Raw genomic sequence first — 45,934 nt, 5'->3', positions numbered from 1 at the left:
CGAGTCAGCGTGGAATCCGCAGAGAACAGCAGGGCCGCGAAAATACGCGGTATTTGCCCCGCGACCTCGCGATAGTCGCCAATCTGCCAGCCGAGCGTGAGCATCAACCAGTGCGACCTGGCATGCAGCAAGGGTTGGCGCTGGGTCAGGATGTGCGTGCGCTCCAGCCATTGAAAGGCCTCTGCAGTGCGCTTTTCCTGCATGGCGTGCTCGGCCTGTTGAAAGGCTTGTTCAATTGCGAGTTGCAATGCTGCTTTCATCTCCAATCCTCCGGTCCTACTTTTTAAGCAGGCGCAGGCCGTTGAACACCACCAGCAGGCTGACGCCCATGTCGGCAAAGACGGCCATCCACATGGTGGCTTGCCCCGTGAGCGTAATGACGAGAAACAAGGCCTTGATCCCCAACGCTAGCACGATGTTCTGTTTGAGAATGGCAGCGGTTTGCTGGGACAGGCGAATGAAGGCCGGGATTTTGCGCAGATCGTCATCCATCAACGCTACATCTGCGGTCTCAATGGCGGTGTCCGTGCCAGCGGCGGCCATGGCAAAACCGATTTCAGATTTCGCCAGCGCCGGTGCATCGTTGATCCCATCACCGACCATCCCGACGACATAGCCGCGGGCTTGTAGTGCTTCAATGGCTTGCAATTTGTCGACCGGGAGGAGATTTCCACGTGCCTCATCGATACCGACCTGCTTTGCGATAGCTTCTGCGGTGTGCGGGTTATCACCGGTCAACATCGTGGTTTTCACCCCGAGTGCGTGTAGCTCCTCGATTGCCATGCGGCTGGAGTCTTTGACGGTGTCGGCAACGGCGAACATGGCAATGGCACGCTGCGGATTGCACAGTACCACCACGGTTTTGCCTTGGCGTTCGAGGCGCTCCAGCGTCGCTTCAAGCTCTGGTGAACAGAGGCCAAGCTCTTCCACCAAGCGGTGGTTGCCCAGATGAAAATCCGTGCCGTCGATGGTGCCTCGTACACCTCGGCCCGGCAGGGCCTCTAACCCTTCAACGACGGCAAATGTCAGCCCATTCTCAATGGCATGCTTGGCTATCGCTTGCGAAACCGGGTGGTCGGATCGGCTAGCGAGGCTGACGGCATGTGTGCGGTAGAGTTCTGAGTCCTGCTCAACCAACGGCATGTAATCAGTCTGCACCGGCTTGCCGTGAGTAATGGTCCCGGTCTTGTCGAGTGCCAAGAAGCCAAGCTTGCCGCCGGTTTCCAGGTAGACGCCGCCTTTGATCAGGATGCCTTTACGCGCTGCCGCAGCCAGGCCACTGACAATGGTGACAGGCGTTGAGATGACCAAGGCGCAAGGGCAGGCAACCACCAGCAGTACCAGAGCACGATAGATCCAGTCGTACCAGGGCTCGGCCATAAACAGTGGCGGCACAATGGCGATAGCCATGGCGAAGAGGAATACGACAGGGGTGTATACCTTGGCGAATTGATCGACAAAGCGTTGGGTCGGCGCACGTGAGCCCTGCGCCTCTTCGACGGCGTGAATGATGCGGGCCAGCGTGGTGTTGGCTGCGGCGGCCACAACGCGGTATTCCAGTGAGCCGGCTTCGTTGATGGTGCCAGCAAAAACCGGATCGCCTATGGTTTTCTCTACGGGCAGGCTTTCCCCGGTGATGGGCGCTTGGTTGAGGGTGGAGTTGCCGGACGTTACCTCGCCATCGAGGCCGATTCGTTCGCCAGGTCGAACCCGAACCAGCGCGCCTACAGCGATGGTTTTAACCTCGACTTCAAGCCATGTGCCGTCTGTTTGCTGCACCGTGGCGCGCTCTGGGGTCAGATCCATCAAGCCGCGGATGGCATCACGAGCCCGGTCCAGCGACTTGGCTTCGATCAACTCGGCGACAGCAAAGAGGAACATGACCATGGCCGCTTCTGGCCATTGCCCAATCAGTACCGCGCCGGTAACCGCGATGCTCATCAGCGCATTGATGTTTAGGTTACGGTTCTTCAGGGCGATCCAGCCCTTCTTATAGGTCGTCAGGCCGCACAGCAGAATGGCGAGCAGTGCTACTCCAGCCACACCCCACTCTGGGGCAAGCTCGGCGAAGTGCAGCACCTCTGCCGATATGGCGGCCACGCCCGATAGTGCCAAGGGCCACCAGGCCTTTTTGAGCGGGGCTCCTTGCGCTTCATCGTTGGCTGTTGCGGATCCCTCGACCACTGGCGTGAAACCAAGCTCGCGAATACCTGCCAGTGCTGCTGGCAATGCTTCTGCTGTGTGGCTAAGTGTCAGTACGCGCTGAAGCAGGTTGAACTCCAGCGCGCTGATGCCAGGTAGGGAGGACAGCTTGTCGCGGATTAGTTTTTCTTCCGTTGGACAGTCCATCTGTTCGATTCTGATACGGGCTTGCCCTTCAGCAGATAGCGGTTCTGCTTGCATACCCAGGGACGAGATCGCTGCTTCGATAGGCGCGGTCGACGGCAAGTTGTGCCATACCCCAAGAATGCGATTGATCAGGTTGAAATCGAGTTTATCTACGCCTGCGAGCTTGCTCAGTTTGTCCTGAATCAGCGTCTGTTCGGTAGGGCATTCCATTTGTTCAATGCGAAAGCTGCTGAGCCTGGAGCCAACCATGGCATTTGCCGTTGTAGTTGCCGTGGCGGAGCACTTAATCGCGTCGCAGGGGTCACAGCAGACATCCGTTGAAACCGCTTCAGGTTTTTGTTCATCACTGCAGCAACCAGCCATGGGGGTATCCTTATTGGTCAGTGCTGTAGAGTGAACACCCTGAAGCCACTACAGGGTCAAGGGTTTGTCGAAGGGATATTTCATGAAAATTGGAGAGCTGGCCAAGTTTGCCGATTGCCAGGTTGAAACGGTTCGCTATTACGAACGTGAGGGATTGTTACCGGCTCCGGCCCGTAGCGAGGGCAATTACCGCCTTTACAGCAGTGAGCACCTTGAGCGGCTTACGTTTATTCGTAACTGCCGAACACTGGACATGACCCTGGACGAGATCAGAAGCTTGTTGGCGCTGATGGATCGGCCAGAGGGGAACTGTGAGGGTGTGAATAGCTTAGTGGATGAGCACATCGAGCATGTGCAAACGCGCGTGACCAGCCTGCTGGCGCTGCAACAACAGTTGGTTGAGTTGCGTCACCGTTGCGCCTTTGAGCGGGGCGTAGACGAGTGTGGAATCCTCCAGCGCCTGAATACCACTGGCGGGGTCATTGCACTTCCAGATGATGGCCATACCCACGTTGGGAAAAGCCACCGCCACTAAACAATGCGCCACCGCCTGCAATACTCAGCACGAGGCATTACAGGTGGTGCGGGTTCGTCTTTTTACAGACCGTTAGCGCTATTTACTTTGTTCTATTTCAGCTTTAACCAGATCAATCAGTGGCTGTGCACCGAAGCTCAGGAGCGGTTTGCCATTCACAAAGAACGTGGGGGTCTGGCGCACGGCAGCCGCTTGGGCATCCTGGGCGTCTGTTTTAAGTGTTTCGGTGATATCGGTAGCCATCATTTCTGCGCGGGCCTTTTCCACATCTAAGCCTGCCGCTTCAGCAGCTTCCCAGGCTTTGAGCACTTGGGGGTCGCTGTGCCACTGCGGTTGGGCCGCCATGATCGCCTCCAGAACCGGCTCATAGACCCCCTGCTTACGCGCGGTTTCAAGGATTCTTGCCGCTGTTTCAGAGCCTTCATGAAAGAGGACGTAACGCAGAACCAGGCGCACATCTTTCGGGTTCTCAGCCAGGATCTGCTTAACCAGTGGAAAGAAGGCACGGCAGGCTTCGCAAGACGGATCGAAGAACTCAACGATGGTTACTGGCGCATGTGCGGCACCGATAACTGGCGAATGGAAGCGCACTAAGGAGCTGGTTGCCGGGGCCGCTGGCGGGGCTTCTTCGCTTTCCGAATATCGATCATAAACGAATGCCGCAGCAGCGAAGCCGAGCGCAGTAAGAATGCTGATGACGAGGACGATTGCACGTCTGCTCATAGGGAAGACCTCCGGCGGATGAGAACAAGAAGAACAGCGATAAGGGTGAATGCACCCAGCGAAAGCAGTGGCAGCGGGATGCTGCCGAAAATCATCATGTCAGCGCTGGAGCATGATGGGCCTGCACCACAGGGCTTAATGCTCTCCGGGATGACCCCGAAGTAGAGCAGGCTGTGGTAAAGCGCGATGAGCCAGCCCACGACGGTAACTGGCAACGCATAGCGCCAGACGCCGAAATCTGAGATGTAGCAACCAACGGCCAGAATCACGACCAGTGGGAACATGAATGCGCGCTGGAACCAGCAGAGAACGCAGGGTGTTTTCCCCATGACCTCGCCGATGAACAATGCGGCTAAGGTTGAAACCAGCGCAATACCCCAGGCCATAAGCAACAGGCTCCAGAGGCTGGGAAAGCGAGTGTTTGTCTTTGCTTCCATCATGGTTGATATCTGCCCGGTACTGAGGTGGATGACGCGGTAGTTTCCGCCAGCTTGCCGATGGTTAGGTTTGCTGCCATCACTTCCCCTCGACTCCTTGCTCAGGCACGGAGTTCACAGTAGAGATGTGAGGACGAGATGAGCGAGATTGTGCTTGGGGCGGTGCTGAAAGGCGGGAAACAATGCCCGTCGATGCTTGCCAGTTCTACTATGCGTGTGGCAACTGCAAAACGCTGCTGCGGCCCAACCCCCGGCGATCTGCTAGTTCGGGCTCAGTCAAGTGTCTGCCAATTCAGCCGCAAGGGTTATGTGGAGCAGCAGGTATGCACAACTATTCATCAAGTGACGCCTTGTGTGTCGCGAATGGTGTGCATGCGTTAAGCAGTGACTATAGTGGTAAGCCCATTTCCAGGGTGAGTTGACCACTACAGATTTAGTGTCCGATTTAAAAGATAGGTCGAGGGCTTGATTCTAGCGGAAGTGTCACTTCGCGGGGTAGTCGGCAATAATTTGGTCAGTACCAGCCTTGGTCAAACCGATAACCTGATAGGCATGCTGGGTACCACCAACTTCCATACCAGGTGAGCCTGCCGGCATGCCGGGAACGGCGATACCAGTCAGATCATCGCGTTTGGAGAGTTCGATGATTTGCGCTGCTGGTACGTGACCTTCGACGAATTTGCCGTCGATCACGGCGGTGTGGCAGGACGCCAGTCGTGGTGCCACTCCGAGTCGTTGCTTCACCGAAGTCATGTCGTGCTCCACATGGTCGATGACTTTGAAGCCGTTCGCTTCCAGGTGCGAGATCCACTTCTTGCAGCATCCGCAATTTGCATCACGGTGCACGTCGATTGTCAGAGCATCAGCTGATTGAACCGCCGAGGTCATAAACAAGGCGGCCAGCATTGCCACTCGTGCTCCTTTACATTTAGCTGTCATGAAGGTGCTCTTTGCCATTGGCATGGGTGTGAGTGTTGGGAGCGGCGGCTGGTGTCTGCTCCTGTTGAGCTTGCTCTGGGTCGTGATGACCAGCGCCACCTTCCGCCGTCGGGCCATCTGTCGCATGGTGGTCTGCACCGCTGCCTGATGGCGTCATACCTGATGCGTGATGATCCGCACCGCTCGCCGAATCGCCGTGATGATCGGCTCCTTCGTTCGCCATTGAACTATCCGAGGCATGATGATCTGCAACTGCTCCAGGCTCGGCATGATGATCGGCCTTGGCGCTTCCATGTTGACCTTCGTGGTTATGCATCTGGGTCTCACCACCGCCATGATCGTGGCCGCCGCTCGATGCAACTAGCGTTTGATACTGCCCGGCATCCATTTTCGGCAGTTGATCGAGGAACGCGACCATGCCCCAGATGTACTGATCGCCCATGCTCTTGCCCCAGGCCGGCATGCCAGTGGCTTTAATACCGTGCTTGATCACCCAGAATGCAGCGGCTGGATTGCCATCGATACCAACCTTGGTCAGGTTCGGCGGAGCGGGATACAAAGATTGGCTAAGCTCTGTTTCAGCAACACCCGGAGCCAAATGGCAGCCGATGCACATAGAGTTGTAGTTGCCGGCGCCAGCTTTAATGAGCGCCTCATCATTGAGGTTAGGAACCTCAATGTCCTTGGAGCGCACCTCGATAGAGCGGTCACGGGCCATCGCAAGGAATGCATGCACAGCTGGGAAGTGAGGATCATCGGCACCCACGTTGACCAAGCCAAAATAGGCCCCGGCACCTATCGCGATACTTCCGACTACGCTCGCCGCTACTAAGGTTTTAATTGTTCTTTTCATGTCAGGCTCTCAAAACCACATCCGAATACCGGCAACTAAGCGTGCCTCTTCAATATCCCCGCCCTCATCGCGCACTAAGTCGGCGGTATTACCATAGGAGCGACTCCAGGAAACGCCGATGTAGGGTGCGAACTGGCGAATGATCTCGTAACGCAGTCGCAGACCGACCTCGGCATTGGCCAGGCCGGAGCCGATGCCTCGCTCGGGATCGTTCTTGCCGTAGAAATTCACTTCAGCGGTCGGTTGGAGAATTAGGCGATTGGTCAGCAGGATGTCGTACTCGCCCTCTAAGCGCGCAGCCGTCTGGCCGTTCTCGCCGACAAAGGCAGTGGCCTCCGCCTCAAAGGCATACAGCGCCATGCCCTGGATGCCGAATGCGGCCCAAGTCTGTGGCGACTCTGGCTTGAAGTCTTGGCGAACTCCCGCGACTACATCCCACCAAGGACCAATCGAGCGGCCGTACAAGGCTTGTAATTCAGCATCCTCAGTGACGCCATTGGTGCGCTCACCTTCGGAGCGAAGCCATAGACGATTGATGTCTCCGCCAATCCAACCGGACGCATCCCAAGCCAAGGTGCTGCCTTCATCGGCATCCTGGTATTCGAACTGGTCGAGCAGGAAAAAACTGTTGATGGCGCTGTCGTGAACCTTGTGGCCTGGTAAAGGCGGAAACGCTGCTTCACGATCCGCATCTGTCAGCACCGGGATAGGCGTGCGACTGGTAGTTCTCGGGGTTTCAGCGGAACCATGGTTCATCTTTGAATGATCCATACCCTCCATCTGCCCTTGCATGGCGCCGTGACCCATCTTGCTGTGGTCCATAGCCGGAGCCTTTTCTTGGCTCTGGCTGTGGCCCATCTGGCTATGATCCATGCCCTCCATCGGCTCTTTGGCAGAACCGTGGTTCATCTTGCTATGGTCCATCGGCATGGAACCGTGGCCCATTGCCGAATGATCCATTTCTTCCGCAGCGAGGGTAAACCCGCTGCTAAGCATACTCAGCGACACTGCCAGTGCTATCAGGGACGGACGTAAAAGCCTAGTGGTCATGGTTCGAACCTGCTTCGGCTTTGGTGCCGCCATGCTTATCCATCATGCTCTCGTGATCCATGCCGTTATGGTTCATGTCCCCGTGCCCCATCTGCTGACTAGCAGCCTTTTCCTTCGCTTGTGCGGCATTCTTGTCAGGTGCGGATTTGGGAGCCTGTGTCTCAGCAGCATGTTGTTCGTGCTCACTGTGACCTTCACCGGCCAACGACACCGGAGCATGCAGGGCAGCCAAAAGGCTCAACATAGCAGCGCTGCCAACCAGGGCTTTTCGCTTCATAAAAGTGCTCATCAGATATCTCCTTTACTCATCCACACGAACTTCACGGAACATGCCCATTTCCATGTGGAGTAGTAGGTGGCAGTGGTAGGCCCAGCGACCCAATGCATCGGCAGTCACTCGATAGCTGCGTTTGGAGCCTGGCGGCATGTCAATGGTGTGTTTGCGAACCATGAAGTTGCCGTTCGCATCCTCCAGATCACTCCACATGCCGTGAAGGTGGATGGGGTGAGTCATCATGGTGTCGTTGACTAGCGTGATGCGGACACGCTCCCCGTACTTGAGGAGCAGAGGCTCTGCATCAGAGAACTTGATGCCGTCGAATGACCAGGAGAATTTCTCCATGTGCCCGGTGAGGTGCAGCTCGATGGTTCGGCTGGGTTCGCGGCCATCCGGGTCGGGGAAAGTGCTTTTCAAGTCGGAATAGGTCAGTACACGACGACCATTAGCGCGTAGGCCGATACCTGGATCGTCCAGTTTGTGGGTCGGGGTCATGGTTTGCATGTCGACCAGCGGGTTATTGGTTTCAGAGGCTGGGTGCGATTGCATTGCTGCACCCATTCCAGCCATACCTGAATGGTCCATGCCTGCCATCTTGCTATGGTCCATTCCGGCCATATCACCTTGCATCCCGCCCATCTTGCTGTGATCCATGCCGTTCATGCCGCCTTGCATGCTGCCGTGGTCCATGCCGGCCATGCTTCCGTGATCCATACCCATGTCGCCCATGGCGATCAGGGGACGCGGATCAGTTTCTGGTACTGGAGCGCTCAAACCTTCACGTGTAGCCAGAGTGCCGCGCGCATAGCCGGTGCGATCCATGGACTGGGCGAAAATCGTGTAAGCCTCTTGGTCCGCGAGCTCGACAATCACGTCGTAGGTCTCTGCCACGGCGATGCGCAGCTCATCGACGCTGACTGGCTTGACGTGCAGCCCATCAGCCGCAACCACCGTCATCTTCAGGCCCGGAATACGCACATCGAAGTAGGTCATGGCCGAGCCGTTGATGAACCGCAAACGGAGTTTTTCGCCCGGTTTGAAGATACCTGTCCAGTTGCCATTGGGTGCCTGGCCATTCATCAGGTAGGTGTAGGTATAGGCGCTGACGTCGGCAAGATCGGTGGGGCTCATCTTCATCTCAGCCCACATCTTGCGGTCGGCAACCGCTGCCGCCCAACCTTGTTCGCTTACGTCATTGATAAAGTCGCCAACGGTGCGCTTGTGCTGGTTGTAGTAGTCCGACTGCTTCTTGAGCTTGGCCAATAACCGAGTTGGGTCTTCATCAGTCCAGTCAGTCAGCATCACCACGTAGTCACGGTCATAGCTGAACGGCTCAGGCTCCTTGGCATCGATGACCAGGGCACCGTAAACGCCGATCTGTTCCTGCAATCCAGAGTGGCTGTGGTACCAGTAGGTACCATTTTGATTGACCTTGAACTTGTACTCGTACATGCCATCGGGCGCGATGCCGTGGAAGCTCAAGCCAGGCACACCATCCATGTTCGCGGGCAAAATGATGCCGTGCCAGTGAATCGAGGTGTCTTCGGCTAAGCGGTTTTTCACGCGCAGCGTGACGGTATCGCCCTCTCGCCAGCGCAAAATTGGTCCTGGAATGGACCCGTTAATCGCCATCGCGGTCCGGGCTGCACCGGTTATATTCACGGGTGTTTCGCCAATGAATAAGTCGAAATCAGTACCCGTCAATACGTTGGGCTGTCCGGGGCTGGTCACTGCCCAAACAGGTGTGCGCCACAAGCCAAGGCCTCCGAGAATGCCGGTGGCGGCCAGGCCTTTAACGAAGGTTCGTCTTGAGGTTTTGCAGTGCATGCCGTTATGTCCAATCAGTCAGAGGAGCCAGGGCGGAACAACCATGACATTGGGTTATTTCCAGCTTCATCCTGGGAGGGTTTCCCTATCAGCCTTGCCCACTGTCGTGATTTTTCAAATCGTTCCGACAGCGAGCTTGAGAAATTGCCATATCTCAACCGGCTAAGTGATTACATTTCTGTCAGGTTGACCGCGAACTAGCAGTTGGCGTGATTGGCTGTTTTGCTTTTATTGCCTGCAACCGGCGACTCTTTTGTCTGTTGCTGGGCCAGTTGATAGGCTTCCATCGAGACCTTGCTAGCCTGTTCCATGCGCGCAAAAGTACGGTCACCACCGCCTTCCGCCATTGCCAAAGAAGAAGCGGTAAGAGCGATAACCACGAACAGGGTTTTGATTGATTTCATCTGGAAAGTCCTCGATTCAGTTCAGTTAGCCTGATGACCCTGAGTGGGCCGCTATCAGGAGTTAAGCTTTAGGCTCGAAGTAACCTTAACCAGAGCGCCCTGTCGTAAACCTGAGCTGAACATTACAGTTCTGTCAGGTTCCTATTTCTCTCTTGTCGATTCTCCACAGGGCTCTGTAGTGTCTGTTCATGCCCGCTAATGAAGCCTGTGCGGATTCGTTTTATGGCATGCCCGGCAGCGATGCCTAAGCTTCTTCGGGTCAGTGGCACTAAATAGTCCTGACCTCCACGTAACGCTCAAGAGAGATTGCCACTATGTCGACTAAAAATACCGTGGTTACCGGTGCTGCATTGGCACTCGTTGCTGCCAGCCTATTTGCCACCCTGCCTGTTCAAGCGGCTCAGGATGCGAAAACTGCTGAAGTAAAATGCTTTGGTGTGAATGGCTGCAAAGGCCAAAACGATTGCATGACTGCAAAGAACGCCTGTAAGGGGCAGGGGGAATGTAAAGGTCAGGGTTTCAACTTGATGACTCAAGAAAAGTGCGATGAGGCCGGCGGTAAAACCAGCGAGTAAGCCCATCCAAGGGAGTGCAAGTCACTCCCTTGACTCGGAGTTCTAATGAGTAAAAGCGATTCACTGGGCTTTGGCCTGGGCTTGCGTAGCGAGTACTACCAGCAGATTCTGGAGCAACGCCCCGCAGTCGACTGGTTCGAGATCATCTCCGAGAACTACATGGTCGGAGGGGGGAAAGCACTCTATTTTCTCGATGCGATCAAAGAGCAATATCCGCTGGTCATGCACGGGGTTTCCCTGTCGATTGGCGGTCCTCATGAGATCGACGCTGGCTACTTGCGGCAATTGAAAAATCTGGCCGACCGAGTTCAGCCCCGCTGGGTCGCTGACCATCTGTGTTGGAGCAGGGGCAGTGCTCACCACCTGCATGATCTGCTTCCGCTGCCATTCACCCAGGAGAGCTTGCTGCATGTCGCATCAAGGGTTCGACTGGTTCAGGATGTATTGCAACGCCCCCTGGTGCTTGAGAACGTGTCGGCCTATGTGCAGTGGAAAACGTCCTGCATGAGCGAGTCTCAGTTTCTGGCCGAACTGAGCAGCCTGACCGGCTGCGAGCTACTGCTCGATGTAAACAATGTCTACGTCAGTTCGAAAAACCAAGGATTCGACCCTTGGCAATTCATCATGGAGTTGCCCCATGAGCGGATTTGCCAGATCCATCTGGCAGGCCATAGTGACTACGGCCATTACCTTATTGATACCCATGATCAGCCGATTTCTGATCCGGTCTGGGCCTTGTATGGCAAAGCACTGAGCTACCTGGGCGCTACTGCAACCCTTATTGAACGGGATGATCATTTCCCGCCTTTCGACGAGCTATTGGCAGAACTGTCCAGGGCTCGTTCTATTTCCGCCAATGTTCTAAGGACTGCCGCACCATGCGCCTGAGTGCTCAGCAGGAAGCGCTGGAGCGTTACCTGGCCTCAGGCGATAGCGTGAGCCCTCCCGAGCTGTTAAAACAGATCCAAGGTAGCAGCGTGCTGCCCGCTTCAGATGGCCTGATGATTTACCACAACGCCTATCGCACCAGGCTTCTTTCAGTCATGAGGGAAGACTTTCCAGCGTTGCACCGTTGGCTAGGTGACGAGTCATTTGCACAGCTGACCTTGGCTTATATCAGCGCGTGGCCATCGAGACATTTCAGTTTACGCTGGTTGGGGGAGAAGTTTACGGAGTTCATTCGCGACTATATTGCCGAGCCGCAACGTTCCCCGATGATGGAACTCGCCACACTTGAATGGGCCTTCACCCTGGCCTTTGACGCACCCGATGCAGTGCCGTTGTCGCTGGATGTGATGAGCAGTTTTTCAGCCGATGACTGGATCAATCTGCGGGTATGCCTCACTCCCTCCGCTCGTTGGTTGCAGCTACAGCACAACACCGTGGACATATGGGTGGCTGCCAAGGCAGGGGCCGATATTCCTGATGCCGTTGCGCTATCCGCTCCACTGGATTGCTTGGTTTGGCGGCATGAACTGGTATGCCAGTACCGTACTCTGGAGTCGGGTGAAGCCTCGGCTCTGCGGTTGCTTACTGATGGAGGCTCATTCGCTTCGTTGTGCGAGGACTTATTAGGTACTCATGGCGAACAGGCTGCCTTGCAAGCGGCCACCTGGCTGAAGCAATGGGTTGTTGAAGGGGGGCTGATACGCACAGGAAAATGCAGTGCCGGAAATATCAGAAACTGTGAGCCGAGATTTTAATCACGATAAGACTGAGTCTCGACTATTCGGAATTTCTCAATCACGATGACGGTGGGTAGTCCCCAAGCCACTACTCAGTGGCTACCCCTAATAGCCTATCTGATTCAGGCTACCTTGCGGCAGAAGCAGTAAACGAACTTCTGTGCACTTCCGCCAGGCGTATGGTGAGACTCTTTTGCATGACCAAGCAGGGCAAACGGCTTACCAAACTCTGCGTGAAGCTCCGTTGCGTCGTAACGCATTACAGGTAGGCCGCTGCATTTGCTAGGCCCATCCTCGGCGAAGGTCGCCACGATAACCAGCCCGCCAGGCTTGACAGCCCGCAGCACGGCCTGGACATAGGTATGACGTTCTTCTGCGCTGGTTAGAAAGTGAAAGACTGCTCTGTCATGCCATACGTCGTAGACATTCGAGCCAAGACCGGCTTCGATGATATTGGCTTCCAGCCATTGCACAGTTGCCGCCCGAGTGCCGAGCCTGGCTTTTGCCTTAGCCAGCGCTGCGCCGGAAAGGTCGAGTACCGTGACGTTGCTATATCCAATGGCCAAGAGATCATCAACCAGTGTCGATGCTCCTCCACCCACATCAATGATCGAAGCCGTTGGTGGCATTAGCGCATCTCGAATTAGTTTGAGGGACAGAACGGCGTGCTCCTGAAACCAACTAACTTCGTCTGCCGCTTTGCTGGAGTAAACCTGCTCCCAATGGTCTTTAGGCTGCATATGCATTTCTCTTAATGGGCCTCTGGTGGCTGAGGGACTCATAAGTGCAAGCGTCTCATCTACGCATGCTCAGCGTAACGCTCTATCGTCTGCTGTGGTCGAAACACCCTCTCCGACAAGCAGGAGCTACCCTTCCGCCAATCGGCGGAAGGGGCTATCTGTCCTAAATCACTCGCTTGACACTCAGGTACTCGCCCTTGGTCTTGAGTGTGATGGTCACGTCGCTGTTGCTGCGGTTGCGCCAGAACCAGCCGTGGGTGCCGTCGAAAATGGCGGTGAACTCGCCTTTGTCCCCCGTGACCTGCTTGGCCTTGCTATAGCTGTGGTAGTAGCCATTCGGGCCGTTGTAGGGCTCGCCGTGGGTGTCGTGGTTGACCGGAACGTCGTTGGTGGTCCACTCGTAGCTGACCGTGGCCTTGTCCAGCATTTCCAGCTTGATTTCACTGGCCTCGCCCGGCTTCAGTGTGACGGTCACCTCATCGGACTTCAGGGCTGGCTGCGGCGCTGCTGCCGGTTCAGCCACAGGCACTGCAGCAACGGGTTTTTGGACTACAGGCTGAACAGGCACGGGGGCTTGAACGACTGGAGCTGCAGCTGGTTGAACCGCTGCATCCGCTGCCGCTTCTTCGGCCAGGGTTTTCTTCATTTCGCCCATCTGGGTCAGGCCGAGTACGCGGCCAACACCCGTTGGGTCGATGGCGTATTCAGAGGGCATCACCACGGTGACCAGCAAGGCCGCGGCAACGCCCACGGCGATCACGGTGGAGCGCAGCAGTTGGCGGCTGGTGGGCAATTCGCTGTGGGTTGGAAGCTGGGTATTGAACATGCTAAGAATTCCTTAATTAAGACAGGATCAGGCCGGTGAGTTGGTAACCCATCAGCAGGAAACCGGCGCTCATCATGGCGACGTTGGCGGTGTAGGCATGACGCCAGAAGCTGGCGGTGCGCCGCCAGTAGCCCATGACAAGCAGAATGGCGCTCAGGGCCAGGAGCTGGCCGATTTCGACGCCGACGTTGAAGGCAATCAGGTTGGCGACCAGGCCGTCTGCCGAGATCTCGTATTCCTGAATCTTGGTCGCCAGACCAAAGCCATGCAGCAGGCCGAAGATCAGCGTGGCTGCCTTGGTATCCGGCTGATAACCGAACCAGCGCTGGAACGCGCCCAGGTTATCCAGCGCCTTGTACACCACCGAGAAACCGATAATGGCGTCGATCACGTAGGCGCTGATGCTGATTTCCGCCAGTACGCCCAGCAGCAGCGTCACGGTGTGGCCCACGGCGAACAGGGTGACGTAGAGCCCCACGTCTTTCAGGCGGTAGAGAAAGAAGATCACCCCGAAGAGGAACAGCAGGTGGTCGTAGCCGGTGATCATGTGCTTGGCGCCCAGGTAGATGAACGGCAGCACCATCACCCCGGAGCTTTCCTGGATAAAGCCCTTGTCGCCCTCGGCAACAGCGTGGGCCAGTGCGTCAGGCATGCCGAGAAACAGCAATGCCGTGAACAGCAGCAACAGTAGTAACGAGCGATTCGGGCGCACGGCAGATGCGTCCATTGCGCCCATAGATGGCGAATGCATAGTTGAGTCCTAGATTGCAGTGGTCTTGGGCCGCACAGCGGCCTGTGTTCAGAGCACGAATGCAGGGCGGGGTGGCCGCTCGATCAGGAAGATCGGACTGGCAGGAATGGAGTAGCGCGGGGCTTCTATCGGTTGCGCCCGCTTTGGCTGCGTGCCGATGCTCAGCAGTGTGGTCAGGTGCGGTGTTTCGTGCACATGGTCGGCTGTCAGCGAGGAGTGGTAGTGATCCGCGCATGCTGCGCAGGCAAATGCGCCGTCGCCGTGGGCATGCGAATGAGCGCCGTTGTTGCTGCTCCAGGCTGGCTGGCTCGACCCCATAAACAGCGCAGAGGTATGCCCGGCCCAGGCCATTAGAATGGCGAGAGCAAGGGCAAAAATCACCTTGGCGCTGATGGGTTTGCTGAGCATATTGTGGTTCTTGCAATGCCTGAGCGGGTGGCTTTTCTGGAGAGTTTGTCGGTTTGACCATATCCCCCCAGGGGGATAGCATGCGAGCGTAATTCATCGACGCACGAGACTCAAGGCATGAGCGATCACCAGCACGGCCATCAGCACCAAAGTCATAGCGATATCATCAAAAGGTTGAAGCGTGCGGAGGGTCACCTGCGCAGCATCGTCAGCATGATCGAAGACAGCCGGGCCTGCGTCGACATCGCGCAGCAGCTGCATGCCGTGGAAAAAGCCGTCTGCCAGGCCAAGCGTGTGCTTATCCAAGACCATATCGACCACTGCCTGGAGCACACGGTCGAAGCAATCGCGACAGGTATAGGTGAGCGTGCTCCGCTAGAAGACTTCAAACAGATAACTAAGTACCTCTGAGAACAACCCACAAAGCAAAGGGTATCAACAAAAGCGTTCTGGGAGATAAAAGATGGCTTGGGTTATCAGCAAATATCTCCTGACAGCAATCGTGGTCGTCGTGGTGTCGGAGGTAGCGAAGCGTAGTGACAAATTTGGTGGCCTGATTGCCGCTTTGCCCCTCATTACCGTTCTGACACTTATCTGGCTAAACGTTGAAAACCAGTCAGCAGAAAAGATCGCGAACCATGCGTGGTACACCTTCTGGTACGTATTGCCCACACTACCGATGCTACTCGCGTTTCCCATGCTTCTGTCCCGCTTCGGCTTCTGGCCAGCTTTGCTGATCTACATCGTTGCCACCGCAGGGTGTTTTGGTTTGTTTGCCTTATGCGTCCGTCGTTTCGGCATCGAACTGCTCTGATAAGGCCGAGTAAGTACCTCACCTTTCCTGCGCTTAGCAGCTAGAGCGATCAGCCTAAGCGAATGTCAATTGGCACAAAGGGTAACTCATGCCTGGGTTCAACGATTTATTGCAGTCAGGTGCTGCACAGGCCTGGCTGTACTTTCCCAGCGCCATCCTGCTCGGTGCCCTGCACGGCCTGGAGCCGGGGCATTCGAAAACCATGATGGCGGCGTTTATCGTGGCCATTCGTGGCACGGTGAAGCAGGCCGTTCTGTTGGGGCTTGCCGCCACGCTTTCGCACACCGCGGTAGTCTGGCTGGTGGCAATGGCCGGCATGTACCTGGGGCAGAACCTGGATGCCGAAACCACCGAGCCGTATTTCCAGCTCGCGTCTGCCGTCATCATTATCGCCATCGCCTTGTGGATGCTGTGGCGCACCTGGCGGGGTGAGCAGATGTGGCGCTTCGAGGAGGGTGATGATCACCACCACCACGATGAAGCGCAGCGTATCGATACCGGCCACGGGCGTATCGAGCTGTCGATCTTCGAGGCAGGTGTTCCGCCGCGCTGGCGGCTGAAGGCCCTGAGTAGCCATGCCTGGCCGGCTGCTGAAGTGAGCCTGTTGACGACTCGCCACGATGGCGCCGCCCAGCAGTTTCGCTTCGTCAACCGGGGTGACTACCTGGAGTCAGTGGACGAGATCCCCGAACCTCATGAGTTCACTGCACGTCTGAGCCTGGGGCAGGCCGGTCATTCGCACGACTATGACCTGGAGTTCCGCGAGTACAGCCACGGGCATGCTCACACCGAGTTTGAGGGGCTGGAGCTGTCGCTGGAGGGTTATCAGGATGCCCATGAACGGGCGCATGCCCACGACATCCGCAAGCGCTTCAGTAACCGTCATGTCACCACTGGCCAGATCATCCTGTTCGGCCTGACGGGCGGGCTGATTCCCTGCCCGGCCGCGATCACCGTGCTGCTGCTGTGCCTGCAAGTGCAGGAAGTCGCGTTGGGCGCCGTGCTGGTGCTGTGCTTCAGCATTGGTCTGGCCATCACCCTGATCAGCGTTGGCGCTGCCGCCGCCATCGGCGCGCGTCAGGCATCCAATCGTTGGCCCTGGCTGGGTGCTGTAGCACGTCGCGCGCCTTACCTGTCCAGCCTGTTAATTATGGGTGTGGGGATTTACCTCGGCGTGCATGGCTGGACCGGTTTGAGCGCCTAGCCTGATGTGGGAGTTATCCGGTTATTTCGGCCTGTTCCTCGCCGCCTTCGGTGCCGCCACGCTGCTGCCCATGCAGTCGGAGGCGGTGCTGGTCGGGCTGCTACTGACCGACCGCTATGCCGCCTGGACACTGCTGGCGGTGGCCACCACGGGCAATGTGCTGGGCTCTGCACTGAACTGGCTGTTGGGTTGCTCTATCGAGCATTACCGGCACAAGCGCTGGTTTCCCGTCAGCCAAGGCAAACTGGAAAAGGCCCAGCAGGCTTATCACCGCTTCGGTCGCTGGTCGCTGCTGCTCAGTTGGGTGCCGATTATTGGCGATCCACTCACAGTCGTTGCCGGTGTCATGCGCGAACCCTTCTGGAGCTTTCTGTTGATCGTGACGCTGGCCAAGGCTGCCCGCTATCTGCTGCTGGCTGCCCTGACGCTTGGGTGGCTCGGGTGAGCCCGCATGCGCGCGACGCCAACCTGGATCTGCTCAAGTGGCTGGCGATGCTGACCATGCTGCTGGATCACCTGCGCTATGTCTGGCCTGAAGCCGAATGGTTGTTCATCGTCGGGCGTTTGGCGTTCCCGCTGTTCTGTCTAGGCGTCGCGGCCAACGTAGCACGCTCGCAATCCGGCGTGCTGTACAGCGATGGCAATGCGCGCTACCTGGTCTGGATGGTTGCCTTTGCGCTGATCTCGGAGCTGCCCTATCGCCTGCTTTCCAGCGACAGCAGCACGCTCAACGTGATGCCTTCGCTGCTGCTGGGCCTGCTTATCGCCTGGGGAGTGCAGCACCGTGGACGCGACGGTTTTGTCCTGGCGCTGGCTGGCGTGAGCGTGGCGGTACTGATTCATGAACGCCTGATGTACGGCGTTTTCGGTGCACTACTACCGGCAGCATTACTGCTGGCCATGCCGCGTCCTGGTCTTGCGTGGCTCTTGCCTGCCGCGCTTTGCGTGCTGGCCAACAGCCGTAACCGCTGGCTCGCGGAGTGGGAGTTGCAGCCCAATACCTTGCTGATTCTGCTCACAGCCTTTGTCGCCCCCATGCTTGGGCTATGGCTGCTGCGCCGAACGCGCCATTTCAGGATCTGGCCGGTCAAGCGTTGGGGCTATTGGTTCTACCCTGGGCATCTGGCAGCACTGCACGTGATCCGCACGTTTGTCTAATAGGTGACGGTGTCAAATGGCGCCGACCACAACTCAGTTGGTGCTTAGACGTTGACCTGGGTGGAATAACCCAATTCTTGGATCACCTTGCAGATGGATTCCACGGTTTGTTGGCTGTCGACAGATACCTTACCGGCAGCACGGTCAATCTCCACTTTTGCGGTTTCATCTACCGCCTGAATTGCCTTTGTGATCTTGCTGACGCAACTGCCACAACCCATTCCTGATACCTGTAGAGCGAACATAAATCACCTCGTTGGTTAGGCGGCACAGGTGCCGTAACCTGAGCATCGACCTTGACACGACGGTAAGGTCAAGCTTGTTTTTTAGCGCTGGTAGGTGTTCTTACAGAGTTGATGGAATTACTAATACCTGCCGACTGGCTTTAGATTCACGTTCATTTCAGTCGATGCGGATTTTCCGAAGCCTTAATGCGTTGAATACCACCGATGCTGAACTGACGCTCATGGCCAGTGCCGCAATCATGGGCGACAGCAGGTGGCCAGTCAGTGGATAAAGCACCCCTGCTGCGAGTGGAATTCCCATGGCGTTATAGATGAAGGCAAAGGCTAGGTTTTGCCGCATGTTTTTCACCGTCGCCACGGACAAGGTTCTTGCCCGTAAGATGCCCATCAGATCACCTTTTACCAGGGTCACCTGAGCACTGTTCATCGCCACATCTGTACCGGTTCCCATCGCGATACCGACATCGGCACGAGCCAGCGCAGGGGCGTCGTTGATACCGTCGCCAGCCATGGCTACTCGGCGGCCATAGCTCTGCAGATCGGCAACCAGCTTTTCCTTGTCCTGAGGTTTAACCTCGCCATGGACTTCTTCGATACCCAACTCTCTGGCTACAGCCCTTGCGGTGGTAAGCCCATCGCCGGTGGCCATGATGACTTTCACATCGACCTCTTGAAGCCTGGTGACTGCTTGTTTGGAGGTCGACTTGATAGGATCAGAGACAGCCAGAAGCCCTGCCAGGACACCATCCACCGCCAAGTAGACAATGCTGATGCCCTCCAGACGGAGTTGCTCTGCTCGGTTGCGTAGAGGTGTGGCATCTACTCCGGCGTCGTCCATCAACGCGGTATTACCCAATTGCAGCTGCCGACCCTCTACTTGGCCGCGCACACCGATTCCTGAGCCCGACTCGAAAGAGTCCGGCTTGGCCAACTCAATGCCCTGAGCGCGGGCGTAGTCAACGATCGCATGGGCCAGTGGATGCTCACTGCCTTGATCAAGGCTTGCAGCCAATCGCAGCACCTCGTTCGGGTCGAACGGGCCGGTACCTTCTGCGCTATGGAATACAGGCCGTCCCTCGGTCAGCGTGCCGGTCTTGTCGACGATCAGCGTATCGATCTTGCACAGGTTCTCTATGGCACTGGCATCGCGGAACAAGACACCACTGGTGGCTGCCTTGCCGGTCGAGACCATCACCGACATAGGGGTCGCCAGGCCCAGTGCACAGGGACATGCGATGATCAGTACGGCAACCGCGTTGATCAGACCAAATACCCAGCCCGACTCCGGACCGAACAAGCCCCAGCCGAAGAACGTGAGGATCGCGATGGCGATCACGCCAAGCACGAAGTAACCCGCTACGGCATCGGCCATGCGCTGCATGGGTGCCTTGGAGCGCTGTGCTCTGGCGACCATCTGCACGATCTGGGACAACATGGTATCGGCCCCGACCTTCTGCGCCTGCATTACCAGGCTACCGTGGGTATTCATAGTTGCGCCGATCAGCGTATCGCCAACGCGCTTGGTCACCGGTAGCGGTTCGCCGGTCAGCATGGCCTCGTCGACGGCGCTTTCGCCTTCGAGAACGGTGCCGTCCACTGGGACTTTCTCGCCGGGACGTACTCGCAGATGGTCGCCCAGGTGCACATGGGTCAACGGAATATCTTCTTCCTGGCCGTCAAGTTTGATGCGCCGCGCAGTTTTGGGTGCCAGGCCCAATAGCGATTTGATAGCGGCTGAGGTTTGTGAGCGGGCTTTGAGTTCGAGCATCTGGCCCAATAACGTCAGGGAGATGATTACCGCCGCAGCCTCGAAGTAGACACCAATGCGCCCGTTCTGGAAGAAGGCTTGGGGGAACAGCTGTGGGGCCAGGGTCGCGGCAACGCTGTAGAGGTAGGCTGCCGCTGTACCCAAGCCAATCAGTGTCCACATATTCGGGCTGCGATTACGGATTGAGTCGATGCCTCGGGCAAAGAATACCCAGCCGCCCCACAGCGTCACAGGCGTCGCCAAGGCAAGCTCTACCCAGTTCTGCGTTGCGCCATGGAATAGCGCTAATGAGTGGCCGGCCATAGCCAAGACAGTCACGATGATCGTGAGTGGGAGCGTCCACCAGAAGCGTCGGGAGAAATCCTTGAGTTCTGAATTCTCCTCTTCCTCTAATTCCGGGATCACTGCCTCCAGGGTCATGCCGCAGATGGGGCAATTGCCAGGTTGTGGCTGACGTATTTCCGGATGCATCGGGCAGGTGTACTCCGCAGACCCGGAAGTTCCAGATGGGGTAAGCGGTGTTTCATGATGCATATGTTCATCATGCTGGGGATGGTTCACGTAGCGGGTAGGGTCTGCGCGAAACTTCTCCTGGCATTTCGTACTACAGAAACGGTATGTCTGGCCTTCGTGGCTTTCAGTGAATGGGCTGTCAGGCTTGACGACCATGCCGCACACCGGATCGTGCTGACTTCCATGCTGGTCTTCCTGATGCTTGGAATGGTCATGGTCATGATGGCACGAGCTGGTGTGCATCGGGCTTACTTCCTGTTGTCGTCCTTAGGGGTGTCCGCAGCATTCCGATGGGAGTGCCCACCGTGGTTGTGGCCGAACATGTGCATCAGCGGGCACAGCAGCAGAATCAAGTAAGGCAGTGCCTGAGATAGGTGGCCAAAATGCTCGCGGGCCACATAAAAAATGCCGATGACAGCCAGCATGATCAGCGCAATGCCAATTTTGCTTTTCCAGAATGGCAATTCAGAGCCTGAGTTGTGGGAGTGGTCCATGGCTTGATCCTCGCTTGAGTTGAGGAAATATCGGTGGGGCAGCTAATGACAATAGTCTTTGCTGCACTCAGACGATTGACGTATATCAATCCGGACGCAACGATTAGCGTACGTTTACTTTGCCGACCATCCCCGATTGGTAATGACCTGGGATGTTGCAGGCGAACTCAAGACCTGTTGCTTTGGTAAAGGTCCACACCAGTTCTTCAGTGGCCCCGGGCTCGATCAATACGCTGTTTGGATCGTCGTGTGTCATGCCGACCATCTTCATCCCGCCCATGGCGTGCCCCATGTTGCTCATGTCCTGTGCGCCCGTCGGAGACAGCGTGCCGTTCTGAAACATTGCTGCCATTTCTTTTTGATGGGCGGCATGTGCGGTGGCCATGCCCAGGTTGAATTCGTGCAGCAGCGAGCCCTCATTCTTAAGTACGAAGCGGATGGTTTCTCCTGCTTTGATATCAATACTCTTCGGCTCGAAAAAGATATCGCCCATCCTGACTTCGATGATTCGATCTGCTGTAGTGGAGCCCCCCGGCTGACCAATATCGCTTTTACTGTGGCTCGGGTTAGCCATGGCAACAGAGGCGGAAAAAATCAGGGTTGTGGTGAGAAACAAAGAAGTGAGTTTGGATTTCATAATGAACCTCAGGAACAGCGTTTTGGGAACGTCACCAATGCCTGCTAACTAGGCTGAACTGTCGGCTGGCTTACGCGGAAACTACATATCTGAAAGACGCACTGAAATCAGGTGCGGCCCGGCATTTGCCGGGGCACCGGTTGTTGATTCAACGCATTACGAACTCACCGACCATCCCTGCTTGATAATGTCCAGGGAGGGTACAGGCGAAGTTGAGGTTGGCCGTGTCGTGGAAGGTCCAGACAAACTCCTTGGTAGCTCCTGGCTCAACAAGGATGGCGTTGGGATCATCATGTATCGCTTCAACGACCTCTGGAATACCCGGTGGATTGGAGTCTCCGGAGCCCGGCCGTTCACGCCAGATGATTGACTTCGCCTTTCCCGTTGGAGTGAGTGTGCCGTCCTTGAACAGAGCTGCCATTTTGCGTTGATGTGCCAGCTGCGATATGGCTTTACCGATGTTGAATTCGTGCATCAGCGCTCCTTCGTTCTTCAACACGAAGCGGACAGTTTCGCCAGGCTTCACATCGATAGATTTCTGGCCGTAGCTGATGTCATCCATCTTGATGAAAACGGTACGCGTAGCGGGGGTCGCTTGGGCCTGCTGGCCAATGCTGGGTGCACTGCTGGAAGTTTGCGCAGAGGCTTGAGCTACAGCTACGAAGAGAAGTGCGGTGACCAACAGTTGGGGACGTGAACGTTTCATGATGAGACCTCACTGAGGTGGTTGGAAATCTCATGCTATTCCCCGCATCCTGCCGGGGGGCTTACCCCAAAACTACAAATTAGTCAGCTTGAAAAAAATGCGGCACCGTCAAGGTGCCGCTAGGCCAAAGGAGCAATCATGAAGGCCTTGAAGATGGGGATTCTTATGGGTGGCACTCTTTATCAGCCATCATCAGCTTGTGCTCACGCATCATCTGCGCGAGAACGTCATCAACCAATTTGTCGTGCTGCTCCATCCACGCGAGATGTTCTTCCGTAGATATGCCGGGAGCGGGATGCTCGTTGTGAAGCTGGCTCATCATCTCGTCGAGCATCTTCATGTGCTCCTTCATGTGCACATGGCGCTCGCTGGCGGGAGCCTTTTCCGCCTGAATCAGTACCGCCTCGGCTTTGTCCCGCATGTTCTCGATGCGCTCGAAGATGCGGTCGCTCCCTCCCTCTGCCAGAACAGCTGAAGAAAGCAGGAGCGAACCAACCAGAAATAAGGGTTTAAGCAGTTTCATAGGGCAGTCTCCTCAGTTGAAGCTGTGACTGGGCACCTCTGGTTGTTATTCATTCGAGGGCCAAGAGCACAACCTGGTGCTCATGTCTGCACCCTAGACAAGGTTCCCTGACAGAGACCTGAGGCTAGGATTACATTTTCGTAAGCTTCTGGTTGGGAGTGGGATTTGACTGCACACTCAGGCCACTCAAAACTTGGAAACAGCCCGCATGAAACTTCTGGTCGCTGAAGACGAGCCAAAAACAGGCACTTACCTGCAACAGGGTCTCACTGAGGCTGGATTCAACGTAGACCGCGTTATGACGGGAACGGATGCGCTTCAGCATGCACTGAGCGAAGCCTATGACCTGCTGATTTTGGACGTAATGATGCCGGGCCTGGATGGCTGGGAAGTGCTGCGGATGATTCGGGCGGCAGGGAAGGATGTTCCGGTGTTATTTCTGACGGCACGTGACGGTGTCGAGGATCGTGTCAAAGGTCTAGAGCTGGGGGCGGACGACTACCTGGTCAAGCCATTCGCCTTTTCTGAGTTGTTAGCCCGCGTCAGGACATTGCTCCGCCGCGGCAATAGTTCGCCCACGCAGACCACCATGAAAATAGCCGACCTTGAAGTTGATCTGCTGAAGCGGCGTGCCGTACGCAGTGGCAAGCGAATTGACCTGACCGCGAAGGAGTTCGCGTTGCTCGAACTACTGCTGCGCCGCCGGGGCGAAGTCCTTCCGAAATCGTTGATCGCTTCCCAGGTCTGGGACATGAATTTCGACAGCGATACCAATGTTATCGAAGTGGCTGTCCGGCGCTTGCGGGCGAAAATTGACGATGAATTTGAGCTAAAACTGATTCATACCGCTCGCGGTATGGGTTACATGCTTGATGCTCCGGAGTCGGAATGACGCACCTGTCACTGACCGCGCGCATGAGTTTGATGTTCATGCTTGCGGTGATTGCAGTCCTCACAGTGGCAGGCCTGAGCTTCAATGAGCTCAGTCGACATCACTTCATGATGCTCGACCAGCAGACACTGGATGAGAAGCTCGAATCAACTCAGCAGATTCTGAGTAATACACGGAGCCATGCAGACCTTGAAGGCGTGTTGCCTCAGCTGAAAGCGCTGTTAGGGGCTCACCACGATCTAGCGGCGGTCATTCTTGCAAACGACGGCAGTGTACTTTTTGCCGAGCCACAAGCGTTCAAAGTTCCCGAAAAGTACCGCCTCAACCCTGATTACGGTATGTGGGAGTGGGAGCAGAACGGGCATATGTACAGAGGGATGACTGCGCAGGTATCGACCCCTGATCAGCCCGCGTTCCTAACGGCCTTGTTGATCCTTGACGTGACCAATCATGTGCATTTCTTTGAAACGCTGCAGCGGTGGTTCTGGATTGGCTTGGTTATTAGCGCACTGGTCAGCGCTGCGTTGGGCTGGGTTGTAGTGCGTAGTGGGTTGAGACCCCTGCGGCAGGTGACCCTGGTTGCTACGTCAATGTCGGCGAGGTCACTGAAAGAGCGTATCCCACTGGAGCCCGTCCCCCTTGAGCTTCAGCAGCTGGTCACTTCGTTTAATGCGATGCTTGCCAGGCTCGACGACGCATTTGTTCGACTCTCAAATTTCTCTGCCGATATCGCTCATGAGTTACGCACACCTCTCAGCAACCTGATGACGCACACCGAGGTGGTGCTCACCCAAAAACGTAATCTCGAAGCCTATGAAGAGAACCTCTACTCGAATCTAGAGGATCTGAAACGCATGTCGCGCATGATCGATGACATGCTGTTCCTGGCTAAATCGGACAACGGCTTGATCATTCCCGAGCAGACGCGCGTTGAGTTCAGCGAGGTAGTCACCAAGCTGTTTGAGTACTACCACCTAATAGCGGATGAGCATGGCATCCAGTTGGTTGTGACCGGTTCAGGCCGCGTGCTGGGTGACAAGCTGATGTTGGATCGGGCGATCTCGAATCTGTTGTCGAATGCGCTGCGCTATACACCTGCCGGGAAGACGATCTCGGTAACGATCAAGTCGACCGCAAGTGCTATCACGCTCATCGTCGAGAACCCAGGTGAAACCATCAAGCCGGAGCACCTGGACAAACTTTTCGACCGTTTCTATCGAGTAGACCCGGCTCGCCGTGAAGGCAGTCCGAGCAATGCCGGGCTTGGCTTGGCCATTACTCGATCCATCGTTGAGTCCCACAAAGGAAAGATCTGGTGCACCTCCAGCAATGGCACCACAGCCTTCCACATGGAATTTCCCCAGCAACCATCATAGGGGCGTCATGACCAAAGACGAGTTGAGAGTCGAACTTGAGCGACAAGCACAAAGCTTTGTCGCTACCACGGGAGGTGAAATTGTGTTGTACGCCGCCCAGCGCAAGCCTGACCGCCAGCCTTGGCGCAAGAAACCAAGCCTGTTAGATGAGGCTTTTCAGGCCGAAATTCGCAAAATCGAACAGCAGCACGACACAAAAGCCTGAGGCGCTCAAATGGCCATTCCCGAGGGTGTCTGCTGGCGTGGAAAAGCCTGGGTATCCGCAGGGTTAGGGATCTTCTTGGGGCACGCCGGCAGCCATGATCGGCACAGCCATATGGCGCACCAAGTGACCATTGGCCTTGGTGGCCAAGTAACGGTACGAGGGCTGAGTCAGGCGCTTACTGCATCGGCTATCTGCATAAAAGCCGGCACATTGCATCAGATTGAAGGCACTGAAGTGCTTTCGATCTACATTGATGCGCTGTCAGAAGAGGCACGTGGCCTAAGCTTTATATCGGCTGCCCAGTTGGTCTCGATTCCAGTCGGCAATACGTCTGCCATCGAGCAGCTACTTGAAACGCCGGAGGTATCTGCTCATCTGGTTCGTGAGGAGGTTAGGCGACTGCTGGGCCTGAAAACACCGCAGGCGGCTGATCCGCGTATGCGGGCTGTGCTTCAGGCGCTGGAAGAGCAACATAATGATCGGGCGCGACTGGCCGAACTTGTGCATCTGTCGCCCACCCGGTTCTCTCATTGGTTCGTTGAGCAAACTGGCCTTCCACTGCGTAGCTATCGCAAATGGAATCGGCTAGTCGTGGCGCTACGATTCGTGTCTATCGGCCATAATCTGACAGCGGCCGCCCATGCTGCCGGATTTGCCGACGCCGCCCATTTTTCACGCTCTTTTCGGACGTTGTTTGGGCTCGATCCCTCTTCGGCGCTCGGTCACGTGAAACTAAAAAGCTGATATTCACTTCAACTGAGATGCTTCCGCCGATGCGGTTTGCGTATCTGCAGCCCAAGTGATCAGCTCCTTCGTTCAAGCGTATAGCGGCAGGACAGTTCAGAGTGAAACCTACTGCATGGAGGATTCACGATGGGCAGCACTTCGAGGTTTTTACTTCGCTGGTTTAGTTATCCAGCCATTTTCGGTGGCGTATCGGCCGGTATGGTCTGGCTGCTCTATCAAGGCATTCCGTACTGGCCGAGTACAGCCATCTTAGCGGCCTTGGGAATCGGCTGCGTAGCTGGCCTGGAACGACTCCAGCCGTTTCGGCGGGACTGGCTCAACGATCATGACGATACCCTGACGGACCTGATTCACCTTGTAGTGAATTTGTCGGTCATCCAGTTCACTGCCACCGTGCTATCCCGCTTGGGGGACCTAGTGCCTACTGAGCTGAGCGGGTTTCCCACCGAGTTGCCTCTTTGGTTACAACTGCTCATCGTTGCAGCCATCTTGGACCTGAGTTTGTATGCCATGCACCGCCTCAGCCACCACATATCTTGGTTGTGGTATTTACATGAGCCCCACCACAGTGCGGAGCGGCTCTACTGGATGAACGGGGAGCGTCGGCATCCTCTTCATGCCGCAATCATGGCGGGCCCCGGATTGCTCGTACTTTTCGCGATGGGCACTCCATCAGAGTTGGTGGCAACCTGGTTCGGGATACTGACCGTGCACTTGGCCTTCCAGCATTCCAATCTGGACTACTCGCTAGGATGGTTGCGGCGCATTATCGGCGTAGCTGAAACACATCGTTGGCATCACAAGCGCGACTTCGAGGATGCCCAGGTCAATTTCGGTGAGTTCCTGCTGGTGTGGGATCTGCTCTTCAAAACCTTCTACGACAGTGCCAATCAACCCGGTAGCAATGATGTCGGCCTGCGTGATCGGCGTTACCCCTCTGGATATGTAGATCAGTTGGTCAAGCCATTCAGAGGTAAAGCTTAGAATTGTTCGTGGCAAGGATGGATGTAATCACTCAATAGTGTGGTCGCGCGGCCCTTATGTGGGCACCTTCCAGAGTTCGATAGGCATTCTGGCGGATAGGTAAGCAGTCGGCTTCTCCACGGTAGCTGCGAGAGGTGTATCAAGGCTGTCCAGCAGCGAGTGTCCGAGCGTGATTCGGGCGATTGGTGGAGCCCTGTTACAAACCGTTGATCAGCACGAATGCGCCTCAGAGAGGGCGCAGATAACACGCGCTTACTCAACGCGTCGCCCGAAATGGCGGTTGGTGGTCGAGCCGGCACACCGACCCCGACCTTGCCATTTACAGTGTTAGGGGAAGATCCCTGACCTGCTGCTTGTTGCACTGCTGTGAGCACAAACGTTGGTGGATACGGCTGAGAAATCCCACCTCGAAAGCGCGCCGCTCGATGGGGCAGGGTAGGTGATCGCGCTCGGCGATCATCACGGCCCATAGCCAGCCGGTACGAGCATTGTCCAGCCAGGTCTGGGCGAAGCTGACGCCCTGGTTGAATGCTTGTCTGCAGTCCGCCGCCCAGGTGATCTCCATACCGGGATGACCATCGTGCGGCGGCAGCAGGGTTACGACGCCTTTACTCATGAGAGGCACTTCCCCGCGCTTCGGAGAGCGCACGGCGGTACAGCACCACCATTTCATCGAGCAGATCCTGGGCCGAGTAAGCCGCAACCCGTAGACGTAGGTTTTCCGGTTGGAAGCCATGCGGCTCGGCCATTTGATCTAGAAGATTGCCGAGCATGGTGGCGCGCAGTTCAGCGGCAGCCTCGACGGTGAGGGGAGAGCGTTCTGATTCATGCAGCGGGCTTGGCCGCCGCGGAAAGGGAACAATGCAGGTTTCGAACTCAGCCACGGCGCACCTCCAGAGTGGAAGCGAACGACAAGATCAGAAGACCAAGGCGGAGCTCTTGGGTAAAAAAGGGGTAGCGCATTTTCCTTATGCTCCTCAGACGATTAAGGAGCCGTCACCCGCCGTTGCTACACGGTAATGGTGGCGGACCGTACGGGGGTAGCAAACCGGCGTCCGAGGGAACCGGCCAGGTCGAAACCTGCCCCGCACGGCCCACCATAGAAATGCAGCGGCCAGGCACATAACTGTGTCGACCGCAAAGCTATGGAGCTACCGCGCCCCGAACGATTCAGGTTGCTACACCCGGCCGTGGTGTTGACCACGACGGACGCACTCTAGCCTGAGGGTTTCAGGATGGCAACCTACTGTGGCGTAGTTGGATTAGTCGTCGCTAGTTGCCGTGGAGTTACGCCCAATGCCAGGTGACCTGGTGCATGCAGTTTCGGCGGGGCTTGATCTGCCAATGCAATCTCATGGACGCAGCAAAAAGGGGGCCGAAGCCCCCGGTGATCAGAGCAACCCACGTTCGGCAAAGGATACTGTGCGCGGGCCTGCCACGATGATGTGATCCAGCGAGCGCACTTCGACGAGCGCCAGCGCTTCCTTGAGACGTTGCGTCAGGAATTTGTCCGCCTGGCTAGGTTCGGGATGTCCGCTTGGATGGTTATGCGAAAAGATCACTGCAGCTGCATTCAGGCGCAGTGCTTCCTTGACCACCTCGCGAGGGTAGACCGATGCACTGTCGATGGTGCCGCGGAACATCTCCACGTATTGGATCAGGTGATGCTTGGCATCCAGAAGCAGCGCTGCGAAAACCTCGTGTTCGAAGCCTGCCAGTTTGGCGATCAGGTACTCCTTGACCAGCTCTGGCGAAGTGAAGGCAGCACCGCGCTGGGCCTTCAGATCGATGACCTTGCGAGCAGCTGCCAGGATCTGATCGGCAGTGGCCGGCAGGTAGCGACTTTGCTCGTCGCGAACCAGCAGGGAAGAGTCAAAAGCAGGAGAAAGCTGCGACATGATCGTGCTCCGGTTACTCGGGCGGAATTGCCCGACTCCCGGCCAGCACGGCGGAGCGCAGCAGTCAGGGGGCGATAGCCGGCTCTGCCGCAAGCATGCAGAGCGTGCGCAGCCCTTGACGGCGAGAACCCTGTGATAGGGTGAGAGGGAACAGCAAGACCGTTATTCCACCGATCTCATGGGCGCCACCAGCAAGCGGAGCGCGCAGGCTTTGCTGATCAGTGCCGTAAGTCATCTCCAGAGCTGTCATTGGCAAAAGACAGAAATGTAGCCATGACATGCCCAAAGCACTGCATGTAGGGACTAAATTCTCGCCCTGTGATCAATGGTCCACCCCGTAGGGTTGGCAGATGGCCGCTATCGACATACTCTCCGGTTGCTGGGCTAACGAAGTGCGAACTGGCAGGATGCTTGACCCCATGTACTCCGTTAGCTCAGCCCCGTCCTTACGGGCTTTTTACAGGCCATCTAATTGGCATTTCCATGGCTCAGATCAGCCCTGACAACTCTCTACGACGGGGAGATCGGGTCTTTCTGTGCTGAATGTAATCGTCGAGGCTATAGAACTAGGCGCTGATGGTGCTCTGAGTCGCCTGCAAAATCGTCATTCTGGTTCACGGTGACCACCCAAGCAGCTACCTCGTGCTCCGTAACTAAGTTGCCCTGTGCAATTGAGATGAGCCGCTGCTGGCTTTGTTACAGCAGCTTTGGTTCTAGCGCTGTTTTTTGTTCTTATGCAGCGAAGCGATCAGCGGGCAGGTCACCTTCCTCTGGCTCGCACAACAGTCCTGGATCAGCCGTGCCAAAGCCGACTCGATCCGCTTTAGATCCGCGAGTTTTTCGCGCACATCCCCCAGCTTCTGCTCGGCGAGCGTGCGCGCTTCGTCGCAGTGAGCGCCGTCGTCCAGGCTCAGCAGTTCGGCCACTTCATCTAGGCTGAAGCCCAATCGTTGAGCCGATTTTACGAACTGCACCCGTGCCACATCTGCGTTGCCATACCGGCGAATACTGCCGAATGGCTTATCCGGCTCAGGTAGCAGGCCTTTGCGTTGATAGAAACGGATGGTTTCCACGTTAACTCCAGCTGCCTTGGCGAAGATGCCAATAGTCAGCTTTTCTACAGTGTTTTCCATGGTGCTTGATCCCGTACCTGACTACGGAAGTAACCTTAAGTCATCGATCAAGTACTCAAAAGGAAAAATGCATGTATGAACCGCCAAATGGGCGCGCTCCTCTTGTTGCCGGTGGGTTCGCGGCGATTCTCGCCTCGACCTGCTGTCTCGGACCGCTGGTGCTGATCAGCTTGGGTTTCAGCGGGGTGTGGATCGGCAACCTGAACGTACTGGAGCCATACCGACCGATCTTTATCAGCGTGGCACTGGTGGCGCTGTTCTTCGCCTGGCGACGTATTTTTCGTCCGGCTCAGGTCTGCAAACCGGGCGAAGTCTGTGCAATCCCTCAGGTGCTCACTACCTACAAGCTGTTGTTCTGGTTGGTGGTGACCTTGGTGCTAGTCGCGCTCGGCTTCCCGCACATCCTCCCCTTGTTTTACTGATCAGGAGTTCGCCATGAAAAATTTGTCTGGAACAAATTCTCGCGTTAGCCCCACAGGGGTAAGACGCATGAGCCCGCCTCACAAAAGACTGCTCGCATTCCTCGCCCTCACCATCCTCATTGCTACGCCTGTCTGGGCTGCCACCCAGACTGTGACCCTGGCAGTGCCTGGCATGACCTGCGCCGCCTGCCCATTCACGGTTAAGAAGGCATTAGCCAGGGTCGACGGTGTGACCAGGGCCGAGGTGAGTTATGGGAATCTCGAAGCCATCGTCACCTTCGACGACACCAAGACCAGCGTCGAGGCCTTGACTCAGGCCAGCGAAAACGCGGGCTACCCGGCTTCGCGCAAGGAGTGATCGTGAACAACCCCAAGGCCATACCAGCGCTACAAATCACCGTGATTGGCAGCGGCGCCGCCGCAATGGCGGCCGCCCTCACGGCTGTGGAAGGCGGTGCCCGCGTTACCCTGATCGAGCGTGGCACTATCGGCGGCACCTGCGTCAACGTTGGCTGCGTGCCGTCTAAGATCATGATTCGCGCGGCACATGTGGCCCACCTGCGTCGCGAGAGCCCGTTCGACGGCGGATTGTCCACCACCACGCCGGCCGTCCTGCGCAAACGCCTGTTGGCCCAGCAGCAAGGCCGCGTCGACGAACTGCGCCACGCCAAGTACGAAAGTATCCTGGAGAGTGCCCCGGCCATTAGTGTGCTGCGCGGCAACGCTCGCTTCAGGGACAGTCGCACGCTCAGTGTGGACATGGCAGAGGGCGGCGAGCGTATCGTTGCCTTCGACCGCTGCCTGGTTGCCACCGGGGCGAGCCCGGCCATCGCGCCGATTCCTGGTCTCAGGGGCACGCCGTACTGGACCTCTACCGAAGCACTGCTGAGCGATACTATTCCCAAACGCTTGGCCGTGATCGGATCCTCGGTGGTAGCGATGGAGCTGGCGCAGGCGTTTGCTCGCTTGGGTAGCCAGGTAACAATCCTGGCGCGCCACACTCTCCTCAATCGCGAAGACCCGGCCATCGGCGAAGTGTTGACGGCGGCCTTCCATCTGGAAGGCATCGACGTGCTGGAACACACGCAAGCTAGCCAGGTGTCCTACGCCAACGACGAGTTTGTTCTGAGCACCAACCGCGGCGAGTTGCGCGCCGAGCAATTGCTCGTTGCCACTGGGCGCACACCCAACACTCAAGGCATGAATCTTGAGGCTGCTGGCGTGACGCTGGACGAACGCGGCGGCATCCAGATCAACCAGGGCATGCGCAGCAGCGCAGCGGATATCTATGCCGCCGGCGACTGCACCGACCAGCCGCAGTTCGTCTATGTGGCGGCGGCGGCCGGTACCCGCGCTGCGCTCAACATGCTTGGCGGCGAGGCGAAGCTCAATCTCGACACCATGCCCTCCGTAGTGTTCACCGATCCGCAGGTAGCCACCGTCGGCTACAGCGAGGCGCAAGCACAGCACGCTGGCCTCGAAACCGACAGCCGCACCCTGACCCTGGACAACGTGCCGCGTGCGCTGGCTAACTTCGACACCCGTGGCTTTATCAAGCTGGTTGCCGATGCGGGATCCGGTCGGCTGCTAGGCGTGCAGGCGGTGACGGCGGACGCGGGTGAGATTATCCAGACCGCCGCCATTGCCATCTGGGCGCAGATGACGGTGCAGGAACTCGCCGCCCAGCTGTTCCCCTATCTGACCATGGTGGAGGGACTGAAACTCGCCGCACAAGCTTTCTCCACGGACGTGAAGCAACTGTCCTGCTGCGCCGGGTGATAGGGGTTTCGCTGCCGATGCCCCGTCTGCCTATGGGACATCGTTGCCAGAGCGCCCTGTAGGGGCGCTCTTCATGCCTGCTTTCTTTCTGTTTGGTTGGAGATCAATCCCGAGGTTTGACGTCGGCGCATCAGCCGATAGGCCGCTGGCAGAACGAATAGCGACAGCAACGGTGCGCTGAGCATACCGCCGACCATGGGCGCGGCGATGCGGCTCATGATTTCGCTGCCAGTGCCGCCACCGAGAAGAATCGGCAACAGACCGGCGATGATCACCGCCACCGTCATTGCCTTGGGGCGCACCCGTTGCACCGCACCTTCGCGTATCGCCTCGACCAGCGCCTGCTCGCTGCTGTCACCGGCTTCCTCGCGTTCGGCCCAGGCGTTTTTCAGGTAGAGCAGCATGATCACGCCGAACTCCGCTGCGACCCCGGCCAGGGCGATAAAGCCGACTCCGGTGGCCACTGACAGATGATAGCCGAGCAGGTAGAGGAACCAGACACCGCCGACCAGGGCGAACGGCAGCGTAGCCATGATCAGCAACGCCTCGCCGAAGCGGGCGAAGCACAGGTAGAGCAGGACGAAGATGATCAGCAGGGTGGCCGGCACCACCAGTTTGAGCCGCGCATTGGCCCGTTCGAGAAACTCAAACTGCCCCGAATAGCTCAGGCTGATACCCGGCTGCAGTTGCACTTGCTCGTCAATTGCGGCACGCAAATCAGCCACCACCGACGCCAGGTCGCGACCACGCACATCCACATAGACCCAGCCTGAGGGGCGCGCATTTTCACTCTTGAGCATCGGCGGGCCGTCGCTGACCTTGATCCGCGCCACCGTCCCCAGAGTGATCTGGCTGCCCTGGGGGGTGTAGATCGGCAACTGTTCGAGGCCGCCCAGCGAGTCGCGCCATTCGCGCGGGTAACGCACGCTGATGGGAAAGCGCGCCAACCCCTCGATGGTCTCGCCGACATTCTCACCGCCGATTGCGCTGGAGACGATCGCCTGCACATCGGCGATGTTCAGGCCGTAACGCGCGGCTGCTGCCCGGTCAATGTCAACATCGATATAGCGCCCACCAGTCAGCCGCTCGGCCAGGGCCGAACTCACCCCGGGGATGTCTTTGGCGACCTTCTCGATGGCCTGGGTGGCCGCATCGATCTGCGCCAGGTCGGCGCCGGCGACCTTGACCCCGATAGGGCTTTTGATCCCGGTGGCGAGCATGTCGATGCGATTGCGGATCGGCGGAATCCAGATATTGGTCAGCCCAGGCACCTGCACCACCCGGTCCAGTTCCTCCACCAGCTTGTCCGCGGTCATGCCGGCGCGCCACTGCTCGCGCGGCTTGAACTGGATGGTGGTCTCGAACATCTCTAGCGGCGCCGGGTCGGTTGCGGTCTCGGCGCGACCGGCTTTGCCGAACACATGGGCTACTTCCGGTACCGTCTTGATCATCCGGTCGGTCTGTTGCAGCAGCTGGGCGGCTTTCTGCGCCGACAATCCGGGCAGGGCCGATGGCATATAGAGTAGATCGCCCTCGTCCAGCGGCGGCAGGAACTCGCCGCCCAGTTGCGACAGCGGCCACAGCGTGCTGAGAAACACCAGCAGCGCGACCATCAGAGTGGCCTTGGGCCAACGCAGCACAGCGTCGAGTGCCGGCTGGTAGATACTGATCAGCCAGCGGTTCAGCGGGTTACGCGCCTCATCGGGAATCCGCCCGCGAATCCAGTAGCCCATCAGTACCGGCACTAAAGTCACCGACAGCCCAGCAGCGGCGGCCATGGCATAGGTCTTGGTGAAGGCCAGCGGGCCAAACAGCCGGCCTTCTTGGGCCTGTAGGGTGAACACCGGAATAAACGACAGGGTGATGATCAGCAGGCAGAAGAACAGCGCTGGGCCGACTTCCACCGCCGCGTCGGTGATCACCCGCCAATGCTGCTCGCCCTTGAGCTCCTCGCCGGGATGCGCCTCACGCCAGGCCTCGATTTTCTTGTGGGCGTTTTCGATCATCACCACCGCAGCGTCGACCATGGCGCCGATGGCGATAGCGATGCCGCCGAGCGACATGATGTTGGCGTTGATACCCTGTTGCTGCATGACAACAAAGGCGATCAGCACGCCAACCGGCAAGGAGACGATGGCTACCAGGGAGGAGCGCAGATGCCAGAGGAAGGCCGCGCAGACCAGCGCCACGACGATGAATTCTTCCACCAGCTTCTCGCCCAGGTTGCGCACCGCGCGGTCGATCAACTGGCTGCGGTCGTAGGTGGTGACGATCTCCACCCCCTCGGGCAGGCTGCTTTTCAGCGTCTCTAGCTTGGCCTTGACCGCAGCAATGGTGGTGCGGGCGTTCTTGCCACTGCGCAGAATTACCACGCCGCCGACCACCTCACCCTCGCCATCTAGTTCGGCGATGCCGCGGCGCATCTCCGGTCCCAACTGGATATGCGCCACCTCGCCGAGGGTCACCGGCACGCCGCCGGCATCCAGGCGCAGCGGGATGGCGCGAAAGTCGTTGAGGGTCTGCAGATAGCCTGAGGCGCGTACCATGAACTCGGTTTCCGCCAGTTCCAGCACCGCGCCACCGGTTTCCTGGTTGGCCCGGCCGATGGCGTCCGTCACCTCGGCCTGTGTGATACCCAGACTGGCCAGCTTGATCGGGTCGAGCTGCACCTGATACTGCTTGACCATGCCACCGATGGTTGCCACCTCGGCGACGTTGACCAGGGTCTTCAGTTCAAACTTGAGGAACCAGTCTTGCAACGCGCGCAGCTGCGCCAAGTCATGCTTGCCGGTGCGGTCTACCAAGGCGTACTGGTAGATCCAGCCGACCCCTGTGGCGTCCGGCCCCAGCGACGGTTTTGCGCTGGCCGGCAAGCGACTCTGGACCTGGCTGAGGTATTCCAGCACCCGCGAACGCGCCCAATAGAGGTCGGTGTCGTCCTCGAACAGCACATAGACGAAGCTGTCGCCGAAGAACGAGTAACCGCGCACCGTCCTCGCCCCCGGCACCGAGAGCATGGTGGTGGCCAGCGGGTAGGTCACTTGGTTCTCGACGATCTGCGGTGCCTGACCCGGATAGGGCGTGCGGATGATCACCTGCACGTCGGACAGGTCCGGCAGCGCGTCGATGGGTGTGTTCTGTAGCGACCAAATGCCCCAGGCGGTGGCGAACAGGGTCGCCAGCACTACCAGGAAACGGTTTACCACCGACCAGCGGATCAGGGCAGCGATCATGGCTGTACCTCCTGATTGCGGTCCTGCGTGGGTGACAGGCGCTTGATGCGCTCAATTCGTATGCCGTCGTCGGCGGCGCGGACCCCGACCCGCACCCGGTCGCCGGGTTTAAAACCTTGCAGCAGAGCCCGATCGGCAACCGGAAACAACATGCTCATGCCCGGCATGCCCAGGGTCTTGAACGGACCATGTGTAAGCATCACACCGTCCGCTTCAATGGCGTCGATTTGCCCTTCGGCCTCATGCAGTGCCGGCTGCAGTTTGACCTCCGTCGCCGCCGCGCCCAGCTCCTGGGCCAGGATGCCACGTAGGCTGGCCTCGGAATCGAGCAGGAACTGCCCGGAGGCGACCACCTGCTGGCCCTCCTCCAACCCTTCGAGAATCTGGGTATTGCCCGCGGCCTCCTGGCCCGGGCGGACTTCCACCGGGCGGTAGCGCCCTTCGCCCTCGGCGAGCATCACCAGGGCGCGGCGACCGCTGCGAATCACCGCCTCGCTCGGCACCAACAGCGCATCGCCCTCGGCCGGACGGGCCAGGCGTACCTGGGCGGTCAGCCCCGGGCGCAGGCGACCGTCGGGGTTATCTAGCACGACCCGTACGCGCAGGGTGCGGCTGTCGAGGTTGGCCTGGGGCAGAATGGCCTCGATGCTGCCGTTGAGCACTTCGCCGGGAAACGCCGGCAGCCGCGCCTCGACCACCTGGCCTCGATGCAGGCCCAGGGCTTCGGCCTCAGGCACCGCAACGTCCAGCCAGACGCTACGCAAGCCATTAATGGTCGCCAGGGTGTCCCCCGCCATGAGAGTCATGCCTTCGCGCACGTCGAGTTGCTGCAACACACCGGTGATCGGGCTGGTCACGGTCCATAGCGCCTGCACTTTGCCGCTACGTTCGAACTGGGCGATCAACGCTGCTGGCATCCCGGCCAGGTGCAGGCGTTGGCGCGCCGCGGCCAGCAGCGCGGGATCACCGGCATCGCGCAGGGCCAGATAGTCCCCCTGAGCACTGATCCACGCCGGTACCAGCAGGTCGGCCAGGGGCGCGCCGGCTTCGAGCAGATCCTCGGGGGCGCGGGCGTAAACACGTCCGACGAAACCGCCAGTACGTGCCTGCACCACGGCGATATCGCGGCTATTGAAGGTCAGGTTGCCGACCGCTTCCAGGCTGTTGGCCAATGTCCCGCGGGTCACCGGGGCCAGGCGCATGCCGAGGTTTTGGGTGATGCTCGCATTGATGCTGATGGCGGCGCTGTCGCCACCTTCATCGGCATAGCGCGGCACCAGCTGCATGTCCATAAAGGGCGATTTGCCCGGCTGGTCGAATTTTTGCTGCGGCACCATGGGGTCGTACCAATACAGCACATTACCCTTGTCTGCTGCCGGGGTCGCCTCGGTGCTTGCCGAGCTGTGCCCCCCACTCATGGACTGCTGGGCGAACCAGTAACCACCGGCCGCGCCTATACCCAGTACCAGCGTGGTTAGCAACGTGCCTTTCCAAATTCGAGTCTTCATTGGCCACTGTCTCCATAGGCAAAATACAGACGGGCATTGGTCTGCGCGCGTTGCTGTTCAAGGTCTATGTGTTTCAGGCGCGCTTCGATCAACTCACGGCGGGCGGCTATCACTGTTATCAGATCGCCGGCGCCGGCACGGTAGTCCGCCATCGCCAGCTGCACCTTCTCCTCGGCCAGCGGTACCAGGGTTTGTTTGCTACGTGCTAACGCTCGATCTAGACGGCGGTACTCGGCCAGGTCGTCGTCCAGCTCTTGCGCGTGCTCCCGCGTCACGGCCTCACGCTCAGCTTCAAGACGCAGCAGTTCGGAGCGTTTGGCCGCAATCTTCGGGTCTTGGCGACTGCCGGTGAACAGCGGTAGGTCGAAGGTGAACTGTGCCGACACCATGTCGCCAAAGGCGTCACCGCGCTTCTGATAGGCCAGCTCCCAGCTCCAGTCCGGCTTCTTTTCCGCTTCGGCCTGGCGCACCTGGGCCTCTGCTTCATGCGTCATGGGGTCGAAGGCCTGAAGTTCGGGATGACGCTGCAGGTTGTGACGAAAATGTAGGTCATCAACTCGCCAGCTCGGCCAGGAGCCGGACAGCGGTTCGCTGGCCGCCGCGCCGAGCCAGCGTCGCAAGGCCGCCCGGGCCTGCTCACGGTTGAGCTCGAGTTCATCTTCCTGCTCGGCCAGTAGTGCCGCTTCCTGCTTGGGTGCCAGGCTGTCGATTACCATGCCGCGGCCGCCAGCTAGCCGCGCCTGCACGGCTTTGGCCAGCAGACGATTCTCGTCATACAGAGACTGGAAAAGTTGCAACTTCTGTTCGATGGCGAAGCTGCCAATCCAGGCCAGCGCGGTTTCCTGGCGCACCTTGAGGCGCTCGACCAGCTTCAGTGCACTGGCGCTATTGATACCGGCCTGGGCGACTTCTACCCGAGCACGGCGCTTGGCTCGGTTGGGCACCTCTTGCATGACGCCAACCATCTGCATGGTCATAAAGTCACGCGTAAGGCTGCCACGAGCATCGCCCTCAATCGGAAAGTTTTGGATGCCCAGCAGTAACTTGGGGTCCGGCAATTCACCGGCGGGAATGGCAGCCTGAACGGCTGCATCTCGGTTGGCTGCTTGGGCAGCCAGTGAGGGTGCCTCACGCTCAGCCAGGCGTAGGGCTTCGTCCAGGGTAAGGGCGGCGGCCAGGCCAGGTACGGCCAGCGCGCACAGCGTGAGGACGGCCAGACATGGGCGCGTCCCGCAATAGCGTCGGATACTCATTTTGACGATTCCTATGGATGATCCGGCGCGCACCCAAGCGGGCACACGCACATCGTCTCGCCACCAAAAAGGGCGAAACGGAACTCAAGTCAGCACGGGAATCAGGCGCGAGGTGGCCGCCACACCCCGGAAGGGGATGTGGTTGGAAGGAAGTCGCTGGTGAGGGAAACTGCGGCGGGATGAGACAGCAGAAGAGACGTCTTGATGACCGTGACCTGCAGCATGCTGCTGCTCTTGCATTCTTGTCCGGTCTTGCAGACTTTGCCGCTGGAGATTTGCTGCTGATGGTCTTCGCAGCACGGAGCCTGCGTCTCGTCCATCGAAATGCCGTGCTGTTCCATAGGGCAAGGCTCCGAAAACGCGAGTGCACCCGCAACCCCATTCAGGGGAAGGGTCAAGCTGAGCAGCAGGAGCAACAGCAGATGCAGGCGTCGTTTCATGCGTCGGAGTCTAGTCTAGGTCGATAGGGGGAGCAATTCGTTCAGCACTCCGCTTTATGGAAAGATCATGGCGTGCCGGTCGGGTGACGCTCGGTCGGCTTTACCTTCTGTGTGTCGTCGGCAGCGGGCGGCCCCTTATGCATGCCGTGTATGCAGAAAAGCATCGACAGCGGACAGAGTAGTAGCAAGATCAGCGCATTCGCCGCGATCCAGGTTTGAAAAGCCGGAAACAGGACATAGGCAGCCAGCAGGATGATGCCGGCACCGATGCCGAGCCGAACCATGGTCGATTTATCGCATGTCATGATGTTCTCCTTTCATTCAGGTAGTGGGGGCAGATCATCCAGAATCGGCCTTGGTGGTTGCTCCGCGTTGTCGCAATGCTCGGCCAGGTAGCTCAGGCCGTCGCGCAGGGACTGGAGCAAGGCAATGCGTGTGTTCAGCGTGTCGATATAGTGTTGGGCAATGGCCCGAACCTCGCGGCCGGGACGATGTCGATCCCGCCACAACGCAAGCAAGGTGCGCACCTGCGCCAATGAGAAGCCCAGATCCCGGGTGTGGTGAATGAAGCGTAAAACCTGCACATCGCTTTCCCGATAATCGCGATAGCCAGACCGGGTACGCCGAGACGCTGGGACCAGCTCGATGCGTTCGTAATAGCGGATCATTTTGGCGGTCAAGCCGCTGACGTTCGCCACTGTGCCAATGTTCATGGATGCCTCCATCTTGCTGAGACCTAGCCTCTGTCAAGCTCTACCGGTGACGGCCGCCAGCGCTTGAACAATAGGGCGTAAGTGACTACCGAGACGCTGGACAATGCCATCGCGCACTTGCCACTACCGGGCTCAACAGACCGAAGGCAGCCAACGGAATGCCGGCCAGGTTGTAAACGAAGGCCAAAAACTGGCTCTTCAGAATCCGTCCGTAGGTATGCAGGGGGAGAGCCAAGGCATCCGCCACCAGCGGCGGATTGCTGCGCATCATGGGGATCCGGTAGTGTGCATGGCCACATCAATGTCGGTCGACATGGCAATGTCAATGCTTTCTCGATCCGTGCCACGCAAGATGCGCAGGTCATGCCCTCTACGCCGAACGCCCATTGCTGGGTATGGCCAGCGGGCGCGGCAGCAGTGGTTTCGGGGAATGCGCGGGGCATCGCCAACCTCCACAATTATCTCGCTACTTAGAGGTTGGACCTTACCGTCGGGGCAAGGTCAAGCAGCAAGGTGGCTGCCACTCTTGCAGCGCCAGGGGATCCGCGCACGGCTTGCGCGACAGCGGCTTGTATTTTGGATCGTCGCCGGGTTGGGCGTGCCGTGGTTCGCAACGCTGTTCTACTAAAAGAGATTAACTATGCGTCAACTGCTGAAACTGAACTCGTCGGTCTGCCGGCACTGGCAGCGGCCTCGACAACTGTCACGCTCGGCGTACAGAACATGACCTGTCCGGCCTGTCCGATCACAGTCAAGAAGTCGCTGGAGAAGGTGTCAGGTGTGAGCGACGTTCAGGTCAATCTCGACCAAAAGACGGCCATCGTCATCTACGATCCCGTTATGATTCAGCTGGAGACACTGATCGAAGCGACTACGAATGCGGGTTCCCGCTTCCCTGTGTTCCGCAAGCTACCGTCTTAAGCTTTGTTACATGGTAAGCCTGATAAGCAATTCTGCATGGGCTCTCGAGCTTACCTCTGAACTAGCAGACTTGGGCCAGTCTTCAGGAGGAAAGAAAGATTGGTGGTAAAAAAGTGGTACAAGTCATTTTTTAAACTTGGTAAAGGCCCGCTCAGTAGGAGTGGGCGCTTTCAGTGCTTCCAATCCATCACACTGGCGCTGCAGTTCCGCCGCTATCCCGGCTCGCGCATCTGCGCCTTCGACATGGGGCGTTCCATGCGAGCGACGGTGTTGGGCCTGGGCGGCGAGCACGGTTCCGGTATCCCGTCCAGCCCAAGGCGAAGCAATCCTGGCAGGATCATGCCGATCACCTGGTCAACTGGAGTGGCCTGAGCGTACAACTCGATCAAGCCAAGGCGAGACTCCTCCACGCGCCAGTCCTCAGGGCATGATCATGATGTGGGGTTCTGTACGTGGTGGAGGCATTCATGGTGGGGAGACAACGGATTTCGACGAAGGGACAGCACTTTTTGTGGAAAGGGGGCAGCCCGGGTTCTTTAATCTCGACTGTGATGCTGGATGCGGAGCGCTGTTATTCTTTGCTCGTTGGCGGAGAGGAAAATGGTGTGAGTCTGCCAATCAACCAAGGAGATAGCACGCATCCATGGCACAGCCAATTGTCATTCAGCTCCAAGAGCTGGCATCAGATAGCGGTCACGATATAAGCGATCTTCTTTGCAAGGCGCTGGTGGTAGCGACCAAACTCAACCTCACAGAGTTTCGCGAATGGATTCTTGCTGAGCTAAACGGCTATGCGGGTGCAGTCAACCTATTGCTCCCAGGCTATCGCCTTATTCATGGGGATTTACGGGTTCAGAATCCTTTCCACGGTTTGCAACCTTTTCTGGTACCTCAAGATGTGCATGACATTGTCAATAAAGTGCATGTGACGGAGTCCGTGGCTTCTATCGAGCAATTGATTGAGGGCTCAAAAAATGGACATCTCGTGTTCTATTTCTCGCCTGAGCAAGAGCGTGTATTGATGTCTATGCAAGAAAGCATTGCTCCACTTCGACCGTTGCGTGCTATTGGAGCTAACAAGCTCACAGCTATTCTTAATACCATTCGTACACGCATTTTGGAGTGGTCGCTCTCGCTGGAGGCAGAGGGTATTCTCGGAGATGGGTTTTCGTTTTCTACGAGTGAGAAGCAGGCCGCTATGCACAGTCAGAATATTCGTATTGAGAATTTCCAAGGTATCTTGGGAAATGTAGAAGGTAGCTCAGTAACCCAGACCAATACGCAGCACATAAAAGCATCAGATTTTTCCTCGCTTGCACGTTACCTCACTAGCCAAGGCGTTGGGGATGCTGAGGTTCGAGAGCTAGAGCTGGCTGTGCGCAACGACCCCGAGCCGAACTCTGGAAAGGGCTTCGGCCCACAAGTTAGTGCATGGGTCGGCAAGATGGTTGCTCTTGCAGCCTCCGGGGGCTGGGAAATTAGCGTGGCCACAGCCAGCGGCGTATTGGCTACAGCATTGAGCAAATTCTACGGATTGGGCTGAGCAGTTTCTTACGGTGAGGTATGCTTAGAGCTGATTGATAATGGTGTCGCTAAAGTCGTCGCCCCGCAAATCGTCCCATTTCCCGCGTCAGCAAAAGCTCTGCACGGTTGACGGTAAAAGCGACGGTAAAGCCCCTTGTTGATCACAGCCAATCCCTTTATCCATGCGGGTTCAGACGACCTATTGATGATCGAGTGGGAGTGATCTGAATGACAAGGGCAGCCCAGGCTGCCCTTGTGCTATGGCCGTGTCAGTAGCCCGAGGCGCGCTTTTGTAGGGTGGAGATGGCGAAGCCTTGTCCACCGATAGCGCTGTAGCTGGCGGACAAGCCGTCGGCATGTCCGCCCTACGATGTGACAGACCTTGTGCCAGAACAGCGGATATACGAGATGATTAATGGCCTTTACCCGCAGACAAATTCTCGCCGGCTTGGCCGGTCTCAGTGTGGTCGGTTTGGGTGCCGGTGGCGTGCGCTATTGGCTGGGGCGCCCGTTGGTGGCCGCCGCGTATGACTACGAGCTGATCGCTGCGCCACTCGAGGTGGAGCTGGTGCCCGGTCATATGACTCCGGCGTGGGCCTACGGCGGTCAGGCGCCAGGCTTGGAGATTCGTGCGAAGCAGGGCGAGTGGCTGCGCGTGCGCTTTATCAACCAGCTGGAGGTGCCGACCACCATCCACTGGCACGGCATCCGTCTGCCGCTGGAAATGGATGGCGTGCCGTATGTCTCGCAGTTGCCGGTGCTACCCGGCGAATACTTCGACTACCAGTTCAAGACCCCGGACGCCGGTAGTTTCTGGTATCACCCGCATGTCGCCAGTGGCGAGCAGTTGGGTCGCGGGCTGGTTGGCGCATTGATTGTCGAGGAGCGCGAGCCCACGGGGTTCGCGCACGAGCGCACGCTCAACCTGAAAAGCTGGCATGTCGATGCGCGGGGCGCGTTCACCGAGTTCAGCGTGCCGCGCGAGGCGGCGCGCGGCGGCACGCCTGGGCGCTTGAGTACGGTCAATGGCGTGCACGCGCCGACCCTGGAGCTGCCAGCCGGGCAGGTGGTGCGCTTGCGCCTGATCAATCTGGATAACACCCTGACTTATCGCCTCAACTTGCCGGGTGCGGATGCGCGCATCTATGCGCTGGACGGCAATCCGGTCGAGCCGCGGCCGTTGGGCAAGGAATACTGGCTGGGGCCGGGCATGCGGATCGAGCTGGGGTTGAGGGTGCCGACGGCTGGCGTTGAGCTATCGCTGCGCAATGGGCCATTGCGCCTGGCGACCTTGCGCGCGCAGCCCAATGCCGAAGTCGCCGGTGATTGGCCACCAGCGCTGCCGGCCAATCCGATCGCCGAGCCGGATCTGGCCAGTGCCGAGACCCTGCGCTTCAACTTCGAGTGGGCCGGCGCGGTGTCGGTCGGCCTGGCGCAGGGCGCGGCGCACAGCTTCTGGCAGATCAACGGCCAGGCCTGGGATATCAACGACAAGACCTGCGCCGACCGGCCGATTGCCCGTCTGCAGTTGGGCAAGAGCTATATCTTCGAGCTGCGTAATCTCAGCCAGTATCAGCACCCGATTCACCTGCACGGCATGACCTTCAAGGTGCTGGCCTCGAATCGCAAGTCGATTATTCCGTACTTCACCGACACCTACCTGCTGGGCAAGAACGAACGCGCGCGGGTGGCGCTGGTCGCCGATAATCCCGGGGTATGGATGTTCCACTGCCATGTGATCGACCATATGGAAACCGGTCTGATGGCATCAGTCGAGGTCGTTTAAACGTGCGCCACCCCCTGATCATTGATCGCAGCCAGGATCAGCATTTTATGCGCGAGGCCTTGGCCCTGGCGGCCGAAGGCGCGGCCCTGGGTGAGGTGCCGGTGGGCGCGGTGCTGGTGCAGGATGGCGTGGTTGTCGGGCGCGGCTTCAATTGCCCGATCTCCAGCCATGACCCCAGCGCGCATGCCGAAATGGTGGCGATCCGCGCGGCAGCGCAGGCGGTCGACAATTACCGCCTGCCGGGCAGCACTCTGTACGTGACCCTGGAACCGTGCAGCATGTGTGCCGGCTTGATCGTGCATGCGCGAGTGCAGCGGGTGGTCTACGGCGCCACCGAACCCAAGGCTGGCGTGGTGCTGAGTCGTGGGCAGTTCTTCGCCCAGGACTTCCTCAACCACCGGGTGTTGGTGGAGGGCGGCGTGTTGGCCGAGGACTGTGGCGCGCTGCTTAGCGCGTTCTTCAAGGCCCGGCGCGAGGCGCGTTAGGCGAGGCAAGCTACAGCGGTGGGGTGTCTTCTTGCGGTAGGGTCTTGTTGACGCCCGGTACGTGCAGGCCGCTTTCCGCCACTTGGCTGCCTTCCAGTTGTGGCTGCGTCACCCAGGTGAGGATGTCGTAGTAGCGGCGGATGTTACGTACAAAATGCACCGGTTCGCCGCCCCGGGCATAGCCGTAGCGGGTTTTGCTGTACCACTGCTTCTGCGACAGGCGCGGCAGAATCTTTTGCACATCCAGCCACTTGTCCGGGTTCAGCCCCTCAGCTTCGGTGAGCTTGCGCGCGTCCTCCAGATGACCGCCGCCGACGTTGTAGGCGGCCAGGGCGAACCAGGTACGGTCCGGCTCTTGAATGCTTTCGGGCAACAGTTCCTTAACGTGAACGATGTATTTGGCGCCGCCATCGATGCTTTGCTTGGGGTCGAGGCGGTTCGATACGCCCATGGCCTGAGCGGTGCGCAGGGTCAGCATCATCAGGCCGCGCACCCCGGTTTTCGAGGTGGCGCTCGGTTGCCACAGCGACTCCTGATAACCCATGGCGGCCAGTAAGCGCCAATCCAGGCCTTGAACCTGCGCCGCTTGGCGGAAATGCTTTTCGTAGCGCGGCAAGCGCTGTTGCAGGTGTTTGGCGAAGGTGTAGGCGCCGACGTAGCCGAGCACGTCGACGTGGCCGTAGTAACGCTCTTTCAGGCGTTGCAGGCTGCCGTTCTGTTGGGCGCGCTGCAAAAAGGCATTCACCTCGTCGAGCAGGCTGGTGTCTTCGCCCGGCGCCACCGCCCAGGCCAGGCTCTGCGAATCGCCGAGGTCGAAGGCCACGCGCACGTTGGGGAAGTAGACCTGGTTCATGGCCAGCTCGTTGGAGTCGACCAGGGTCAGGTCGATTTGGCCCTCGTCGACCATGCGCAGCAAGTCGACCACTTCCACCGCAGCGGACTCTTCATAATTCAGCCCTGGAAACTCGACTTTCAGTGCGGCCAGCTGTTCGGCATGGCTGCTGCCTTTGAGCACCAGGATGCGCTTGTCGAGCAGGTCGTCCGGGCGAGTCGGGCGCTGCTGGCCATTGCGGTAGATGATCTGTGGGGTGACTTCCAGATAAGGGGTGGAAAAACGCGCGACCTGTTGCCGTCCGTCGCTTTCCACCAGACCGGCGGCTGCCAGCACCGGCCCACCAGGTTTGCCCAGACGGGCAAATAATTCGTCGAGGTTGTCGGCCGTCTCGATTTGCAGCTCAAGATCGAGGTCGTCGGCGAAGCGTTTGACCAGCTCGTACTCGAAACCGGTTTCGCCGTTGCGGTCCTGGAAATAGGTGGCCGGGCTGTTGCGGGTGATCACGCGCAGCACACCCTCCGCCTGAACGCGCTCGAGTGCGCTGGGTTCTTCAGCGCAGCCGCCGAGCAGCAGGAGGATTCCGATCGCTGACAACCAGTGGGCGTAGCGCGTGCGGAACGCAGATTGGGCAAACATTGGCGCAGTATACGCAAAGGATCTTGCGCGCCATATCTCGACAGCGGTTGCCTTCTCTGCTAGCGCCGAGGCGCTCGCTCGCGCACCGCCACGGGTGCCGTCGCCAGCGCTTTAGGCTAGAATGCACGGCCTCAAAGTACACCCCCTTCCCAGAGGCTGTCCCCGATGTTGATCCTGCGCGGCGCTCCCGCCCTTTCTGCTTTTCGCCACGGTAAATTGCTTGAGCAACTGACCAGCAAGGTTCCCGCTGTGACTGGGCTGTACGCCGAGTTCGCGCATTTTGCCGATGTCACCGGTGTGCTCAACGCCGACGAAGAGCGCGTATTGGCTCGTCTGTTGAAGTACGGCCCGAGTGTGCCG

Annotated in this window: 52 protein-coding genes and 2 pseudogenes (1 of these 54 only partly in view); 23 read left to right on the top strand and 31 right to left on the bottom strand. The window is 58.2% G+C overall.

The genetic code is table 11. From position 1 onward, the window contains the following. Together B3M58_RS04260 and B3M58_RS04255 are read right to left on the bottom strand one after the other, a co-directional pair. Positions 1-260, bottom strand: a 260-nt coding sequence (locus B3M58_RS04260) for a DUF3703 domain-containing protein (RefSeq protein ID WP_296217323.1), incomplete at its 3' end; no start/stop codon positions are given. A 16-nt stretch (positions 261-276) separates the two neighbouring features. Continuing rightward, the gene (locus B3M58_RS04255) at positions 277-2,598 is read right to left on the bottom strand and encodes a heavy metal translocating P-type ATPase (RefSeq protein WP_414704047.1); all 2,322 of its coding nucleotides are present in this window, start codon (positions 2,596-2,598) and stop codon (positions 277-279) included. A 196-nt stretch (positions 2,599-2,794) separates the two neighbouring features. Between B3M58_RS04255 and cadR the strand changes: the two genes are divergently transcribed. Next, entirely contained in the window at positions 2,795-3,247 is a 453-nt protein-coding gene (cadR, locus tag B3M58_RS04250) for a Cd(II)/Pb(II)-responsive transcriptional regulator (RefSeq protein ID WP_296217322.1), read from the top strand. Between the two features lie 78 nt (positions 3,248-3,325). Here cadR and B3M58_RS04245 read toward each other — a convergent pair whose 3' ends face one another. Together B3M58_RS04245 and B3M58_RS04240 are read right to left on the bottom strand one after the other, a co-directional pair. Continuing rightward, positions 3,326-3,970 (bottom strand): DsbA family protein, encoded by a 645-nt coding sequence (locus B3M58_RS04245; RefSeq protein ID WP_296217321.1) that lies wholly within the window; start codon positions 3,968-3,970, stop codon positions 3,326-3,328. Then, positions 3,967-4,410, bottom strand: a complete 444-nt coding sequence (locus tag B3M58_RS04240) for a disulfide bond formation protein B (protein ID WP_296217320.1) — start codon at positions 4,408-4,410, stop codon at positions 3,967-3,969. Before B3M58_RS04240 ends, B3M58_RS04245 begins: the two co-directional genes overlap by 4 nt. A gap of 158 nt (positions 4,411-4,568) precedes the next feature. Between B3M58_RS04240 and B3M58_RS22540 the strand changes: the two are divergent. Next, a pseudogene (locus B3M58_RS22540) lies at positions 4,569-4,829 on the top strand (GDCCVxC domain-containing (seleno)protein); the annotation flags it as partial. A 61-nt stretch (positions 4,830-4,890) separates the two neighbouring features. Here B3M58_RS22540 and B3M58_RS04230 read toward each other — a convergent pair. The 6 genes from B3M58_RS04230 to B3M58_RS04205 all read right to left on the bottom strand — a co-directional run bounded on the left by B3M58_RS04230 (position 4,891) and on the right by B3M58_RS04205 (position 9,757). Next, positions 4,891-5,346 carry a DUF411 domain-containing protein gene (locus tag B3M58_RS04230; protein WP_296217318.1) on the bottom strand — a complete coding sequence of 152 codons (456 nt, stop codon included), beginning with the start codon at positions 5,344-5,346 and terminating at the stop codon, positions 4,891-4,893. After that, entirely contained in the window at positions 5,336-6,199 is an 864-nt protein-coding gene (locus tag B3M58_RS04225; RefSeq protein ID WP_296217317.1) for a c-type cytochrome, read from the bottom strand. Before B3M58_RS04225 ends, B3M58_RS04230 begins: the two co-directional genes overlap by 11 nt. Before the next feature lie 9 nt (positions 6,200-6,208). Beyond that, positions 6,209-7,249 carry a copper resistance protein B gene (locus tag B3M58_RS04220; RefSeq protein ID WP_296217316.1) on the bottom strand — a complete coding sequence of 347 codons (1,041 nt, stop codon included), beginning with the start codon at positions 7,247-7,249 and terminating at the stop codon, positions 6,209-6,211. Then, positions 7,239-7,538 carry a hypothetical protein gene (locus B3M58_RS04215; protein WP_296217315.1) on the bottom strand — a complete coding sequence of 100 codons (300 nt, stop codon included), beginning with the start codon at positions 7,536-7,538 and terminating at the stop codon, positions 7,239-7,241. Before B3M58_RS04215 ends, B3M58_RS04220 begins: the two co-directional genes overlap by 11 nt. 12 nt (positions 7,539-7,550) lie before the next feature. Beyond that, positions 7,551-9,353: a copper resistance system multicopper oxidase gene (locus B3M58_RS04210; RefSeq protein WP_296217314.1), complete on the bottom strand. Its 1,803-nt coding sequence runs from the start codon at positions 9,351-9,353 to the stop codon at positions 7,551-7,553. A gap of 197 nt (positions 9,354-9,550) precedes the next feature. Then, a complete protein-coding gene (locus B3M58_RS04205) occupies positions 9,551-9,757 on the bottom strand; it encodes a co-regulatory protein PtrA N-terminal domain-containing protein (protein WP_296217313.1) in 207 nt (68 codons plus the stop codon). 314 nt (positions 9,758-10,071) lie between these two features. On the opposite strand from B3M58_RS04205, the gene B3M58_RS04200 reads away from it, so the two are divergent. Genes B3M58_RS04200 through B3M58_RS04190 form a run of 3 tightly spaced genes read left to right on the top strand, consistent with a single transcriptional unit; the run spans position 10,072 to position 12,035 of the window. Next, a complete protein-coding gene (locus B3M58_RS04200; protein WP_296217312.1) occupies positions 10,072-10,332 on the top strand; it encodes a hypothetical protein in 261 nt (86 codons plus the stop codon). A gap of 45 nt (positions 10,333-10,377) precedes the next feature. Beyond that, positions 10,378-11,220 (top strand): DUF692 domain-containing protein, encoded by an 843-nt coding sequence (locus tag B3M58_RS04195; protein WP_296217311.1) that lies wholly within the window; start codon positions 10,378-10,380, stop codon positions 11,218-11,220. Continuing rightward, entirely contained in the window at positions 11,211-12,035 is an 825-nt protein-coding gene (locus tag B3M58_RS04190) for a DNA-binding domain-containing protein (protein WP_296217310.1), read from the top strand. Before B3M58_RS04195 ends, B3M58_RS04190 begins: the two co-directional genes overlap by 10 nt. Positions 12,036-12,139: 104 nt before the next feature. Here B3M58_RS04190 and B3M58_RS04185 read toward each other — a convergent pair whose 3' ends face one another. The 4 genes from B3M58_RS04185 to B3M58_RS04170 form a co-directional block, all read right to left on the bottom strand. Then, positions 12,140-12,757, bottom strand: coding sequence for a class I SAM-dependent methyltransferase (locus B3M58_RS04185; RefSeq protein ID WP_296217309.1), 618 nt, complete (start codon positions 12,755-12,757; stop codon positions 12,140-12,142). Between the two features lie 163 nt (positions 12,758-12,920). Next, positions 12,921-13,583 (bottom strand): transmembrane anchor protein, encoded by a 663-nt coding sequence (locus B3M58_RS04180; RefSeq protein WP_296217308.1) that lies wholly within the window; start codon positions 13,581-13,583, stop codon positions 12,921-12,923. 16 nt (positions 13,584-13,599) lie between these two features. Then, complete coding sequence (locus B3M58_RS04175; protein ID WP_296217307.1) at positions 13,600-14,334, bottom strand: HupE/UreJ family protein; 735 nt, start codon at positions 14,332-14,334, stop codon at positions 13,600-13,602. 48 nt (positions 14,335-14,382) lie between these two features. After that, positions 14,383-14,742: a hypothetical protein gene (locus B3M58_RS04170; RefSeq protein ID WP_296217306.1), complete on the bottom strand. Its 360-nt coding sequence runs from the start codon at positions 14,740-14,742 to the stop codon at positions 14,383-14,385. Between the two features lie 117 nt (positions 14,743-14,859). Here B3M58_RS04170 and mreA point away from each other — a divergent pair, with 117 nt between their 5' ends. From mreA to B3M58_RS04145, 5 genes are all read left to right on the top strand, one after another. Next, positions 14,860-15,153, top strand: a complete 294-nt coding sequence (mreA, locus tag B3M58_RS04165; RefSeq protein WP_296217305.1) for a metal-sensing transcriptional repressor MreA — start codon at positions 14,860-14,862, stop codon at positions 15,151-15,153. A gap of 52 nt (positions 15,154-15,205) precedes the next feature. After that, positions 15,206-15,556: a DUF3147 family protein gene (locus tag B3M58_RS04160; RefSeq protein WP_296217304.1), complete on the top strand. Its 351-nt coding sequence runs from the start codon at positions 15,206-15,208 to the stop codon at positions 15,554-15,556. Between the two features lie 88 nt (positions 15,557-15,644). Next, positions 15,645-16,760 carry a nickel/cobalt efflux transporter gene (locus tag B3M58_RS04155; RefSeq protein ID WP_296217303.1) on the top strand — a complete coding sequence of 372 codons (1,116 nt, stop codon included), beginning with the start codon at positions 15,645-15,647 and terminating at the stop codon, positions 16,758-16,760. A gap of 4 nt (positions 16,761-16,764) precedes the next feature. Then, positions 16,765-17,205 carry a YqaA family protein gene (locus B3M58_RS04150; RefSeq protein WP_296217302.1) on the top strand — a complete coding sequence of 147 codons (441 nt, stop codon included), beginning with the start codon at positions 16,765-16,767 and terminating at the stop codon, positions 17,203-17,205. Continuing rightward, complete coding sequence (locus B3M58_RS04145; RefSeq protein ID WP_296217301.1) at positions 17,202-17,918, top strand: TraX family protein; 717 nt, start codon at positions 17,202-17,204, stop codon at positions 17,916-17,918. Before B3M58_RS04150 ends, B3M58_RS04145 begins: the two co-directional genes overlap by 4 nt. Before the next feature lie 44 nt (positions 17,919-17,962). Here B3M58_RS04145 and B3M58_RS04140 read toward each other — a convergent pair whose 3' ends face one another. The 6 genes from B3M58_RS04140 to B3M58_RS04115 form a co-directional block, all read right to left on the bottom strand. Then, complete coding sequence (locus B3M58_RS04140; protein WP_296217300.1) at positions 17,963-18,163, bottom strand: heavy-metal-associated domain-containing protein; 201 nt, start codon at positions 18,161-18,163, stop codon at positions 17,963-17,965. A 157-nt stretch (positions 18,164-18,320) separates the two neighbouring features. Then, positions 18,321-20,687, bottom strand: coding sequence for a heavy metal translocating P-type ATPase (locus B3M58_RS04135; RefSeq protein WP_296217299.1), 2,367 nt, complete (start codon positions 20,685-20,687; stop codon positions 18,321-18,323). A gap of 5 nt (positions 20,688-20,692) precedes the next feature. Continuing rightward, the gene (locus B3M58_RS04130; protein WP_296217298.1) at positions 20,693-20,938 is read right to left on the bottom strand and encodes a DUF2933 domain-containing protein; all 246 of its coding nucleotides are present in this window, start codon (positions 20,936-20,938) and stop codon (positions 20,693-20,695) included. 103 nt (positions 20,939-21,041) lie between these two features. Beyond that, positions 21,042-21,575, bottom strand: coding sequence for a cupredoxin domain-containing protein (locus B3M58_RS04125; protein ID WP_296217297.1), 534 nt, complete (start codon positions 21,573-21,575; stop codon positions 21,042-21,044). Between the two features lie 148 nt (positions 21,576-21,723). Next, positions 21,724-22,281 carry a cupredoxin domain-containing protein gene (locus B3M58_RS04120; protein ID WP_296217296.1) on the bottom strand — a complete coding sequence of 186 codons (558 nt, stop codon included), beginning with the start codon at positions 22,279-22,281 and terminating at the stop codon, positions 21,724-21,726. 163 nt (positions 22,282-22,444) lie between these two features. Then, positions 22,445-22,804: a co-regulatory protein PtrA N-terminal domain-containing protein gene (locus B3M58_RS04115; RefSeq protein ID WP_296217295.1), complete on the bottom strand. Its 360-nt coding sequence runs from the start codon at positions 22,802-22,804 to the stop codon at positions 22,445-22,447. A gap of 208 nt (positions 22,805-23,012) precedes the next feature. Between B3M58_RS04115 and B3M58_RS04110 the strand changes: the two genes are divergently transcribed. From B3M58_RS04110 to B3M58_RS04090, 5 genes are all read left to right on the top strand, one after another. Beyond that, positions 23,013-23,696 (top strand): heavy metal response regulator transcription factor, encoded by a 684-nt coding sequence (locus tag B3M58_RS04110; RefSeq protein WP_296217294.1) that lies wholly within the window; start codon positions 23,013-23,015, stop codon positions 23,694-23,696. Further along, positions 23,693-25,072 carry a heavy metal sensor histidine kinase gene (locus B3M58_RS04105; RefSeq protein ID WP_296217293.1) on the top strand — a complete coding sequence of 460 codons (1,380 nt, stop codon included), beginning with the start codon at positions 23,693-23,695 and terminating at the stop codon, positions 25,070-25,072. Before B3M58_RS04110 ends, B3M58_RS04105 begins: the two co-directional genes overlap by 4 nt. A 7-nt stretch (positions 25,073-25,079) precedes the next feature. After that, entirely contained in the window at positions 25,080-25,277 is a 198-nt protein-coding gene (locus tag B3M58_RS04100) for a hypothetical protein (RefSeq protein ID WP_296217292.1), read from the top strand. A gap of 9 nt (positions 25,278-25,286) precedes the next feature. Continuing rightward, the gene (locus B3M58_RS04095) at positions 25,287-26,021 is read left to right on the top strand and encodes a helix-turn-helix domain-containing protein (RefSeq protein ID WP_296217291.1); all 735 of its coding nucleotides are present in this window, start codon (positions 25,287-25,289) and stop codon (positions 26,019-26,021) included. Positions 26,022-26,150: 129 nt separating this feature from the next. Continuing rightward, a complete protein-coding gene (locus tag B3M58_RS04090; RefSeq protein ID WP_296217290.1) occupies positions 26,151-27,008 on the top strand; it encodes a sterol desaturase family protein in 858 nt (285 codons plus the stop codon). 319 nt (positions 27,009-27,327) lie between these two features. Here the strand turns inward: B3M58_RS04090 and B3M58_RS04085 are convergent, their stop codons facing one another. The 4 genes from B3M58_RS04085 to merR form a co-directional block, all read right to left on the bottom strand. Next, positions 27,328-27,624 carry a LasR-specific antiactivator QslA gene (locus B3M58_RS04085; RefSeq protein WP_296217289.1) on the bottom strand — a complete coding sequence of 99 codons (297 nt, stop codon included), beginning with the start codon at positions 27,622-27,624 and terminating at the stop codon, positions 27,328-27,330. Continuing rightward, positions 27,617-27,892 (bottom strand): hypothetical protein, encoded by a 276-nt coding sequence (locus B3M58_RS04080; protein ID WP_296217288.1) that lies wholly within the window; start codon positions 27,890-27,892, stop codon positions 27,617-27,619. Before B3M58_RS04080 ends, B3M58_RS04085 begins: the two co-directional genes overlap by 8 nt. A 507-nt stretch (positions 27,893-28,399) precedes the next feature. Next, positions 28,400-28,906, bottom strand: a complete 507-nt coding sequence (gene radC / locus B3M58_RS04075) for a RadC family protein (RefSeq protein ID WP_296217287.1) — start codon at positions 28,904-28,906, stop codon at positions 28,400-28,402. 713 nt (positions 28,907-29,619) lie between these two features. Beyond that, the gene (merR, locus tag B3M58_RS04070; RefSeq protein ID WP_296217286.1) at positions 29,620-30,039 is read right to left on the bottom strand and encodes an Hg(II)-responsive transcriptional regulator; all 420 of its coding nucleotides are present in this window, start codon (positions 30,037-30,039) and stop codon (positions 29,620-29,622) included. Between the two features lie 71 nt (positions 30,040-30,110). On the opposite strand from merR, the gene merT reads away from it, so the two are divergent. From merT to merA, 3 genes and pseudogenes are all read left to right on the top strand, one after another. Beyond that, complete coding sequence (merT, locus tag B3M58_RS04065; RefSeq protein ID WP_296217285.1) at positions 30,111-30,461, top strand: mercuric ion transporter MerT; 351 nt, start codon at positions 30,111-30,113, stop codon at positions 30,459-30,461. Positions 30,462-30,528: 67 nt separating this feature from the next. Next, positions 30,529-30,819, top strand: a complete 291-nt coding sequence (gene merP / locus B3M58_RS04060; RefSeq protein ID WP_296217284.1) for a mercury resistance system periplasmic binding protein MerP — start codon at positions 30,529-30,531, stop codon at positions 30,817-30,819. A gap of 35 nt (positions 30,820-30,854) precedes the next feature. Then, a pseudogene (gene merA, locus B3M58_RS04055) lies at positions 30,855-32,240 on the top strand (mercury(II) reductase); the annotation flags it as partial. 71 nt (positions 32,241-32,311) lie between these two features. Here merA and B3M58_RS04050 read toward each other — a convergent pair. The 6 genes from B3M58_RS04050 to B3M58_RS04025 all read right to left on the bottom strand — a co-directional run bounded on the left by B3M58_RS04050 (position 32,312) and on the right by B3M58_RS04025 (position 39,387). Next, a complete protein-coding gene (locus B3M58_RS04050; RefSeq protein ID WP_296217282.1) occupies positions 32,312-35,473 on the bottom strand; it encodes an efflux RND transporter permease subunit in 3,162 nt (1,053 codons plus the stop codon). Beyond that, positions 35,470-36,981 (bottom strand): efflux RND transporter periplasmic adaptor subunit, encoded by a 1,512-nt coding sequence (locus B3M58_RS04045; protein ID WP_296217281.1) that lies wholly within the window; start codon positions 36,979-36,981, stop codon positions 35,470-35,472. The genes B3M58_RS04050 and B3M58_RS04045 overlap by 4 nt, the downstream gene beginning before the upstream one ends. After that, positions 36,978-38,234 carry a TolC family protein gene (locus B3M58_RS04040; protein ID WP_296217280.1) on the bottom strand — a complete coding sequence of 419 codons (1,257 nt, stop codon included), beginning with the start codon at positions 38,232-38,234 and terminating at the stop codon, positions 36,978-36,980. Before B3M58_RS04040 ends, B3M58_RS04045 begins: the two co-directional genes overlap by 4 nt. Before the next feature lie 101 nt (positions 38,235-38,335). Next, the gene (locus B3M58_RS04035) at positions 38,336-38,674 is read right to left on the bottom strand and encodes a hypothetical protein (RefSeq protein WP_296217279.1); all 339 of its coding nucleotides are present in this window, start codon (positions 38,672-38,674) and stop codon (positions 38,336-38,338) included. Between the two features lie 65 nt (positions 38,675-38,739). Further along, positions 38,740-38,979 carry a DUF2933 domain-containing protein gene (locus B3M58_RS04030; RefSeq protein ID WP_296217278.1) on the bottom strand — a complete coding sequence of 80 codons (240 nt, stop codon included), beginning with the start codon at positions 38,977-38,979 and terminating at the stop codon, positions 38,740-38,742. A gap of 12 nt (positions 38,980-38,991) precedes the next feature. After that, the gene (locus B3M58_RS04025) at positions 38,992-39,387 is read right to left on the bottom strand and encodes a MerR family transcriptional regulator (protein ID WP_296217277.1); all 396 of its coding nucleotides are present in this window, start codon (positions 39,385-39,387) and stop codon (positions 38,992-38,994) included. 603 nt (positions 39,388-39,990) lie between these two features. Between B3M58_RS04025 and B3M58_RS04015 the strand changes: the two genes are divergently transcribed. From B3M58_RS04015 to tadA, 4 genes are all read left to right on the top strand, one after another. Then, positions 39,991-40,308 carry a heavy-metal-associated domain-containing protein gene (locus tag B3M58_RS04015; protein WP_414704044.1) on the top strand — a complete coding sequence of 106 codons (318 nt, stop codon included), beginning with the start codon at positions 39,991-39,993 and terminating at the stop codon, positions 40,306-40,308. A gap of 643 nt (positions 40,309-40,951) precedes the next feature. Beyond that, complete coding sequence (locus B3M58_RS04010) at positions 40,952-41,851, top strand: hypothetical protein (protein WP_296217276.1); 900 nt, start codon at positions 40,952-40,954, stop codon at positions 41,849-41,851. A 396-nt stretch (positions 41,852-42,247) separates the two neighbouring features. Beyond that, positions 42,248-43,618 carry a multicopper oxidase family protein gene (locus B3M58_RS04005; protein WP_296217275.1) on the top strand — a complete coding sequence of 457 codons (1,371 nt, stop codon included), beginning with the start codon at positions 42,248-42,250 and terminating at the stop codon, positions 43,616-43,618. 2 nt (positions 43,619-43,620) lie between these two features. Beyond that, entirely contained in the window at positions 43,621-44,103 is a 483-nt protein-coding gene (gene tadA / locus B3M58_RS04000) for a tRNA adenosine(34) deaminase TadA (protein WP_296217274.1), read from the top strand. Positions 44,104-44,113: 10 nt separating this feature from the next. On the opposite strand, the gene mltF is transcribed toward tadA, so the two are convergent. Then, positions 44,114-45,574, bottom strand: a complete 1,461-nt coding sequence (gene mltF / locus B3M58_RS03995; RefSeq protein WP_296217273.1) for a membrane-bound lytic murein transglycosylase MltF — start codon at positions 45,572-45,574, stop codon at positions 44,114-44,116. A 165-nt stretch (positions 45,575-45,739) separates the two neighbouring features. Between mltF and purL the strand changes: the two genes are divergently transcribed. Next, positions 45,740-45,934: the start of a phosphoribosylformylglycinamidine synthase gene (gene purL / locus B3M58_RS03990; RefSeq protein WP_296217272.1), read on the top strand. The gene runs 3,702 nt beyond the window's last position; the window shows 195 of its 3,897 coding nt (coding positions 1-195); the start codon lies at positions 45,740-45,742; its stop codon lies beyond the right edge, outside the window.

The sequence above is a fragment of the Pseudomonas sp. UBA2684 genome (assembly GCA_002354655.1).
Classification (GTDB): domain Bacteria; phylum Pseudomonadota; class Gammaproteobacteria; order Pseudomonadales; family Pseudomonadaceae; genus Aquipseudomonas.
This window is presented reverse-complemented; position numbering and strand designations above follow the sequence as displayed.

Bases quoted from the DNA above. Each gene is read 5' to 3' on its own strand.
- B3M58_RS04035 (WP_296217279.1), bottom strand. From the start codon at position 38,674: ATGAAACGACGCCTGCATCTGCTGTTGCTCCTGCTGCTCAGCTTGACC.
- B3M58_RS04200 (WP_296217312.1), top strand. From the start codon at position 10,072: ATGTCGACTAAAAATACCGTGGTTACCGGTGCTGCATTGGCACTCGTT.
- B3M58_RS04045 (WP_296217281.1), bottom strand. From the start codon at position 36,981: ATGAAGACTCGAATTTGGAAAGGCACGTTGCTAACCACGCTGGTACTG.
- merP (WP_296217284.1), top strand. From the start codon at position 30,529: ATGAGCCCGCCTCACAAAAGACTGCTCGCATTCCTCGCCCTCACCATC.
- B3M58_RS04085 (WP_296217289.1), bottom strand. From the start codon at position 27,624: ATGAGTAAAGGCGTCGTAACCCTGCTGCCGCCGCACGATGGTCATCCC.
- B3M58_RS04050 (WP_296217282.1), bottom strand. From the start codon at position 35,473: ATGATCGCTGCCCTGATCCGCTGGTCGGTGGTAAACCGTTTCCTGGTA.
- B3M58_RS04100 (WP_296217292.1), top strand. From the start codon at position 25,080: ATGACCAAAGACGAGTTGAGAGTCGAACTTGAGCGACAAGCACAAAGC.
- B3M58_RS04220 (WP_296217316.1), bottom strand. From the start codon at position 7,249: ATGACCACTAGGCTTTTACGTCCGTCCCTGATAGCACTGGCAGTGTCG.
- B3M58_RS04125 (WP_296217297.1), bottom strand. From the start codon at position 21,575: ATGAAATCCAAACTCACTTCTTTGTTTCTCACCACAACCCTGATTTTT.
- B3M58_RS04090 (WP_296217290.1), top strand. From the start codon at position 26,151: ATGGGCAGCACTTCGAGGTTTTTACTTCGCTGGTTTAGTTATCCAGCC.
- B3M58_RS04185 (WP_296217309.1), bottom strand. From the start codon at position 12,757: ATGCAGCCTAAAGACCATTGGGAGCAGGTTTACTCCAGCAAAGCGGCA.
- B3M58_RS04205 (WP_296217313.1), bottom strand. From the start codon at position 9,757: ATGAAATCAATCAAAACCCTGTTCGTGGTTATCGCTCTTACCGCTTCT.
- radC (WP_296217287.1), bottom strand. From the start codon at position 28,906: ATGTCGCAGCTTTCTCCTGCTTTTGACTCTTCCCTGCTGGTTCGCGAC.
- B3M58_RS04105 (WP_296217293.1), top strand. From the start codon at position 23,693: ATGACGCACCTGTCACTGACCGCGCGCATGAGTTTGATGTTCATGCTT.
- B3M58_RS04160 (WP_296217304.1), top strand. From the start codon at position 15,206: ATGGCTTGGGTTATCAGCAAATATCTCCTGACAGCAATCGTGGTCGTC.
- B3M58_RS04240 (WP_296217320.1), bottom strand. From the start codon at position 4,410: ATGATGGAAGCAAAGACAAACACTCGCTTTCCCAGCCTCTGGAGCCTG.
- B3M58_RS04115 (WP_296217295.1), bottom strand. From the start codon at position 22,804: ATGAAACTGCTTAAACCCTTATTTCTGGTTGGTTCGCTCCTGCTTTCT.
- cadR (WP_296217322.1), top strand. From the start codon at position 2,795: ATGAAAATTGGAGAGCTGGCCAAGTTTGCCGATTGCCAGGTTGAAACG.
- B3M58_RS04140 (WP_296217300.1), bottom strand. From the start codon at position 18,163: ATGTTCGCTCTACAGGTATCAGGAATGGGTTGTGGCAGTTGCGTCAGC.
- B3M58_RS04095 (WP_296217291.1), top strand. From the start codon at position 25,287: ATGGCCATTCCCGAGGGTGTCTGCTGGCGTGGAAAAGCCTGGGTATCC.
- B3M58_RS04030 (WP_296217278.1), bottom strand. From the start codon at position 38,979: ATGACATGCGATAAATCGACCATGGTTCGGCTCGGCATCGGTGCCGGC.
- B3M58_RS04130 (WP_296217298.1), bottom strand. From the start codon at position 20,938: ATGGACCACTCCCACAACTCAGGCTCTGAATTGCCATTCTGGAAAAGC.
- B3M58_RS04230 (WP_296217318.1), bottom strand. From the start codon at position 5,346: ATGACAGCTAAATGTAAAGGAGCACGAGTGGCAATGCTGGCCGCCTTG.
- B3M58_RS04110 (WP_296217294.1), top strand. From the start codon at position 23,013: ATGAAACTTCTGGTCGCTGAAGACGAGCCAAAAACAGGCACTTACCTG.
- B3M58_RS04005 (WP_296217275.1), top strand. From the start codon at position 42,248: ATGGCCTTTACCCGCAGACAAATTCTCGCCGGCTTGGCCGGTCTCAGT.
- merR (WP_296217286.1), bottom strand. From the start codon at position 30,039: ATGGAAAACACTGTAGAAAAGCTGACTATTGGCATCTTCGCCAAGGCA.
- B3M58_RS04150 (WP_296217302.1), top strand. From the start codon at position 16,765: ATGTGGGAGTTATCCGGTTATTTCGGCCTGTTCCTCGCCGCCTTCGGT.
- B3M58_RS04180 (WP_296217308.1), bottom strand. From the start codon at position 13,583: ATGTTCAATACCCAGCTTCCAACCCACAGCGAATTGCCCACCAGCCGC.
- B3M58_RS04010 (WP_296217276.1), top strand. From the start codon at position 40,952: ATGGCACAGCCAATTGTCATTCAGCTCCAAGAGCTGGCATCAGATAGC.
- B3M58_RS04135 (WP_296217299.1), bottom strand. From the start codon at position 20,687: ATGCACACCAGCTCGTGCCATCATGACCATGACCATTCCAAGCATCAG.
- B3M58_RS04225 (WP_296217317.1), bottom strand. From the start codon at position 6,199: ATGAAAAGAACAATTAAAACCTTAGTAGCGGCGAGCGTAGTCGGAAGT.
- merT (WP_296217285.1), top strand. From the start codon at position 30,111: ATGTATGAACCGCCAAATGGGCGCGCTCCTCTTGTTGCCGGTGGGTTC.
- B3M58_RS04170 (WP_296217306.1), bottom strand. From the start codon at position 14,742: ATGCTCAGCAAACCCATCAGCGCCAAGGTGATTTTTGCCCTTGCTCTC.
- B3M58_RS04120 (WP_296217296.1), bottom strand. From the start codon at position 22,281: ATGAAACGTTCACGTCCCCAACTGTTGGTCACCGCACTTCTCTTCGTA.
- B3M58_RS04215 (WP_296217315.1), bottom strand. From the start codon at position 7,538: ATGAGCACTTTTATGAAGCGAAAAGCCCTGGTTGGCAGCGCTGCTATG.
- B3M58_RS04025 (WP_296217277.1), bottom strand. From the start codon at position 39,387: ATGAACATTGGCACAGTGGCGAACGTCAGCGGCTTGACCGCCAAAATG.
- mreA (WP_296217305.1), top strand. From the start codon at position 14,860: ATGAGCGATCACCAGCACGGCCATCAGCACCAAAGTCATAGCGATATC.
- B3M58_RS04245 (WP_296217321.1), bottom strand. From the start codon at position 3,970: ATGAGCAGACGTGCAATCGTCCTCGTCATCAGCATTCTTACTGCGCTC.
- B3M58_RS04155 (WP_296217303.1), top strand. From the start codon at position 15,645: ATGCCTGGGTTCAACGATTTATTGCAGTCAGGTGCTGCACAGGCCTGG.
- B3M58_RS04210 (WP_296217314.1), bottom strand. From the start codon at position 9,353: ATGCACTGCAAAACCTCAAGACGAACCTTCGTTAAAGGCCTGGCCGCC.
- B3M58_RS04255 (WP_414704047.1), bottom strand. From the start codon at position 2,598: ATGGTTGGCTCCAGGCTCAGCAGCTTTCGCATTGAACAAATGGAATGC.
- B3M58_RS04195 (WP_296217311.1), top strand. From the start codon at position 10,378: ATGAGTAAAAGCGATTCACTGGGCTTTGGCCTGGGCTTGCGTAGCGAG.
- B3M58_RS04040 (WP_296217280.1), bottom strand. From the start codon at position 38,234: ATGAGTATCCGACGCTATTGCGGGACGCGCCCATGTCTGGCCGTCCTC.
- B3M58_RS04175 (WP_296217307.1), bottom strand. From the start codon at position 14,334: ATGCATTCGCCATCTATGGGCGCAATGGACGCATCTGCCGTGCGCCCG.
- B3M58_RS04190 (WP_296217310.1), top strand. From the start codon at position 11,211: ATGCGCCTGAGTGCTCAGCAGGAAGCGCTGGAGCGTTACCTGGCCTCA.
- mltF (WP_296217273.1), bottom strand. From the start codon at position 45,574: ATGTTTGCCCAATCTGCGTTCCGCACGCGCTACGCCCACTGGTTGTCA.